At 71.1% G+C, this 57,671-nt stretch carries 42 protein-coding genes (1 of these 42 running past the window's edge); 25 read left to right on the top strand and 17 right to left on the bottom strand.

Annotated features, from left to right (window positions below; translation table 11 throughout):
- Both CA984_RS07050 and CA984_RS07045 read right to left on the bottom strand, forming a co-directional pair.
- Positions 1–355, bottom strand: the 5' portion of a protein-coding gene (locus CA984_RS07050) for a cupin domain-containing protein (RefSeq protein ID WP_207620765.1). It extends 41 nt beyond the left edge of the window; 355 of the gene's 396 nt are visible here — the first part of the coding sequence; the start codon lies at positions 353–355; its stop codon lies beyond the left edge, outside the window.
- Between the two features lie 9 nt (positions 356–364).
- Complete coding sequence (locus CA984_RS07045; protein WP_086569471.1) at positions 365–1,990, bottom strand: PucR family transcriptional regulator; 1,626 nt, start codon at positions 1,988–1,990, stop codon at positions 365–367.
- Positions 1,991–2,165: 175 nt separating this feature from the next.
- Here CA984_RS07045 and CA984_RS07040 point away from each other — a divergent pair, with 175 nt between their 5' ends.
- The 3 genes from CA984_RS07040 to CA984_RS07030 all read left to right on the top strand — a co-directional run bounded on the left by CA984_RS07040 (position 2,166) and on the right by CA984_RS07030 (position 8,951).
- Positions 2,166–3,134 carry an EamA family transporter gene (locus tag CA984_RS07040; RefSeq protein ID WP_086569468.1) on the top strand — a complete coding sequence of 323 codons (969 nt, stop codon included), beginning with the start codon at positions 2,166–2,168 and terminating at the stop codon, positions 3,132–3,134.
- A gap of 246 nt (positions 3,135–3,380) precedes the next feature.
- A complete protein-coding gene (locus tag CA984_RS07035) occupies positions 3,381–7,889 on the top strand; it encodes a HAMP domain-containing protein (RefSeq protein ID WP_086569466.1) in 4,509 nt (1,502 codons plus the stop codon).
- Positions 7,890–8,027: 138 nt separating this feature from the next.
- Complete coding sequence (locus CA984_RS07030; RefSeq protein WP_133061570.1) at positions 8,028–8,951, top strand: DMT family transporter; 924 nt, start codon at positions 8,028–8,030, stop codon at positions 8,949–8,951.
- 26 nt (positions 8,952–8,977) lie between these two features.
- Here CA984_RS07030 and CA984_RS07025 read toward each other — a convergent pair whose 3' ends face one another.
- Complete coding sequence (locus tag CA984_RS07025) at positions 8,978–9,757, bottom strand: TetR/AcrR family transcriptional regulator C-terminal domain-containing protein (RefSeq protein ID WP_242675792.1); 780 nt, start codon at positions 9,755–9,757, stop codon at positions 8,978–8,980.
- Between the two features lie 54 nt (positions 9,758–9,811).
- Between CA984_RS07025 and CA984_RS07020 the strand changes: the two genes are divergently transcribed.
- The 9 genes from CA984_RS07020 (at position 9,812) to CA984_RS06980 (ending at position 23,733) form a co-directional block, all read left to right on the top strand.
- Positions 9,812–11,320 carry an MFS transporter gene (locus tag CA984_RS07020; RefSeq protein ID WP_086569460.1) on the top strand — a complete coding sequence of 503 codons (1,509 nt, stop codon included), beginning with the start codon at positions 9,812–9,814 and terminating at the stop codon, positions 11,318–11,320.
- Between the two features lie 504 nt (positions 11,321–11,824).
- Complete coding sequence (locus tag CA984_RS07015; RefSeq protein WP_086569458.1) at positions 11,825–13,126, top strand: aspartate aminotransferase family protein; 1,302 nt, start codon at positions 11,825–11,827, stop codon at positions 13,124–13,126.
- Positions 13,123–14,628, top strand: coding sequence for a CoA-acylating methylmalonate-semialdehyde dehydrogenase (locus tag CA984_RS07010; protein WP_086569455.1), 1,506 nt, complete (start codon positions 13,123–13,125; stop codon positions 14,626–14,628). Before CA984_RS07015 ends, CA984_RS07010 begins: the two co-directional genes overlap by 4 nt.
- 167 nt (positions 14,629–14,795) lie before the next feature.
- Positions 14,796–16,136, top strand: a complete 1,341-nt coding sequence (locus tag CA984_RS07005; protein ID WP_133061569.1) for a type 2 periplasmic-binding domain-containing protein — start codon at positions 14,796–14,798, stop codon at positions 16,134–16,136.
- 249 nt (positions 16,137–16,385) lie between these two features.
- The gene (locus CA984_RS07000; protein ID WP_086569451.1) at positions 16,386–17,612 is read left to right on the top strand and encodes a saccharopine dehydrogenase family protein; all 1,227 of its coding nucleotides are present in this window, start codon (positions 16,386–16,388) and stop codon (positions 17,610–17,612) included.
- A gap of 446 nt (positions 17,613–18,058) precedes the next feature.
- Positions 18,059–19,036 carry an ABC transporter permease gene (locus CA984_RS06995; RefSeq protein ID WP_086569448.1) on the top strand — a complete coding sequence of 326 codons (978 nt, stop codon included), beginning with the start codon at positions 18,059–18,061 and terminating at the stop codon, positions 19,034–19,036.
- A complete protein-coding gene (locus CA984_RS06990) occupies positions 19,037–19,876 on the top strand; it encodes an ABC transporter permease (RefSeq protein WP_086569445.1) in 840 nt (279 codons plus the stop codon).
- 71 nt (positions 19,877–19,947) lie between these two features.
- Entirely contained in the window at positions 19,948–22,008 is a 2,061-nt protein-coding gene (locus CA984_RS06985; RefSeq protein ID WP_086569443.1) for an ABC transporter ATP-binding protein, read from the top strand.
- 21 nt (positions 22,009–22,029) lie between these two features.
- Complete coding sequence (locus tag CA984_RS06980) at positions 22,030–23,733, top strand: ABC transporter family substrate-binding protein (RefSeq protein WP_086569440.1); 1,704 nt, start codon at positions 22,030–22,032, stop codon at positions 23,731–23,733.
- A gap of 103 nt (positions 23,734–23,836) precedes the next feature.
- Here the strand turns inward: CA984_RS06980 and CA984_RS06975 are convergent, their stop codons facing one another.
- Entirely contained in the window at positions 23,837–24,082 is a 246-nt protein-coding gene (locus CA984_RS06975; RefSeq protein WP_086569437.1) for a hypothetical protein, read from the bottom strand.
- Between the two features lie 179 nt (positions 24,083–24,261).
- Positions 24,262–25,614 (bottom strand): 4-aminobutyrate--2-oxoglutarate transaminase, encoded by a 1,353-nt coding sequence (gene gabT / locus CA984_RS06970; RefSeq protein WP_086569435.1) that lies wholly within the window; start codon positions 25,612–25,614, stop codon positions 24,262–24,264.
- A 93-nt stretch (positions 25,615–25,707) separates the two neighbouring features.
- On the opposite strand from gabT, the gene CA984_RS06965 reads away from it, so the two are divergent.
- Positions 25,708–27,171 carry a PucR family transcriptional regulator gene (locus CA984_RS06965; protein WP_341351700.1) on the top strand — a complete coding sequence of 488 codons (1,464 nt, stop codon included), beginning with the start codon at positions 25,708–25,710 and terminating at the stop codon, positions 27,169–27,171.
- 45 nt (positions 27,172–27,216) lie between these two features.
- Here CA984_RS06965 and CA984_RS06960 read toward each other — a convergent pair whose 3' ends face one another.
- Positions 27,217–27,843, bottom strand: coding sequence for a TetR/AcrR family transcriptional regulator (locus tag CA984_RS06960; protein ID WP_086569431.1), 627 nt, complete (start codon positions 27,841–27,843; stop codon positions 27,217–27,219).
- A 215-nt stretch (positions 27,844–28,058) separates the two neighbouring features.
- On the opposite strand from CA984_RS06960, the gene CA984_RS06955 reads away from it, so the two are divergent.
- On the top strand, positions 28,059–29,486 hold the full coding sequence (locus tag CA984_RS06955) for an aldehyde dehydrogenase family protein (RefSeq protein WP_086569429.1): 1,428 nt from the start codon (positions 28,059–28,061) through the stop codon (positions 29,484–29,486).
- Positions 29,487–29,724: 238 nt separating this feature from the next.
- Here CA984_RS06955 and CA984_RS06950 read toward each other — a convergent pair whose 3' ends face one another.
- On the bottom strand, positions 29,725–30,747 hold the full coding sequence (locus CA984_RS06950; protein ID WP_086569427.1) for a trypsin-like serine peptidase: 1,023 nt from the start codon (positions 30,745–30,747) through the stop codon (positions 29,725–29,727).
- Positions 30,748–30,800: 53 nt separating this feature from the next.
- Positions 30,801–31,829, bottom strand: coding sequence for a trypsin-like serine peptidase (locus CA984_RS06945; protein ID WP_086569425.1), 1,029 nt, complete (start codon positions 31,827–31,829; stop codon positions 30,801–30,803).
- A gap of 184 nt (positions 31,830–32,013) precedes the next feature.
- Here CA984_RS06945 and dxr point away from each other — a divergent pair, with 184 nt between their 5' ends.
- From dxr to CA984_RS06925, 4 genes are all read left to right on the top strand, one after another.
- Complete coding sequence (gene dxr / locus CA984_RS06940) at positions 32,014–33,198, top strand: 1-deoxy-D-xylulose-5-phosphate reductoisomerase (RefSeq protein ID WP_207620764.1); 1,185 nt, start codon at positions 32,014–32,016, stop codon at positions 33,196–33,198.
- Between the two features lie 35 nt (positions 33,199–33,233).
- Complete coding sequence (ispG, locus tag CA984_RS06935; protein ID WP_086569423.1) at positions 33,234–34,400, top strand: flavodoxin-dependent (E)-4-hydroxy-3-methylbut-2-enyl-diphosphate synthase; 1,167 nt, start codon at positions 33,234–33,236, stop codon at positions 34,398–34,400.
- A 387-nt stretch (positions 34,401–34,787) separates the two neighbouring features.
- Positions 34,788–36,380, top strand: coding sequence for an alpha/beta hydrolase (locus CA984_RS06930; protein WP_086569421.1), 1,593 nt, complete (start codon positions 34,788–34,790; stop codon positions 36,378–36,380).
- A 62-nt stretch (positions 36,381–36,442) separates the two neighbouring features.
- Positions 36,443–37,285, top strand: a complete 843-nt coding sequence (locus tag CA984_RS06925; RefSeq protein ID WP_086569419.1) for a GNAT family N-acetyltransferase — start codon at positions 36,443–36,445, stop codon at positions 37,283–37,285.
- A gap of 31 nt (positions 37,286–37,316) precedes the next feature.
- Here CA984_RS06925 and CA984_RS06920 read toward each other — a convergent pair whose 3' ends face one another.
- The 5 genes from CA984_RS06920 to CA984_RS06900 form a co-directional block, all read right to left on the bottom strand.
- Positions 37,317–37,694: a DUF3037 domain-containing protein gene (locus CA984_RS06920; protein ID WP_086569417.1), complete on the bottom strand. Its 378-nt coding sequence runs from the start codon at positions 37,692–37,694 to the stop codon at positions 37,317–37,319.
- On the bottom strand, positions 37,691–38,500 hold the full coding sequence (locus CA984_RS06915; RefSeq protein WP_086569415.1) for a HipA family kinase: 810 nt from the start codon (positions 38,498–38,500) through the stop codon (positions 37,691–37,693). The genes CA984_RS06920 and CA984_RS06915 overlap by 4 nt, the downstream gene beginning before the upstream one ends.
- A 135-nt stretch (positions 38,501–38,635) precedes the next feature.
- Positions 38,636–39,517: a TIGR03619 family F420-dependent LLM class oxidoreductase gene (locus CA984_RS06910; protein WP_031165468.1), complete on the bottom strand. Its 882-nt coding sequence runs from the start codon at positions 39,515–39,517 to the stop codon at positions 38,636–38,638.
- A 36-nt stretch (positions 39,518–39,553) separates the two neighbouring features.
- Positions 39,554–40,804 (bottom strand): LLM class flavin-dependent oxidoreductase, encoded by a 1,251-nt coding sequence (locus CA984_RS06905; protein WP_086569413.1) that lies wholly within the window; start codon positions 40,802–40,804, stop codon positions 39,554–39,556.
- Positions 40,801–41,592: an alpha/beta fold hydrolase gene (locus CA984_RS06900; RefSeq protein WP_086569411.1), complete on the bottom strand. Its 792-nt coding sequence runs from the start codon at positions 41,590–41,592 to the stop codon at positions 40,801–40,803. The genes CA984_RS06905 and CA984_RS06900 overlap by 4 nt, the downstream gene beginning before the upstream one ends.
- 107 nt (positions 41,593–41,699) lie before the next feature.
- Here CA984_RS06900 and CA984_RS06895 point away from each other — a divergent pair, with 107 nt between their 5' ends.
- From CA984_RS06895 to CA984_RS06885, 3 genes are all read left to right on the top strand, one after another.
- The gene (locus CA984_RS06895) at positions 41,700–42,524 is read left to right on the top strand and encodes a TIGR03619 family F420-dependent LLM class oxidoreductase (protein ID WP_086569409.1); all 825 of its coding nucleotides are present in this window, start codon (positions 41,700–41,702) and stop codon (positions 42,522–42,524) included.
- A gap of 26 nt (positions 42,525–42,550) precedes the next feature.
- On the top strand, positions 42,551–44,008 hold the full coding sequence (locus CA984_RS06890; protein ID WP_086569407.1) for a serine/threonine-protein kinase: 1,458 nt from the start codon (positions 42,551–42,553) through the stop codon (positions 44,006–44,008).
- A 120-nt stretch (positions 44,009–44,128) separates the two neighbouring features.
- A complete protein-coding gene (locus tag CA984_RS06885; protein ID WP_086569405.1) occupies positions 44,129–46,174 on the top strand; it encodes a serine/threonine-protein kinase in 2,046 nt (681 codons plus the stop codon).
- Between the two features lie 228 nt (positions 46,175–46,402).
- On the opposite strand, the gene CA984_RS06880 is transcribed toward CA984_RS06885, so the two are convergent.
- From CA984_RS06880 to CA984_RS06870, 3 genes are all read right to left on the bottom strand, one after another.
- Complete coding sequence (locus tag CA984_RS06880; protein ID WP_086569403.1) at positions 46,403–47,161, bottom strand: SDR family NAD(P)-dependent oxidoreductase; 759 nt, start codon at positions 47,159–47,161, stop codon at positions 46,403–46,405.
- A 133-nt stretch (positions 47,162–47,294) separates the two neighbouring features.
- Positions 47,295–47,876 carry a TetR/AcrR family transcriptional regulator gene (locus CA984_RS06875; protein WP_086569401.1) on the bottom strand — a complete coding sequence of 194 codons (582 nt, stop codon included), beginning with the start codon at positions 47,874–47,876 and terminating at the stop codon, positions 47,295–47,297.
- 158 nt (positions 47,877–48,034) lie between these two features.
- A complete protein-coding gene (locus tag CA984_RS06870; protein ID WP_086569398.1) occupies positions 48,035–48,580 on the bottom strand; it encodes a TetR/AcrR family transcriptional regulator in 546 nt (181 codons plus the stop codon).
- Positions 48,581–48,705: 125 nt separating this feature from the next.
- Here CA984_RS06870 and CA984_RS06865 point away from each other — a divergent pair, with 125 nt between their 5' ends.
- Positions 48,706–50,946, top strand: coding sequence for an MMPL family transporter (locus tag CA984_RS06865; protein ID WP_242675791.1), 2,241 nt, complete (start codon positions 48,706–48,708; stop codon positions 50,944–50,946).
- 3 nt (positions 50,947–50,949) lie between these two features.
- On the opposite strand, the gene CA984_RS06860 is transcribed toward CA984_RS06865, so the two are convergent.
- Positions 50,950–52,053 carry an alcohol dehydrogenase catalytic domain-containing protein gene (locus CA984_RS06860; RefSeq protein WP_086569394.1) on the bottom strand — a complete coding sequence of 368 codons (1,104 nt, stop codon included), beginning with the start codon at positions 52,051–52,053 and terminating at the stop codon, positions 50,950–50,952.
- A gap of 216 nt (positions 52,054–52,269) precedes the next feature.
- Here CA984_RS06860 and CA984_RS06855 point away from each other — a divergent pair, with 216 nt between their 5' ends.
- From CA984_RS06855 to CA984_RS06845, 3 genes are all read left to right on the top strand, one after another.
- Positions 52,270–53,529: an ABC transporter substrate-binding protein gene (locus CA984_RS06855; protein WP_086569391.1), complete on the top strand. Its 1,260-nt coding sequence runs from the start codon at positions 52,270–52,272 to the stop codon at positions 53,527–53,529.
- A 181-nt stretch (positions 53,530–53,710) separates the two neighbouring features.
- Entirely contained in the window at positions 53,711–56,407 is a 2,697-nt protein-coding gene (locus tag CA984_RS06850) for an ABC transporter permease subunit (RefSeq protein ID WP_086569389.1), read from the top strand.
- Between the two features lie 45 nt (positions 56,408–56,452).
- Positions 56,453–57,208: an ABC transporter ATP-binding protein gene (locus CA984_RS06845; protein WP_086569387.1), complete on the top strand. Its 756-nt coding sequence runs from the start codon at positions 56,453–56,455 to the stop codon at positions 57,206–57,208.
- Positions 57,209–57,671 lie beyond the last annotated feature (463 nt).

Raw genomic sequence — 57,671 nt, 5'->3', positions numbered from 1 at the left:
CGATCCAGGTGGTCCTGGTGCCCTCGGCGAGCAGGCAGACCGATCCCGGGACGAGTTCGACGGTGGCGCCGCCGTCGACCTCCACGGTGGCCCGGCCGGACAGGACCACGAAGATCTCGTCGCACTCGACGTCGATCACCGTGCCCGGCGTGATCTCCCAGATGCCCCGGGTCTGCGAGCCGTCGGGGGAGGACCAGAGCTCGGCCGAGGAGATCTGCGGTGAGCCGGCGAGGATCTGGGCGGGGTCCAGCTCGTCGGGTGACAGCCGTACCTCGCCGGTGGGGACGGCGAAGATCCCGGCGGCGGCGACCATGCGGGCCAGGTCGGCGGTCTCGGGGACGAGGATGTCGGGCATGGGGACCTTTCAGGTGCGGGGGTTGTCTCTCCGGAAGGACTCCAGCGCCAGGAGGGCGACGTGGAGGGAGAGGCAGGACTCGACATCGTCCAGGTCGGTGTCGAGGATGCGTTCCAGCCTGCGGAGCCGGTCGTAGAAGGCCGGCCGCGACAGGTGGGCCTTCTGGGCGGCCACCGCCTTGTTGCGGCCGGAGTCCAGGTAGATCCGGAGGATCCTGGCCAGGTCGCCGCCGCGCTGGGCGTCGTGAGCCAGCAGGGGGCCGAGCTCGCGTTCGGCGAAGGTCTGCAGGCGGGCGTCGTCTCTCAACAGGTGGAGCAGGCCGCGCAGGCGTAGGTCGGGAAGGCGGTAGAAGGCCCGGCCGTCGGGCTGCCTGACCGCCACGTCCGCGACCTGTTCGGCCTCCAGGAAGCTCCGCCGTACGTCACGCAGGGATTCGACCACCGATCCGGCGGCGAGGACGAACGGGGCGGCGAAGGCCCCCCGCAGGCGGTCGGCGAGCGCGGTCAGCGCGGGTTCGGCGAAGGTGCGCGGGGGCAGCGGCAGCAGGACGCCGACGCGGTTCTGGTCCAGGGCGCCGACCAGGGCGGGGAGGCGGGCGTCACGGCAGGCGGCGGCGGCCGCGTCGGCCAGCTCGCCGAGTCTGGCGAGCTGCTCCTGGCTGTCCAGCGGGTTCTCCGACTGCTCGGCCACGCGGAGCACCACGCTGATGAGCTTGCGGCCGGTCAGCGGCACCCCGACCGCCCGGGCGCGGGCCGCGGCCTCCTCGGGGTCGGCGTAGGCGTGGGTCAGGATGCCGGTGATGATCGTGCCGTGGGCCTGGCGTTCCAGCGACTCCTGGTGACGCTCCAGCAGGCGGCCGAGGGCAAGGGTGGTCGCGGCGCGTTCGGCGAGCACGATGTCGCGTGGGCCGGGCTCGCCGTCGCAGAGCAGGATCAGCCTGCCCCAGTCCTGGCCTCGCGCGCCGACCATGGTGACCAGCCAGCCGGAGGCCGAGTCGTAGGCGGTCCGCTCCTCCGGCGCCACGGCCCGGGAGCGGGTCTCCCAGCTCGCCAGCAGCGTCCCGGTGTCGCGGCCGGCCGTCTCGCAGGCCAGCACCTGGTGGGCGAGGTTCTCCAGCAGCACCGGCCGCCCCGACAGTCGCGCGACCTGGCTGAGCACCTCGGCGGGGGAGGCGCCCTCGACCGACAGTTCGGTGAAGACCTCGTGGAGTTGCTCGGAGGCGCGCAGCTCCTCCAGCTGGATGTCGATGATCCTGGCGTGCACCGACTCGGTGATCTGCACGAAGGGGGTCTCGCGGGCCAGCGTGATCAGTGGGAGGCCGTGTTCCTCGGCGGCGTTGATCACGCACCGGGGCAGTTCCCTGATGAACTTGCGGCCCAGCTCCACGATCAGCCCGGACGCGCCCACGGCGGCCAGCGCCGCGACGTAGTCGGCCAGCTTCTCGGGGGCGTCGGGGAGCGCGATGCCGGTGGTGAGCACCAGCTCGCCACCGCGCAGCAGGTGGGCGATGTCGGTGACCTCGCCTACGTGGACCCAGCGCACCCTGGTGTCCAGCCGGTCGGCTCCCGCGACGATCCGGGGGTTGCCTCGGCGGACGGTGTCCAGGGCGAGGACGTCGGCGATGGTAGGGAGCACATACTGAGAGTATCCGATCAGACTGTAAGTGTGAACGGTGGTCGCCTTACACCTTGTCCTGTCGACCCGGCGTCTGCTGTCTTTGTTGGCGGCGATTTTCCCTTTCTGTTCCTGGTTAACACCATCAAAATGGGTATGGCGGTGTTGAGATAAAGGGAGAGAGGAGGGGATGAGGATGCCCCGTCCGGTTACCAAGGGTCTGGTCCTCGCGGCCGTCTCAGCGATCTGTTTCGGCTTCTCCGGACCTCTGGCCAAGTCGCTCATCGACGCGGGACTGTCGCCTCTGCAGGCGGTGTGGACGAGACTCGCCGGGGCGGCGATCGTGCTGCTCGTCGCCACCGCTCTGGTCAGGCCGTCCGTCCTCGTCGTTCCCCGGCACCGGCTGCGTTTCGTCGCCGCCTACAGCCTGGTCGGCTTCGCCGCGGTGCAGGCCTTCTACTACGGGACGATCGCCCGGCTGCCGGTGGGGGTGGCGGTGCTGCTGGAGTACGCCTCGCCGGTCCTGGTCCTGGCCTGGGTGCGGCTGGTACGGCGGGCACGGTTGCCGCGCGCCGCCGCGGTCGGCGCCGTCCTGGCGGTCGGCGGGCTCGCCTGCGTCGTCGAGGTGTGGCGGGGCGTCCGTCTCGACGGGCTCGGTCTCGTGCTGGGTCTGGGGACGGCCGTCTGCGCCGCCGTGTACTTCCTGCTCAGCCAGGACGCGGGCCGTGACGTCCACCCGCTCGGCGCGCTCACCTGGGGGCTGACCGGCGCGGCCGTCGTGCTCACGCCCCTGGCCGCGCCCTGGCGTCTGCCCTGGCACCTGTTCGCCGCCGACCTCGCGCTGGGCGGCCGGACGCTGCCGGCTCCCGCGGCGATCGGCTGGCTGGTCGTGGTCGGGACCGTGGTCGCCTATGCCAGCGGCATCGCGGCGGTGCGGGTCCTGACCGCCGCCGTCGGAGCGACGGTCGCCTCACTTGAGGTGCTCGCCAGCGTGGTCATCGCATGGGCGCTGCTGGGCGAGGCCCTCGGCGCCCCCCAGATGCTCGGCGGCGCCCTGGTGCTGGCGGGTGCGCTCCTCGCCCAGAAGGCCGTGGCCGGGGCCCGCTCCCGCCCGGTCTCCGTTTCCCGCGTGGAATCCACCGAGGCCGTGCACGCCTCGCGCTGAACTCCGCCGGGGCCGTTCCCGCTCCGCTCCGCACTCCGTCGGGGCCGTTCCCGCTTCGCTTCGCACTCCGCCGGGGCCGTTCCCGTCTCGCGCTGGACTCCGCGGAGCCCGTTCTCGCCCCGCGCTGGACTCCGCCGGGGCCGTTCCCGCCTCGCTCCGGACCATCCCGCATCGGTGCAGGTCATGTCCCGCCTCCGGTGACTTAGGATTACTTGACCTTTTCATGGCCGAGAGGCGCGGGTGAAAATGATTGAGACTTCTGGCACGGCAGGGCGTGGTGCCGCGGCGACCGCATCCGGTGTGGAGGAACTGGATCTCCGCCAGCTTCTTGCCGGACTCACGGCCGTGCGCGACGGCGACTTCGGCACGCGCCTGCCCGACGACGGCGACGGGCTGCTCAAGGAGATCGCCACCGTGTTCAACGGCATGGTGGACCAGCTCTCCCTGTTCACCTCCGAGGTGACGCGGGTGGCCCGTGAGGTGGGCACCGAGGGGCAGCTGGGCGGTCAGGCGGACGTGCCCGGCGTCTCCGGCACGTGGAAGGACCTGACGGACTCGGTCAACGCCATGGCGGGCAACCTCACCGACCAGGTCCGCGACATCGCCCAGGTCGCGACCGCGGTGGCGACCGGCGACCTGTCGCAGAAGATCACCGTGGACGTCCGCGGTGAGATCCTGGAGCTGAAGAACACCCTCAACACGATGGTGGACCAGCTGTCGTCCTTCGCCGACGAGGTGACGCGGGTGGCCCGTGAGGTGGGCACCGACGGCCGACTGGGCGGTCAGGCCGAGGTGACCGGGGTCGCCGGCACCTGGCGCGACCTGACCGACTCGGTGAACTTCATGGCGGGCAACCTCACCGACCAGGTCCGCAGTATCGCGCAGGTCACCACGGCGGTCGCCAAGGGCGACCTGTCGCAGAAGATCACCGTGGACGCCCGGGGTGAAATCCTGGAGCTGAAGAACACCATCAACACGATGGTGGACCAGCTGTCGTCCTTCGCCGACGAGGTGACGCGGGTGGCCCGTGAGGTGGGCACCGACGGCCGGCTGGGCGGCCAGGCCGACGTCAAGGGCGTCTCGGGCACCTGGCGCGACCTGACCGACTCGGTCAACTACATGGCGGGCAATCTCACCGACCAGGTGCGGAACATCTCGCAGGTGGCCACGGCGGTCGCCCGCGGCGACCTGTCGCAGAAGATCACCGTCTCGGCCCGGGGTGAGATCCTGGAGCTGAAGAACACCCTCAACACGATGGTGGACCAGCTGTCGTCCTTCGCCGACGAGGTGACGCGGGTGGCCCGTGAGGTGGGCACCGACGGCCGGCTGGGCGGCCAGGCCGACGTCAAGGGCGTCTCGGGCACCTGGAAGGCGCTCACCGAGTCGGTGAACGTGATGGCCGACAACCTCACGGCGCAGGTCCGCAGCATCGCGCAGGTCACCACGGCGGTCGCCAAGGGCGACCTGTCGCAGAAGATCAGGGTGGACGCGCGCGGGGAGATCATGGAGCTGAAGGAGACCATCAACACGATGGTCGACCAGCTCTCGGCCTTCGCCGACGAGGTCACCCGGGTCGCCCGCGAGGTCGGCACCGAGGGCAACCTCGGCGGCCAGGCCACCGTCCGCGGGGTGTCCGGCACGTGGAAGGACCTCACCGACAACGTCAACTCGATGGCCAACAACCTGACCAGCCAGGTGCGCTCCATCGCGCAGGTCACCACGGCGGTCGCCAAGGGCGACCTGTCGCAGAAGATCACTGTCGAGGCCAAGGGCGAGGTCGCCGCGCTCGCGCAGACCATCAACACCATGGTCGACACGCTGAGCGCGTTCGCCGACGAGGTCACCCGGGTCGCCCGCGAGGTCGGCACCGAGGGCGAGCTGGGCGGTCAGGCCCGCGTGCCCAACGTGGCCGGCACGTGGAAGGACCTCACCGACAACGTCAACTCGATGGCCAACAACCTGACCAACCAGGTCCGCAACATCGCGCAGGTCACCACGGCGGTCGCCCAGGGCGACCTGACCAAGAAGATCGACGTGGACGCCCGGGGCGAGATCCTGGAGCTGAAGACCACCATCAACACGATGGTCGACCAGCTGTCGTCCTTCGCCGCCGAGGTCACCCGGGTGGCCCGCGAGGTGGGCAGCGAGGGGCGGCTGGGCGGCCAGGCCGAGGTCGAGGGGGTCTCCGGGACCTGGAAGCGGCTGACGGAGAACGTCAACGAGCTGGCCGGCAACCTGACGCGCCAGGTGCGTGCGATCGCCGAGGTGACCAGCGCCGTGACCTCGGGGGACCTCACCCGGTCGATCACCGTCGACGCCTCCGGCGAGGTGGCCGAGCTCAAGGACAACATCAACTCCATGGTGCAGTCCCTGCGTGAGACCACCCTGGCCAACCAGGAGCAGGACTGGCTCAAGTCCAACCTGGCCCGCATCTCCGGTCTGATGCAGGGGCACCGAGACCTCGCCGTCGTGGCCGAGCTGGTGATGAACGAGCTGGCCCCGCTGGTCTCGGCCCAGTACGGAACGTTCCTGCTCGCGGAGGAGACCTCGGACGGCGCGGAGCTGCGGGTGGTCGGCGGTTACGGTCACCGGGAGACCGGTCGTTGCTACGGGTTCGGCGACTCGCTCGTGGGACAGGCCGCGCTGGCCAAGCGTCCCATCCTGGTCGAGGACATCGCCACCGGATACCTCACCATCTCCTCCAGCCTGGGGGCGGCTGGTCCGGTCAATCTCATCGTGCTGCCGATCATCGTCGAGGACCAGGTGCTCGGCGTGATCGAGCTGGCCAGCCTCAACCGCTTCACCCAGGTGCACCGGGCATTCCTGGAGCAGCTGGTGGAGACCATCGGCGTCAACGTCAACACGATCGTCGCCAACGCCCGGACCGACTCCCTCCTCACGGAGTCGCAGCGGCTCGCGATCGAGCTGCAGGTCGGTCAGGAGGAGCTGCAGCGCTCCAACGCCGAGCTCGAGGAGAAGGCGGAGCTGCTGGCCCGGCAGAACCGCGACATCGAGACGAAGAACAGCGAGATCGAGCAGGCGCGGCAGGAGCTGGAGGACCGGGCCAAGCAGCTCGCGCTGGCCTCCAAGTACAAGAGCGAGTTCCTGGCCAACATGAGCCACGAGCTGCGCACCCCGCTCAACTCGCTGCTGATCCTCGCCCAGCTGCTGGCCCAGAACCCGGCCCGCAACCTCACCGCCAAGCAGGTGGAGTACGCCAACGTCATCCACTCGGCCGGCACCGACCTGCTCCAGCTGATCAACGACATCCTCGATCTGTCCAAGATCGAGGCGGGCAAGATGAACATCAGCCTTGAGTCCCTGCCCCTGCGGCAGCTCCTCGACTACGTCGAGGCGACCTTCCGCCCGTTGACCACGGAGAAGGGGCTGCGGTTCGACGTCACCGTGGCCCCCGACGTCCCCGGCGAACTGCTCATGGACGAGCAGCGGCTACGCCAGGTGCTGCGGAACCTGCTGTCCAACGCGGTGAAGTTCACCGAGACGGGTTCGGTCCAGCTCCGCATCGAGCGGGTCGGGAGGATGGACCTGCTGGGGGTCCCCGGGCAGGAGACCCTCGCCTTCCACGTCGTGGACACCGGCATCGGCATCGCCAAGGAGAACCTCTCCCAGATCTTCGACGCCTTCCAGCAGGCCGACGGCACCACCAGCCGCAAGTACGGCGGCACCGGGCTGGGCCTGTCCATCAGCCGGGAGATAGCCGCGCTGTTCAACGGCGAGATCCGGGCGGTCAGCGCCCTGGGCGAGGGCAGCACCTTCAGCCTCTGCCTGCCGATCGCGGACGTCACCCCGAGCGCCGCGGTCACGGCGGCCGCCGGCTCCGCGGCCGTCGGATCCGCCGTGCCGGCCTCCGCGCGGCCGGCCGGCACGGCGGCCGAGCGGGCCGGCAGGGAGGGCCGCCGCCTGCTCGTCGTGGAGTCGCGGCCCAACGGGCTGCTCTCCCAGCTCGCCGAGAGCGTCGTCGCCGACCTCACCGGGACGCACGGGCCGGTCTGGGTCTCCACCGCCAACGATCCGGTGACCGCTTTGGAGAGCCTGAAGAGGGACGACTACCACTGTGTCGTGCTCGATCTGGGCATGGGGCACGACGGGGCGGCGGAGTTCCTCCGCGGGTTCGACGACGATCCGGTCCTGCGCGAGCTCCCCGTTCTCGCCCATCACACCCGTACGCTCACCCGGCCGCAGGAGAACCTGCTCAAGGGCCGCTCCAACACCCAGCCCCTGGAGCTCCTGCCCAGCCTCGACGAGCTGCGCGAACGCATCACCCTGCACCTTTCGGCCCAGGAGCCCGGCCACGTGCTGCCGCTGGTCCAGCCCAGTCCCGACGAACGGCCGCAGGCGCTGAACGAGGCCGACACCATACTGGTGAACCGCAAGGTCCTGGTCGTCGACGACGACGTCCGCAACGTGTTCGCGCTGACCAACATCCTCGAACTCCACGGCATGCAGGTGCTCTACGCGGAGAACGGCCGCAAGGGCATCGAGGTGCTGTCGCGCAACGAGGACGTCGACCTGGTCCTGATGGACATCATGATGCCGGAGATGGACGGCTACGCCGCCACCGCCGCCATCCGCAAGATGCCGCGCTTCGCCGACCTGCCGATCATCGCGGTGACCGCCAAGGCCATGCAGGGCGACCGGGACAAGACCCTGGCCGCGGGGGCCAGTGACTACGTCACCAAACCGGTCGACGCGCAGGAGCTGCTCTCCCGCATCCAGCAGTGGATGGGACTGTGAACGGACCCCGCCGCACGTGAACGGGCGCCCGGCGGCGGTCCCGCCGTCCCGCCGGGCGGCCCCGGGCATCCGTCCCGCCGGGCGCGGGGAAGGACACCCCGGGCCCGTGGGTCACAATGCTCGGCGGGGGTGGTGGTGATGCGACGCGGTGTCGTGGCGACGCTGGTCTCGGCGTCGGCGTTCGGGCTCATGCCCGTCTTCGCGTTCTACGCGTACGGCACGGGGATGTCGGTGACGACGCTCCTGCTGCTGCGGTTCGCGATCGCGGCGGCGGTGTTCCTCGGCTGGCTGGGGCTGCGTGGCAGGCTCGGCCGGCTGACGGGGCGGCAGTGGGCGACCCTCGCGCTGCTGGGCGGCGGCATGTACGCGGCCCAGTCGCTGCTGTACTTCACGGCGGTCCAGCGCATCGCGCCGGCCCTCGCGGTGCTGCTGCTGTACCTGTATCCGGGGCTGGTCTCGGTCCTGTCGGCGGTGGTGGAACGGACACGCGTGAGCTGGAGCGTCGTCGGGCCGATCCTGGTGTCGCTGGCCGGGCTGACGCTGGTGGTGGGCCGGCTCGACGCGGGCCTCGACCTTCTCGGCGTGCTCGCGGCGGTCGGGGCCGCCGTGACCTACGCCTTCTACATCGTCCTGGGCAGCAGGGTGTCCGCCTCGCTGTCTCCCGCGGTCACCACGGCCTATCTGACGATGTTCGCCACGGGGTCGTTCGCGCTCCTCGGGCTGGCGCTCGGCGGGCTGGACCTCGGTTTCGCGCCGGCGGGCTGGGTCTGGGCGGCGGCTGTGGCGATCGTGTCGACCGTGCTTGCGATCGCGCTGTTCTTCGCCGGGGCGACGACGCTCGGCCCGGTCCGCGCGTCGATCCTCAGCATGCTGGAGCCCGTCGTGGCGGTGCTCGCCGCGTGGCTGCTGCTGGGCGGGACCCTGTCGTGGCCGCAGCTCGCGGGCGGTGCGGTCGTGCTGGCCGGTGCGGTCTGGGGCATCCTGGCGACTCCCGTCCGTGGCGATGCCTCGCCGGAGGACCCGGCGGGGGAGGAGACCACGGCCGTGTCGGCGTCCTCGTAGGGGGCCGTCCGTGAGAGGCCGCCGTTTCAGGCTTTGGAGCTTCCGGCCTCATGGGGGGTCGCCGTTCCGGGCCTCGTGGCCCCGGGCTCCATGGAGGCCTGCCTCAGGCGTTCCTGCAGGCCGTCGAGGATGCAGGTCAGGCCGAAGTCGAAGTTGAGCTCGCGGCTGGTGCCCGGGTCCATGCCGGCGTACTCCGCGTAGCGTGCCGCCAGCTCGGGATGGTCGACGGCGGCCCTGTCCACCGCGGACTTCATTCCGGCCATCAGCCCTTCGTCGCTCAGCTCGGCGCCGGCCATGGCGGCGCGCCAGGCGATCTCGGGCGTGGTCACGCCCAGCACGTAGGACATCAGCGTGGACGAGGCGTAGTCCAGTGCCATGCCCTCGAACCCCGCCAGCGAGAACGTCCTCAGCAGCCGGGCCGATATCTCCATCGCGTTGGGGCCCAGGGACGGCCTGGTGCCGACCAGCGCGACCGACCAGGGGTGTTCGAAGAGCGCCGTACGCAGGCCGTAGGCGAACATCGAGGCCGCGTCCCGCCAGCCGACCACGCTGGGGTCGGGCAGGGCGACCTTGCCGAAGACCTCGTCCATGACCAGTTCGAGCAGCTCGTCCTTGTTGGCCACGTGCCAGTAGATGCTGGTCGCGCCGGAACCGAGCCTGGCGCCCAGGCGGCGCATGCTCAGCGCGTCGAGGCCTTCGGCGTCGAGCAGCTCCATGGCCGCGCGCACGATCTGGTCACGGCTGAGTGCCGTGCTCTTGGCGGGGCGGTTCTCGCGGGTCCAGACCGAGCTGAAGTGCTGTTTCACTCCATAAGCATAAATCCATTCGCACACTGTTCGAGTCTGTCGTACGCTGTGCGAGTGACATCGAACACTGTACGGGCCGAGCCCGACCCCCGGCGTTGGTGGATCCTGGGCGTGCTCTGCCTGAGCCTGCTGGTCCTCGTGGTGGACAACACCGTGCTGAACCTGGCCATCCCGGCCTTGATGACGGACCTGGGCGCCAGCCCCTCCGACATCCAGTGGATCATCGACGCCTACATCCTGGTCTTCGCCGGTCTGCTGCTCACCTCGGGCAGCCTGTCCGACCGTTACGGGCGCAAGCGTTTCCTGATCATCGGCCTCGTCCTCTTCGGCGGGGCCTCGCTCGTCGCGCTGCTGGTCACCGAGCCCTGGCAGCTCATCGCCGCACGCGCGCTGATGGGCGTCGGCGGCTCCATCCTGATGCCGAGCACCCTGTCGATCCTGATCACCGTCTTCGACGATAACGAGCGCCGCAAGGCCATCGCCGCCTGGAGCGCGGTGGCCATGGTCGGTGTGATCGCCGGCCCCACGCTGGGCGGCTTCCTGCTGGAGCACTACTGGTGGGGCTCGATCTTCCTGCTCAACGTGCCGATCACACTCGTCGCCATCCTCGCGGCGGTGCTGCTGATGCCCGAGACGCGCGGTCCGGCCCGCCGGCTCGATCCGGTCGGCGTGCTGCTGTCCACCGTCGGCATGAGCGCCCTGGTCTTCGTGGTCATCTCGGCGCCGGGTAAGGGCTGGACCTCACCCCAGGTGCTGGTGGCCGCCGTGCTGGCCGTCCTGGCGCTGGGCGGGTTCGTGCTGTGGGAGCGGCGGGCCGAGCAGCCGATGCTGCCGCTCCAACTGTTCCGCGACCGCAACTTCAGCGGCTCGTCGTTCTCGATCGTGCTGATGTCGTTCGGCACCGGTGCGCTGCTGCTGATGCTCACCCAGTATCTGCAGTTCGTGCTGGGCTACGGTCCCATGCAGGCCGGTCTCGCGCTGCTGCCGTACGCCGTGGCCGCCGCGATCTTCAACGGCGTCGGCGCGGGTCTCGGGCAGAAGGTCAGCAACCGCACGCTGGTGGCGCTGGGGCTGGGCGTGATGGCCCTCGGCTTCGGCGTGCTCGCCTTCATGACCGCCGACACCGGGTACGGCGTGATGATCTCCGGTCTGATGCTCATGGGCGTCGGCGGCGGTCTCGCGGGTCCCGCGGCCTACGCGACCCTGATGGGCGCGGTGCCGTCCGAGCACGCCGGCGTGGGATCGGCGCTCAACGACACCGTCCAGCAGGTGGGGATGGCGCTCAGCGTGGCCGTGCTCGGCAGCGTGCTGGCCGGGGTCTACACCTCGTCGATGCCCGTCGGGGCCCCGGCCGTCGCGAGGGACTCGATCGGCGGCGCGATCCTGCTCGGCGACCCGGGACTGATCCGGACCGCCCGGGACGCGTTCATCTCGGCCATGTCGTTCGGCTCCTGGGTGGGCGTCGGCTTCACCCTCGCGGCCGCCGCTCTGGCGTTCGCGGTGCTGCGCCCGGCCCCCGCGGCCCCGGCCCCGGAGCCGGGCCTGGTGGAGACGGGGAGCTGAGAGGTTCGCCAGGCTGCCGAGCTCGTACGTCCACACGTCGGTGGCCGATCCCACGGAGCGGGCCGGCCACCGACGCCTATGGGGAATGCCCGGCGGAAAGGCTCGCAAAAATTCATGTATTTCAGATTGCTTTAGTGGGAAATCTGGGCGACGATGAATCCGCGAGCCGCTGACCGCTGAAGCCCGGGCGGGGAACCTGGGGGGTGCTCCGCCCGATGCCCTGTACGGCTTGCGCCGCCCGTCGCAGGGCGCAAGCCGTACAGGGCCCTCCGGTCCGTGAAGGCGGCCGGTGAAGGCAGCCCGGGAAGGCAGCCCGGGAAGGAGGCCCGGACGGCCGCGCCGGCGGTGCCGCGCGGATCCGGGAAGGCGGGGAGGGCTGGGGAGGCGGCCTGGGCGTCGCCGACGGGCCGTGCGGGTCCGAAGATTACAGTGTGACGGCTTTAGCGACTATCTCCCGACACGTTGACGGTAGGAGTGGTCGTCCCGAGCGGCGATACTCGATACATGTCGGACCTTCTTGCCCGCCACCGGGCGGTAATGCCCAACTGGCTGGCCCTCTATTACAACGAGCCCATCGAGATCGTCGGCGGCAAGGGCAACCGGGTCGTCGACGCGTCGGGGAAGAGCTATCTGGACTTTTTCGCGGGCATCCTGACCAACATGATCGGGTACGACGTGCCCGAGGTGCGCGAGGCCGTCGAGCGTCAGCTCGCCACCGGGGTCGTCCACACCTCCACGGTCTACCTGCTCCGCGGCCAGGTCGAGCTCGCCGAGAAGATCGCCAAGCTGTCCGGGATCAAGGACGCGAAGGTCTTCTTCACCAACTCCGGCACCGAGGCCAACGAGACCGCGCTGCTGCTGGCGACCTACGCGCGCAAGTCCGACCAGGTGTTCGCCATGCGGCAGAGCTACCACGGCCGCTCCTTCGGCACGGTCGGCGTGACCGGCAACCGCGCCTGGAAGAACAACTCGCTGTCGCCGCTGAATGTGCACTTCCTGCACGGCGCCGACCGTCACCTCACCCAGTTCCGCGGGCTGTCGGACGCCGACTACATCAAGGTCTGCGTCGACGACCTGCGCCACGTGCTCGCCACATCCGTCGGCGGTGACGTGGCCGCGCTGATCGCCGAGCCGATCCAGGGCGTGGGCGGGTTCACCATGGCCCCCGACGGGCTGTTCGCCGCCTACAAGGAGGTCCTGGACGAGCAGGGCATCCTGTTCGTCTCCGACGAGGTGCAGACCGGCTGGGGCCGTACCGGCTCGGCGTTCTTCGGTATCCAGAACCACGGCGTCACGCCGGACATGATGACCTTCGCCAAGGGGCTGGGCAACGGCTTCGCGGTCGGCGGCGTCGTGGCCCGCGGCGACCTGATGGACAACCTGCACGCTGTCGGCCTCGCGACCTTCGGCGGCAACCCGATCTCGATGGCCGCCGCCAACGCGACGCTGGACTACGTCCTCGACCACGACCTGCAGGCGAACGCCGCCCGGACCGGCGCCCTGATCATCGACGGGCTCCGCGAGGCCGCGCCGCGCCTGCCGATCGTCGGCGACGTCCGCGGGAAGGGCCTGATGTTCGCCGTCGAGCTCGTCGACCCGGCGACCGGCGAGCCCTCCCCGGCGCTCGCGGCCCGGTTCATGGAGGAGACCAAGAAGGCAGGTCTGCTCGCGGGCAAGGGCGGCCTGTACGGCAACGTGCTCCGCATGGCCCCGCCGCTCACCCTGACGCCGGACGAGGCCGCCGAGGGTCTCGGGATCATCGTCAACGCACTCGAAGTCATCAACGCTGAGGTGGTCCCGTCATGAAGAACGTCACCCATTGGATCAACGGCGCTCCCGCCGAGGGCGCCGGCCGCACGTCCGAGATCTTCAATCCGGCGACGGGTGAGGTGAGCGGGCATGTCCAGCTGGCGTCGGTGGCCGAGGTCGACGCGGCCGTGGCCGCCGCCGTGGCGGCCTTCCCGGCCTGGCGGGACGCCTCGCTGGTCAAGCGGGCGCGGGTGCTGTTCCGCTTCCGCGAGCTGATGTACGCCAACCAGGACGAGATCGCCCGGCTCATCTCCGCCGAGCACGGCAAGGTCCACTCCGACGCGCTGGGCGAGGTGGCCCGCGGCCTGGAGGTCGTGGAGTTCGCCTGCGGCATCCCCCACCTGCTCAAGGGCGGCTTCTCCGAGGGCGTCTCCACCCGGGTCGACTCCTTCTCGATCCGCCAGCCGCTGGGCGTCGTCGCCGGCATCACCCCGTTCAACTTCCCGGCCATGGTGCCGATGTGGATGTTCCCGATCGCGATCGCCGCGGGCAACGCCTTCATCCTCAAGCCGTCCGAGAAGGACCCGTCGGCCTCGCTGCTGATGGCCTCGCTCTGGAAGGAGGCCGGGCTGCCGGACGGCATCTTCAGCGTCGTCCAGGGCGACAAGGTGGCGGTGGACCGGCTGCTGGAGCACCCGGACGTGCGCGCCGTCTCCTTCGTCGGGTCCACGCCCATCGCCAAGTACGTCTACGAGACCGGCACCTCCCACGGCAAGCGGGTCCAGGCGCTGGGCGGCGCCAAGAACCACATGCTCGTGCTCCCCGACGCCGACCTCGACCTCGTCGCCGACGCCGCGGTGTCGGCGGGCTTCGGCTCGGCGGGGGAGCGCTGCATGGCGATCTCCGTCGTGCTGGCGGTGGACCCGGTCGGCGACGAGCTGGTCGACAAGATCGTCTCCCGCGTCTCCGAGCTGACCATCGGCCCCGGCGACGACCCCGCCTCCCAGATGGGCCCCCTGGTCACCGAGGTCCACCGTGACAAGGTCGCCTCCTACCTCGACCTGGGCGTCGCCGAGGGCGCCAAGCTCGTCGTGGACGGCCGCCAGACCCCGATCATGGGCGGCACCACGGCGGCCGAGACCCCGGGCTTCTGGCTCGGCCCCACGGTCCTCGACCACGTCCCGGCCGAATCCCGGGTCCACCGGGAGGAGATCTTCGGCCCGGTCCTGGCGATCGTGCGCGTGTCCTCCTACGAGGAGGGGGTGGAGCTGATCAACGGCGGTGAGTTCGGCAACGGCACCACGGTCTTCACCAACGACGGCGGCGCCGCCCGGCGCTTCCAGAACGAGGTGGAGGTCGGCATGATCGGCATCAACGTGCCGATCCCGGTGCCGATGGCCTTCTACAGCTTCGGCGGCTGGAAGGCCTCGCTGTTCGGCGACACCCACGTCCACGGGACCGAGGGCGTGCACTTCTACACCCGGGGCAAGGTCGTCACGTCGCGCTGGCTCGACCCGAGCCACGGCGGCGTCAACCTGGGGTTCCCGACCAACAGGTAGTCTCGGCGCGGCGGAGCCCGGGGAGCGACCTCGCTCCCCGGGCTCCGCCGTGTCATCGCAGGTCACCATGGTCGTATCGGGGGCGGGAAAGATCCGTGCGAGCTGCCGGCAGGGGAGCGGGCCGATAGGCTCCGGTCAGGTCGGCACCGGCATCGTGGGAGGACTTCGTGGCCAGGGACAGGCTCCGCCGTACGCGTCTCGGAGTGCTGGCGGGGGCGGGCGGGCTGGCACTAGCCGTCGCCGTCCCGGCGGGGATCGCGAGCGCCGCCCCGCCGGCGGGGAGCCCGTCGGCCCGGCTCCTCACCGCCGCCCCGCCGATGGCGAGTCCGTCGCCCCGGGTCCTCACCGCCGCCCCGCCGATGGTGAGCCCGTCATCCCCGGCCGTCGGCCGCCCGGCGGCGGCGGCCACGGTTCCCGCCGCCGCGGCGCCCACCCGGGGCGCCGGCGCCGGCACGAGCCCCAGCCCGAAGCCCCCGGCGTCCATCGGCAAGGGCGAGGGCACGCTCCGGGTGCTCACGTTCCAGGGCCACGTCGAGTACGGCGGGACCAGCTCCAGGGCCAACTGGGTCTCCTCCTTCGAGGAGGACACGGGGTGCCGGGTGGTGAAGCTCGACCGGGTCAGGACGGGCGAGGAGATGGCCGCCAAGCTCCTCGGCAACTCCTATGACGTCATCTCGCCCCCGCCGGACCTGGCCGGACTGCTGATCGCGGAGCGCAGGGTCGCGCCGGTCGAGACCGCGTTGATCGAGGCCTACAAGCACATCCCCAAGCGGCTGCGCGAGCTGCCCGCCCTGCGGCGGGACGGCAAGGTCTACGGCATCCCGTATCTCTGGGCGGTCAACCAGGTCATCTACGAGCTGGGCAGGCCGCAGGGGCCGGAGGCCCTCTACACGACCTCCCCCGTGGCGATCAGGGACAGCCCGCTGAGCATCGCCGACGCCGCGCTGGCCCTCGCGCGGACCGGCGCCGGGCCGGAGGTCAAGGACCCGTTCCAGCTCACCGCCGCCCAGCTCGACGCGGCTGTGAAGCTGCTCGCCGAGCGGGACGGTCCCGACCGGGTCTACTGGAAGGACTCCACCGATGTGATCCGGGCCCTCGCGGCGGGTTCGGTGCGGCTCGCCCAGGCCCTGCCGTACCACCGGGATCTCTTCCGGCGCGCGGGCCGGCCGATGAAGGCGCTGGACGGGGCACCGATGACCGGGTGGGTCGACTCGTGGATGCTCGCGGCCAAGCCCGCCAGCCCGAACTGCGCCTACAGGTGGCTGAACTGGACCAGCTCGGCGGAGGCGCAGCGCCCGGCCGCCGCCTGGACGGGGCTCGCCCCGGCCAACCCCGAGGCGTGCACGGGGCGTGCCCGGCGCATGTGCGAGGTCTACCGCGTCCGCGACGACGCCTGGCTCCGGCGCGTCCTCTTCGCCGCCCGCCCGACAAGGGATTGCGGCGGCCGGGGCGGGGAATGCACTGACTACAGCGACTGGGCACAACGCTGGAAGAACCTTGTGAAGTGAGCGGGGGTTCCGTGGTCCGAGCTTGACGCGAGCCGCGGGCGCGCCCGTCCCCCCGCTGGGCGTGACCCGCCAGGGGCGCTCCGGGCGCTCCCCCGACCCCGGAGCGCCCCACCTTTTCCGCAGGCATGTCTGCCTTCCCCTTTATTCGCCACGGTTTCCGTCGTGATCTTCAGTTTCGGCAATGGATTCAATGGGTGAGTCATGTTTTCGGTATCGACTGGTTGACCAGTCAGCGACTAGGCTCCTGTCATGAGAATCCTTCTTGTGGGAGCGGGCGGGGTCGGCTCCGCTGTGGTTCCGATCGCCGCGCGCCGAGATTTCTTCGAACACATCGTGGTGGCGGACTCCAGACAGAGCCGCGCCGCCGGCGCCGTGGCCAAGATCGGTGATCCGCGCTTCAGCGCCATCGGGCTGGACGCATCCGACCAGGCGGCGGTCGAGGCCGCCCTGGCCGAGCACCGCTGTGACGTCCTCTTCAACGCCGTGGACCCCCGTTTCACCATGTCCCTTTTCCGGGCGGCGCTCAACGCCGGGGCGCACTACCTCGACATGGCGATGTCGCTGTCACGGCCCCACCCCCGCAGGCCGTACGAGCTGACCGGCGTGAAGCTGGGCGACGAGCAGTTCGCGCTCGGCGACGCCTGGCGCGACAGGGGCAGGCTGGCGCTGGTCGGCATGGGGGTGGAGCCCGGACTCGCCGACGTGTTCGCGCGCTACGCGGCCGAGCACCTCTTCGGGAGCATCGAGGAGATCGGCATCCGCGACGGGTCGAACCTGGTGGTCGAGGGCTACGACTTCGCGCCGACCTTCTCGATCTGGACGACCATCGAGGAGTGCCTCAACCCGCCGGTGATCTGGGAGGACGGCGACTGGCACACCACCGAGCCCTTCAGCGAGCCGGAGGTCTTCGACTTCCCCGAGGGGATCGGCCCGGTCGAGTGCGTGAACGTCGAGCACGAGGAGGTGCTGCTCGTCCCGCGCTGGATCGACACCAAGCGGGTGACGTTCAAGTACGGCCTCGGCGAGGAGTTCATCGACGTCCTCAAGACCCTGCACAAGCTCGGTCTGGACAACGCGGGCAAGATCCGGGTCGGCGGCGTCGAGGCCTCGCCCCGTGACGTCGTCGCGGCCAGCCTGCCCGATCCGGCCACACTCGGCGACCGGATGCGCGGCAAGACCTGCGCCGGCACCTGGGTGAAGGGTCTCGGCAAGGACGGCGAGCCGCGCGAGGTCTACCTCTACCATGTGGTCGACAACGAGTGGTCGATGCGCGAGTACGGGTGCCAGGCGGTGGTCTGGCAGACCGCCGTGCACCCGGTGGTCGCCCTGGAACTGCTGGCCACCGGCGGCTGGTCGGGCACCGGGGTGCTGGGGCCCGAGGCGTTCGACGCGGTGCCGTTCCTGGATCTGCTCAACGCCTACGGCTCGCCGTGGGGCATGCGCGAACAGGCCGGCCAGGTCCTGCAGTCCGCCTGACCCGGCTCAGCCCACGCCGGGCTCGCGCCTGAGGCCGTACCCCGCCCGGCCCGGCTCGCTCCGGCCTCCGGCGTCCGGTCTCCGAGTCCGTACGCCGCCCGCGACGGCCGCCGTCGCGGCTGACGTCACCCTCCCGGGGCGGCGGCCATGATCACCTGGCCGCCGTCTCGCGGCGTATCGGGCCAGGTCGTGTGACGTCTCTCACCCGATATCGGCGGGACTGTATAGCTTATGTCCCGGCATTGTTGCAGGATCCGGACACCATGACTCCCGATCGTTATGCCAGGTGGTCGGCCTGGCCCCCTCCGACAGGTATCGTTTCGCTCATCCCAGACTAAAAAAGTCAAAGCGGGATTAAACGTGCGCTAACGGGGATATGCGACATCCGCTCACGTGGATGCCAACGCCACCCCTCGCGCTCTCGGGCGACACACGAGGGGAGGACGATGGGCGCCTACATGCTGAAGCGGTTGATCAGCAATCTCCTGCTCGTGGCGATCGCCGCGAGCATGGCGTACTTTCTCGCCGCGACCAGCCTCAACCCCAGGGCCAAATACGAAGGCCGCCAGCCGCCGGTGGCGGAGGCGGTCGTCGACGGGGTGCTGGACGACTACAACCTCAACGACAAGACGCCGGTCTTCGAGCGGTACGTCACCTGGGTCTCCGGAGTCGTCCAAGGCGACCTCGGCAGGACCTGGGAGGGCAAGGAGGTCAACGGCGAGATGGGCCGGCGCATCGGCGTCAGCCTGCGACTGCTGCTCATCGGCACGATCGTCGGCTCGGGCATCGGTGTGGCCGTCGGGGCCTACGCCGCGGTCAGGCAGTACACGATCAGCGACCGGGTGATCGGCGTGACCTCCTTCGTCATCATGGCGATCCCGGTCTTCGTGATCGCGACGATGCTCACCATCGGGGCGGTCGGGCTCAACGGCGTCCTGGGCTTCACGCTCCTGGAGTACACCGGCGAGTACACCCCCGGGCTGAGCGGCTGGGACCAGTTCACCAGCCGGCTCAATCACCTGATCCTGCCGACGATCTCGCTCTGCCTCGGGCAGATCGCCTTCTACAGCCGGATCCAGCGCAACATGATGCTGGACGTGCTGGGCCAGGACTTCGTCCGCACCGCCAGGGCCAAGGGCCTCAGCCGCAGGAAGGCACTGTTCAAGCACGCGCTGCGGACCGCGCTGATCCCGGCCGCGACCTACTTCGCCTTCGCCTTCGGCACGCTGCTGACCGGTGCGATCTTCACCGAGAAGATCTTCGGCTGGCACGGCATGGGGGCCTGGCTGGTGGACTCGATCCAGCAGAACGACACCAACGCGGTCGCCGCGGTGAGCCTGTTCGCCGCCGTCTGCGTCCTGGTCGCGGGCCTGCTGTCGGACTTCGCCGTGGCCGCCCTCGACCCCCGGGTCCGGGTGAACTAGATGCGCTCGAAAGTCGTCCTCGCCCGCCTGGCGCGCAACCCGCAGGCCCGCTACGGACTCCTCGCCCTCCTGCTGCTCCTGCTGCTCGCCTACGCCGGTCCCTTCGTCGGCGCCCACACCTGGACCGACAAGGACTTCCTGGCCTTCCTGGAGCCGCCCTCGGCCGAGCACTGGTGGGGCACCACCCAGATCGGCCAGGACGTCTACGCGGTGACCTTGCGCGGCATGCAGAAGTCGATCGTCATCGGCTTCCTCGTCGCCCTCTTCTCCACCGGCGTCGCCGCCCTGGTCGGCGCCGCCGCCGGCTACTTCGGCGGGTGGGTGGACAGGGCCCTGATGTGGGGGGCCGACCTGCTGCTCGTGCTGCCCAGCTTCCTGATCATCGCCATCCTCTCGCCGAACCTCAAGGGCGGCTCGTGGCTCTGGTTCGTGGTCCTGCTCGCGGCCTTCTCCTGGATGATCACCTCCCGGGTGGTGCGGAGCATGACGCTCTCCCTGCGGGAGCGGGAGTACATCCTGGCCGCCCGTTACATGGGCATCCCCGGCTGGAGGATCATCCTCCGCCACGTCGTGCCGAACCTCTCCTCCCTGCTGATCATCGACGCCACGCTCAACGTCAGCGCGGCGATCATCGGCGAGGCGTCCCTGTCGTTCTTCGGCTTCGGCGTCCAGCCGCCCGACGTCTCACTCGGCACGCTGATCGCGGCGGGTAGCGGGCAGGTCACCGGCTACCCCTGGCTGTTCCTGTTCCCGGCCGGCCTGCTCGTGCTCCTCGTGCTCAGCGTCAACCTCGTCGGCGACGGCCTGCGCGACGCGCTCGACCCGGGGAGCAACCAGTGAACGAGCGAAGCGAGACGACCCGCGGACACGGCGCGCGGGGCAGGTTCGACGGGCCATCAGGCGAGGGGAACATGCCCATCCTTGAGGTGAACGATCTCAACGTCACCTTCCGCGGCGGCATCAAGGCCGTCCGGGGGGTGAGCTACCAGCTCAGCCGGGGCGAGGTCCTCGGCATCGTCGGCGAGTCCGGCTCCGGCAAGTCGGTGACCTCGCTGGCGGTGATGGGACTGCTCCCGGCCGGCGCCGAGATCAGCGGCTCGGTCCGGCTGCACGGCAGGGAACTGCTCGACATGCCGGAGGACGAGCTCGTCGGGCTCCGCGGCAAGACCATCGGAATGATCTTCCAGGACCCGCTGTCGGCCTTCACCCCCGTCTACACCATCGGCGACCAGATCGCCGAGGCCGTGCGGATCCACCAGAAGATCGGCAAGGACAAGGCGGCCAAGCGGGCGGTCGAGCTGCTGGACCTGGTCGGCATCCCGCACCCGGACGTGCGGGCCAAGGCGTTCCCGCACGAGTTCTCCGGCGGCATGCGCCAGCGCGCCATGATCGCCATGGCCATCGCCAACGACCCGGACGTGCTGATCTGCGACGAGCCGACCACCGCGCTCGACGTCACCATCCAGGCCCAGGTCCTGGAGGTGCTCAAGACCGCGCAGCGGGAGACCGGCGCCGGCATCGTGATGATCACGCATGACCTCGGGGTCGTCGCCGGCATCGCCGACCGGGTGCTGGTCATGTACGCCGGCAAGCCGGTCGAGCTCGGCACCGTGGACGAGATCTACTACCGTCCGCGCCAGCCGTACACGATGGGCCTGCTCGCCTCGATCCCGCGCATGGACCGCCCGACCGCGCGGCTCATCCCCATCGACGGCAACCCGCCCTCGCCCGCGGCGCTGCCGCCGGGCTGCCCGTTCGCACCCCGCTGCCCGATGAGGGTCAGCGCCTGCGACGAGGCGGAGCCCGACCTGGAGCGGATCGGACCCGGCACCCGGCTGTCGGCCTGCATCCGCTCGCACGAGATCGAGCTCAAGGGCCTCGACGGCGCCACGATCTACCCGGTGCCCGAGGCGCCCGCCGAGACGGCCGAGCCCCGGCCGCGCGCCGAGCGCGACACGGTGCTCAGCGTCGAGAACATGATCCGGCACTACCCGCTCATGAAGGGCGCGGTGTTCAAGCGCCGGGTCGGCACCGTGTACGCGGTGGACGGCATCAGCTTCGACGTCGCCGAGGGCGAGACGCTCGCCCTGGTCGGTGAGTCGGGCTGCGGCAAGACCACCACCCTCCAGCAGATCATGCAGCTGGAGGCCCCCCAGGGCGGCACCGTCGTCGTGCTCGGCAAGGACAGCGCCACGCTGGCCGGCGCCGACCGCAAGGCGCTCCGCCGGGACCTGCAGATCGTCTTCCAGGACCCGATGGCCGCGCTCGACCCGCGCATGCCGGTCGGCGACATCCTCGCCGAGCCGCTCCGCGCGCACGGCCGCAAGGACGTCGCCGCCCGGATCGCCGAGCTGCTCAGCCTGGTGGGCCTGGACCCGAGCCACGCCCAGCGCTACCCGCAGCACTTCTCCGGCGGCCAGCGCCAGCGCATCGGCATCGCCCGCGCGCTGGCCCTGGAGCCCCGGCTGATCGTGCTCGACGAGCCGGTGTCGGCACTCGACGTGTCCATCCAGGCGGGTGTGATCAACCTGCTGGAGGACCTGAAGGTCAGGCTCGGCCTGTCCTACCTGTTCGTCGCGCACGACCTGTCGGTGGTCCGGCACCTCGCGGACCGGATCGCCGTCATGTATCTCGGCAGGATCGCCGAGATCGGCACGGTCGACGAGGTGTACGGCAGGCCCGCCCACCCCTACACGCGGGCGCTGCTGTCGGCGATCCCGCTGCCCGACCCCGATCTGGAGCGCTCACGCGAGCGGATCCTGCTCGAAGGCGACCTGCCCAGCCCGGCCGACCCCCCGTCGGGCTGCCGCTTCCGCACCCGCTGCCCCAAGCGCGCCCTGCTGGGCGCCGAGGAGGCACGCAGGTGCGCCGAGGAAGAGCCCTCTGTTGTACGGCTCGCGCCCGCCGTCGATCACGGCGCCGCCTGCCACTACCCCGAAGAGGCCGAGGTCGTCGTGACCTCGCGTCGCTGACGACCCCTGTTGGAGGAACACGTGAAGGTTGGCTACAAGGCCATCGGCGGAGCCGCGCTCCTGGCCATGGCCCTCACCGCCTGCGCCGGCGGCGGCGCCGACAAGCCCAAGGCCGCGTCGAGCGAGGCCGCCAAGGAGCAGGCCGCCACGATCCCCGGAAGCACGATCAACCCCGTCGCCTACGACCAGGTGGCCGACGGCGGCACGCTGAAGCTCGCGCTCGGCCTGTGGCAGACCCAGTGGAACTACAACCAGGTCAACGGCACCAACGCCAGCACCGACGACGTGATCGAGCCGATCATCCCGCTCGTCGCCATCGCCAACGACAAGGCCGAGGTCACCAACAACCCCGACTACGTCACCGAGTGGAAGATGGAGCTCACCGGGGGCAAGCAGGTCGTCACCTACAAGATCCACGAAAAGGCCACGTGGTCGGACGGCACGCCGATGACCTACAAGGACTTCCAGGCCCAGTGGAAGGCCCTGAACGGCTCCAACAAGAAGTACCAGGTCTCCTCGACCGACGGCTACGACCGGGTCGAGTCGGTGGAGAAGGGCGCCACCGACAAGGACGTGGTGGTGACCTTCGCCAAGAACTACCCGGACTGGCCGGGCATGTTCTCGCCGCTCTACCCCGCCTCGACGAACGAGACGCCCGAGGCGTTCAACAAGGGCTGGATCGACAAGCTCCCGGTCACGGCGGGGCCGTTCAAGGTCGAGTCCGTCGACCAGACCAGCAAGACCGCCACGCTCGTCCGCGATGACAAGTGGTGGGGGCAGAAGGCCAAGCTCGACAAGGTCATCTTCCGGACCATCGAGGACACCGCCAAGCTGAACGCCTTCGCCAACGGCGAGATCGACGCGGTCGAGATCCCGGCGAGCGCCTCCGACCTCAAGCGGGCCAAGGGGGTGCCGGACGTCGACATCCGCAAGGCGGCCGCCCCGAACTGGCGCCACTTCACCGTCAACGGCTCCAGCGAGTTCCTCAAGGACAAGTCGGTCCGCCAGGCCGTCCAGCTCGGCATCAACCGCGAGGTGATCGCCCAGTCCGACCTCAAGGACATGGACTGGCCGATCCAGACGCTCAACAACCACCTGTACATGAACACCCACAAGGGTTACGTGGACAACTCCGGTGAGCTCGGCAAGTACAACCCGGAGAAGGCCAAGCAGCTCCTGGACGCCGCCGGCTGGAAGCAGGAGGGTGAGTACCGCAAGAAGGACGGCAAGGAGTTCGCGATCCGCTTCACCGTCCCGTCCTCCCTGCCCACGGCCAAGCAGGAGGGTGAGCTCACCCAGGCGATGCTGAAGGAGATCGGCATCAAGGTCACCGTCGAGCCGGTCCCGGTCGACAAGTTCTTCGACGACTTCATCATCCCCGGCAACTTCGACATCGTGCCGTTCTCCTGGCTGGGCACGCCGTTCCCGAACGGCGCCCTGCCGCAGATCTACAAGACGCCCGTCAGCGCGGAGAACTTCGGCAGCAACTTCCCGCGCATCGGCACCCCCGAGCTGGACAAGCTGATCGACCAGGCCGCGGGCGAGATGGACCCGGCCAAGGCGATCGAGCTGGGCAACCAGGCCGACAAGATGATCTGGGACCTGGTCCACACCATCCCGATGTACCAGCGCCCCGACATCTTCGCCACCAAGAAGAACCTGGCCAACTACGGCTCCTTCGGGTACGCCGACAAGAGCTGGACCTCCATCGGCTTCACCAAGTAGCCGCCGGAACCCCCTGTGCCCTTCTCCGCTGCGGCGGGGGAGGGCACTGCCGTCTCACCCCGTCCGGTCCGGGACCCGCCCCGTGAGGTCCCAGGAGCGGGGCTCAGGAGAAGGCCACGCGGCGCTGGAGGGGGTAGACGTTCTCCTGGAGGTCCTGGGTCAGCGCGTCCGCGCATTCCGGGCAGGCGAACAGGGCCCCGTCGTCGGGCAGGCGCCCGATCCTGATCCGTGGGCGGGGCCATTTCTTGTGGCAGGCCACGCAGGCGTCGCCCTCACGCTGGGTGCGGGTCAGGCCCTCAGGATCGAATGTCAGCGTGTTCTGCGCCGTTCTGTTCGGCCCCCAGTTCATCGCGCCTCCCGTCTTGATCGCGCAGTGTCATATCGGAACCGTTATAACGCCGCAGCGACCCGTGATCGCTTTGGTGGGTGTCAAGCAGTGGTTAAATCACTTCCTGCCTAGGGGGCGTACAGCAGCAAAAGGGGCACCCAGCCTCAAGCCGGGTGCCCCTTTTGGGGTGATCTAAACCGTCAGACCTCGCTGATGATCTTCTCCAGGATCGCCAGGCCCTCTTCCAGCAGGTGGTCGGGCATGACCAGCGGCGGCAGGAAACGCAGGACGTTGCCGTAGGTGCCCGCGGTCAGCACGAGCAGGCCCTCGGCGTGGCACCTCTTGGCGATCTCGCCCGCCGCGGTGGGGTGCGGGTCCTTGGTGCCGGGGACGACCAGCTCGATGGCGATCATGGCGCCGCGGCCGCGCACGTCGCCGACCACCGGGTTCTCACCGGCGATGGCGCGCAGCCGGGGGAGCATGACCTCGCCGATGCGGCGGGCCCTGCCGGTCAGGTCGTCGGCCTCGATGGTCTCCAGCACGCCCAGCGCCGCCTCGCAGGCGAGCGGGTTGCCGCCGTAGGTGCCGCCCAGCCCGCCGACGTGGACCTTGTCGAGGAGTTCGGCGCGGCCGGTGACGGCCGCCAGTGGCAGGCCGCCCGCGATGCCCTTGGCGGTGACGATGATGTCCGGGACGATGCCCTCGTCCTCGCAGGCGAACAGGTCGCCGGTGCGGGAGAAGCCGGTCTGGACCTCGTCGGCGATGAAGACGATGCCGTTCTCGCGGCAGAACTCCGCGATCTTCGGCAGGAAGCCCCTGGCCGGCTCGATGAAGCCGCCCTCGCCGGCGATCGGCTCGATCACCACGGCGGCCACGTTCTCCGCGCCGACCTGCTTGGTGATCTGGTCGATGGCCTGGGCGGCCGCCTCCTCCGCGCAGTTCTCCGGGCCGGTGAGCCAGCGGAAGGGGTAGGCCAGCGGCACCCGGTAGACCTCGGGGGCGAACGGGCCGAACCTGTGCTTGTACGGCATGTTCTTGGCCGTCAGCGACATCGTCAGCAGGGTCCGGCCGTGGTAGCCGTGGTCGAACACGACGACCGCCTGGCGCCCCGTGGCGTGCCGGGCGACCTTGACCGCGTTCTCCACGGCCTCGGCGCCGCTGTTGAGCAGGAAGGTGCGCTTCTCGTGGTCACCGGGCGTGAGCTCGTTGAGCTTCTCGCAGACCTGGACGTAGGACTCGTACGGCGTGACCATGAAGCAGGTGTGGGTGAAGTCCGCGACCTGCTTCTGAACCCGCTCGACCACGCGCGGGGCGGCGTTGCCGACGCTGGTCACCGCGATGCCGGAGCCGAAGTCGATCAGCGAGTTGCCGTCGGCGTCGACGACGACGCCGCCGCCGGCGTGCGTCACGAATACCGGCAGCGTGGTGCCGATGCCCTGGGGAACGGCGGCCTGCTTCCGGGCGAACATCTCGCGGGACTTCGGGCCGGGAATCTCGGTGACGACCCGGCGCTCCTGCGGAAGCGAGGGGCCGCCCTGGGTGACGGTGCTCATACTGCGACGGTATGTCGCACATGCCGGTATGCGGATGATGCACTATGGCAAAATTGCCGATAGCGCTCTGGCCGTAACGTACAAATCCCGGGGGTGGTTGTGGCGCCGACGCTCCGCACCGTCGTGCGACGCCTGCCGCTCAAGCTCGGCGTGCTCACCGGACAGGACGCGCTCGACCGGCCGGTGCGCTGGGTGGCGGTCAGCGAGCTGGAGGACCCGACCCCCTTCCTGGAGGGCGGCGAGCTGGTCCTCACCACGGGCATGCGCCTGGACGCCGGCACCGCCGGGCCGTACGTCGACCGGCTGGTCGGCAAGGGGGTCACCGGGCTCGGGTTCGGCGTCGGGCTGGGACACGAGGTGATTCCGGCCGGGCTGGTGGAGGCGGCGGCGCGGGCGGGGCTGCCGCTGATCGAGGTGCCGCGCGACACCCCGTTCGTCGCGATCGGCAAGCTGGTCAGCGACCTGATCGCCGCCGAGCAGTACGACGAGATCAGACGCGCCTTCGTCACCCAGGGCCGCCTCACCCGTGCGGCCCTCCTCCCCGAGGGCCCCCGCGCGGTGGTCGACGGCCTGGCCCGGGAGCTCGGAGGCTGGGCCGCCCTGCTCGACGAGGCGGGAGCCGTACGGCACGCGGCCGGAGAGGGCGCGGGCCGCACCGCCGACCTCCTTCCCGAGCTGGAGCGCCTGCGCAGGCCCGCGGGCGGGGGCGCGCCCGCGAGCCTGGCACTCTCCACGCCGGGGGAGCACGTCATCGTGCATCCGCTGGGCGCCCGTCGCGTCCGGGGGTTCTTCGCGGTCGGCCTCGACCGGCCGTTCACGCCGGTCGCGCACACCGTGGTCAACGCCGCCGGCTCCCTGCTGACGCTCGCCATCGAGCACGGCAGGGAGCACCTGGCGGCCGAGCGCCGGGTCCGTTCGGCGGTGCTCCGGCTGCTGCTGGCCGGGCAGGTGCGGGCCGCGCAGGAGACGCTGGAACTGCTGGGAGACGGGCTCCCGGGCGGCCCCGTGGTCGTCCTGGCCGCCGGCGGCGACCAGGAGGCGGTGCTGGAGGCCGCGGGCCACGAGTTCGCGGTGGCCGCCGGCGACCGGGCGGTGGTCGTCGTCGCGGCGGATCGCGCCGAGGACACCGTCTCGGCGCTGCGGGAGCACGGCCCGGTCGGCATCGGCTCCCCGGTCGGCCTCGACGACCTGCGCGCCGGGCTCGACCAGGCAGACCGGGCGCTCGCCTCGGCCCGTCGCGCAGCCGAGCCCGTCATGCGCTTCGCCGACCTCGCGGGCCAGGGCCTGCTGTCCCTGCTGGACCCGGGCATGACCGCGGCGTTCTCCTCGGCGCTGCTCGCCCCCCTGCGCGAGTACGGCTCGCGCGCCGACCTGCTGGAGTCCCTCCGCGCCTACCTGGCCTGCAACGGCCACTGGGACGCGGCGGCGCAGCGGCTCGGCGTGCACCGGCACACCCTGCGCTACCGCATGCGCCGGGTCGCCGAGCTCCTCGGCCGCGACCTCGACGACCCGGCGGCCCGCGCCGAGCTCTGGGTCGCGCTGGCCGTCACCGAGTGAGGCGGTCCCCGGGCTCCCCGCGGAGGCGGGCGCCGGAACGGCGGGTCAGGGCCTGTCGACCAGGTAACGGGAGATGGTGGCGTAGGTGACCGCGTCATAGGTGCGGCTGTCACGCAGGTGCCCGGCGCGCTCCAGGCTGATGGCGCCCTGCGCGGCCGCCCAGAGGGCGTCGGCGATCTTCCTGGGCTGCGTCGGGATGATGTATCCGGCCGAGATGCAGTCGGCGATTACCCGGTCGAGGACGTTGAGCGCCGCCCGCGCCAGGGTCCGGGCCCGCTCGCTCGGCAGGAATCCGGGGATCGCCCGCTCGAACATCAGGGCGTAGTAGCCGGGTTCGGCCAGCGCGGCCTCCCGGTAGGCGGGACCGAGCGCGGTGAGGTGCTCCAGCGCGTTCCTGCGGGCGGGCACCGACTCCAGACGCCGCCGGAACCGCTCGAAACCCTCAAGGTAAAGCGCCTCGGCCAGGCCTTCCTTGCTGCCGAACATGGTGTAGATGACGGTCGTCGAGCACCCGGCCTCGGTGGCGATGCGGCGCATCGACAGGCTTTCGGGACCGATGGTGACGAGGAGTTGACTGGCCACGTCGAGCAGCCTGCCGCGGAGTTCGTCCTGGGTGGCCCGTTCGCCGACCAGATAGGCGCCCTGCAGTCCGCGCGGCGCCGATGAGGTCATGCGGCCACGCCCTTCCGCTCTCGGGGTTGCATTCGATGACTTAGCCAGGGCGGCGATCCTTCAAACCGCTGCCATATAAGAAATATCCATAATCCGCCCCATTTTCGTTACAGGCAGAGAGGGAGATATTTTTATGCGTAACGGCGTGCCCGCGCAAGTGTCTTGTGCGTAGTGGAGTAACGCCACTCCCGGGCGGGTGGCATACCGTCGGTGCCATGGACGTGCGCCCCTTCTGGCTCGCCGGCCGCCCCGCCACGGGGGACGCCGAGCTCACCGTGACCAACTCCCATGACGGCCGTGTCGTCGGCGTCTGCTCCGTGCCGACCGCCGCCCAGGTGGAAGAGGCCGTCGCCGCCGCGGCGGCCGTGCAGAAGCAGGCCGCCGCGCTCCCCATCCATGTGCGGGCCGAGGCTCTCGCCCACGTCTCGCGCCGCTTGGCCGAGCGGGCCGAGGAGATCGCCCGCCTGATCATGGAGGAGAACGGCAAGCCGATCTTCTGGGCCCGTGGCGAGGTGAACCGCGCGGTCTCCACCTTCCGGTTCGCCGCCGAGGAGACCCGCCGGCTCGGCGGCGAGGCCGTGCGACTGGACACCGAGGCCGCCTCCGCCGGCCGCCTCGCCTACGTCTCGCGCGTCCCGCACGGCCCGGTCCTGGCGATCACGCCGTTCAACTTCCCGCTCAACCTGGTGGCCCACAAGGTCGCCCCGGCCATCGCGGTCGGCGCCCCGATCATCGTCAAGCCGGCCCCGGCGACGCCGATCTCCTCCCTCGTGCTCGGCGAGATCCTGGCCGAGACCGCGCTGCCCGAGGGCATGTTCTCCGTGCTCCCCGTGCCCAACGACCGCGCCGCCGGTCTGGTCGACGACCCGCGCCTGCCGGTCGTCTCCTTCACCGGCTCCGGGCCCGTCGGTTACGCGATCATGGACCAGGTGCCGCGCAAGCACGTCACCCTCGAACTCGGCGGCAACGCCGCCGCCGTCGTGCTCGCCGACGCCGACCTCGACTGGGCCGCCTCCCGGGTGGCGCTGTTCTCCAACTACCAGGCCGGGCAGAGCTGCATCGCGGTCCAGCGGGTGATCGTCGAGGAGTCGGTGCGTGAGGACTTCGTGGCCAGGCTCGTCCCCGCCGTCGAGGCCCTGGTCACCGGAGATCCCGCCGACGACAGGACCCAGGTCGGCCCGCTCGTCTCCGTCGAGGCCGCCGAGCGCGTCGAGCAGTGGGTCAAGGAGGCCGTCGCGGCCGGCGCCCGGCTGCTCGCCGGCGGCACCCGCGACGGCGCCACCGTCGCGCCGACCGTCCTGGCCGACGTGCCGCACGACGCCAAGGTCTCCTGCGAGGAGGTCTTCGGGCCCGTGATGATCGTCCAGTCCGTGCCGGGCGTCGACGAGGCCTTCGCCGCGGTCAACGACTCCAGGTACGGCCTGCAGGCCGGGATCTTCACCCGCAACCTGGACATCGCCTTCCGGGCGAACCGGGAGCTCGAGGTCGGCGGTGTGATCATCGGAGACGTCCCGTCCTACCGCGCCGACCAGATGCCCTACGGCGGCGTCAAGGACTCCGGCGTCGGCCGCGAGGGCGTCCGCTCGGCCATGGCGGACTTCACCTACGAGAAGGTCATGGTCCTCACAGGGCTTTCCCTCTGACGGTTCGCGCACGGCCCGCCTCTCTCTGAAGAACCGACCGTGTCTCTGAAAACCGTGTACGGCGTCTCTGAAAGCCGTGTGCGGCCCTGAAGTCGTGTACGGCCCGCCCCCGCCGCCCCGGGGCGCGGGCCGTGCCGTACGGGGACCGGTCACCGGCCGGGAGGTCTCCGGTTCCCTCCGGCCGTTGGCTCCGTCATGACCCGGGCGGAGGTCCGGGCGCTGACGGCACGCACCGTGGTCACGACCTCTCGGCCGTGGCGTAGAGCTCCCTGGCCACGTCGCCGAAGTAGGGCCCGTACATGGTGCCGCGGTCGTCGCTGTACTTGAAGCTGCTCACCGAGGTGATCGTGCCGCGCCCGGTGGCGACGTCGAAGCCGCTCAGCCAGGGACCGCCGCTGGAGCCGGCGGTCATGTCGCAGCGCATGCCCTGGTCGTCGGTCTGGCCGTGCGGGTCGTCGCGGACCGGGCCCGCGCAGTAGACCAGGTGCTCGCCGTTGTAGGGGGGTTCGGCGGGGAAGCCGAAACCGTGGGTCTGGCGGCCCCTGGCGGCGCCGAAGGCGATCCCCTGACCGCCGACGACCTCCCCCAGATGCCTGCCGCCCCTGTGGTTGAGCGCCACCATGCCGATGTCGTAGCTGTCGTCCGCGCTGCGCGACCACGGGCCCGCGACGAACATGCGCCGTGCGGTGAACTGCCCGTACGGCCGGCGCCCCTGGTCGTAACCGGGCACGAAGGTCCAGTTGTCCGCCCACGCTCCGGTGCCGTCCTTGACGCAGTGCCCGGCGGTCACCACGAGGTCCTTGTTGGTGCTCCTGACCGAGCTCGCCGAGCACACGAAGTCGAGCCCGCCGAGGGTGAGGAAGACCCGCCCGGTGGTGCGCGTCACCGACCCGCCCGCGTTCCAGCGCGTCCCGGCGGTGCGGGCGCCGCGCTGGCGGAGCGGGACGGCGGGCTTGCCGAACATCCCCGCCGCCGTCCCGAGCAGGTCGATCGGGACGGCGGCCGCCATGCGCCGGGGGGTCCAGTAGTCGAGCACGTGGCGCTGGTCCGGCGTGCCGCGGGCGGCCACGCGCTCGACGACGTCGTCCCTGTCGGCCACGACCGCGGTTTTCGCGGCCGGCCGGGCCTTCGCGGCCGGCTGGGGGCGGGAGGCGCTGACGGCCCACCGCCCGTGTTCCGTGGTCGTCGCGCCGGTCTGGGGTGCGCCCAGCAGGCCGGCGACAAGCGCGGCACCCGCAAGCAGGGGGAGGCTCGAGGTCATGAGACCCGATTTTGCACTACGTGGTGTGTTGTTGTGACTACTTTAAGTAAAGATCAGGGAGTGTCGGCGCCCTGGGCGGCCTCGTAGACGGCCTGCGCGTCGGTCCCGAAGTACGGGCCGAACATCCAGCCGGAGGCGAAGCCGTACTTGAAGCTGTTCACCGAGTTCAGCGTGCCCAGGCCGGTGCTCTCGTCGAAGTCGGTGAACCAGGGGCCGCCGCTCGACCCGCCGGTCATGTCGCAGTTCAGTCCGATGTCACGGGACATCAGGAAGTCGTCGAACGCCCGACCGGCGCAGTAGACCAGCTTCGACCCGTCGTAGGGGGCGGCGGCGGGGTAGCCGAAGGAGTGCATCCGCTGCCGCCGGGCCCGGTTGAAGGAGACGCCCTGGCCGCCCACCGCGTCGGTCAGCGACCGGCCGTTCAGCGGGGCCACCACGGCGGCGGCCACGTCGTAGTTGACGTCCTCGCTGTTGTTCCACTGCGGGGTGGTGTAGAGCGCGGTCGCCACCCAGGTGCCGTGCGGCCGGTCGCCCCTGTCGTAGCCCGGGACGAACACCCAGTTGCCGTGGAAGGCGCCGCCCATCTTCACGCAGTGCCCGGCGGTGATCACGGTGCTTCCGTTGTCGCTGGTCACCGCATTGCCCGAGCAGGAGGCGTTGCGGCCCTGGTAGGTGAAGAACACCCGTCCGGCGGTCCTGGCGATCGCGCCCCCGCGGGTCCAGGCCGACCCGGTGGAGGCGCGTGCGGCGGACGTCCGGGCGGCCGTGACGGTGTCGCCGGCCGGTGAGGTCGCGGGGACCGAGACGGGGTCGGCCGCCGCCTGGGCCGCGATCGCCGCCGCGGTGAGCCGGACGGCGCCCTTCTTCGGCGCGAGGGCGTCGAGCGGCTGGGCGGCCTCCATCTTCGCCTCCGTCCAGTAACGCTGGACGGTGCGCTGTTCGGTCGTGGTGTCGGCGGCCTCCTTCCCGATCGGCTGCGGACCGGCCGCTGTCGCGCCGGCGCTGTGTGCGACCGCCGCCGAGAGCAGGGTGCTGCCCGCGGCGAGGGTGATGATGGGGACCAGGCGTGCCCTGCGGCGCATTTGTACCTCCCGAGACCTGATGCTGACTCGGGAAGCTAGTGCGCTATATGACCGCATTTCTCAGGATTTACAAGTATTGATATGGCAAAATTCAGACTTAAATAGTGCCTTTTATCTCGTGTTTCACGGATCACAGATTTCGGCGCCGATTCGACAGGGAGACGAGAGCCGGGAGAATGGGGCGGTGCAGTCAGACACCATCCGCTCCGTTGTCCTGCTCGGCTCGACCGGCTCCATCGGGACCCAGTCCCTCGACGTCATCGCCCGCAACCCCGGCCGGTTCCGGGTGGCGGCGCTCGCCGCCGGAGGCGGCCGGATCGACCTGCTGGCCCGCCAGGCGGCCGAGTTCCGGCCCGACGCGGTGGCCGTCGCCGACCCCTCGGCCGTGCCCGCGCTGCGGGAGGCCCTGGCCGCCCACGGGGTGAGCGCCAAAGTGCTCGCCGGGCCGGAGGGGGTCGCGGAGGCCGCCGCCTGGCCGTCCGACACGGTGCTCAACGGCATCACCGGCGCTCTGGGGCTGACCTCGACGCTGGCCGCCCTGGAGGCGGGCCGGGTGCTGGCCCTCGCCAACAAGGAGTCGCTGATCATCGGCGGGCCGCTGGTGAAACGCCTGGCCAAGCCGGGGCAGCTCATTCCGGTCGACTCCGAGCACGCCGCCCTCGCCCAGTGCCTGTGGGCCGCCGGTCCCACCGGCCCCGACGCGTCGGCGGTGCGCGGCCTGGTCGTCACCGCGAGCGGCGGTCCCTTCCGCGGCAGGTCGCGAGCCGAGCTGACGGACGTCACCCCCGAGCAGGCCCTGGCGCACCCGACCTGGTCGATGGGCCCGGTCATCACCGTGAACTCCGCCACACTCGTGAACAAGGGGCTGGAGGTCATCGAGGCCCACCTGCTCTTCGACATCGGCTTCGACAGGATCACCGTCGTGGTCCACCCGCAGTCGGTCGTCCACTCCATGGTGGAGTTCGTGGACGGCTCGGTCATCGCCCAGGCGAGCCCGCCCGACATGAGGCTGCCCATCGCGCTGGCCCTCGGCTGGCCGGAACGGGTCGCCGGAGCCGCCCCCACGGTCGACTGGACCACGTCCAGCACCTGGACCTTCGACCCCCTCGACGACGAGGCCTTCCCCTCCGTCGCGCTGGCCCGCCAGGTCGGCTCCGCCGGCGGCACGGCCCCCGCCGTCTACAACGCCGCCAATGAGGTGTGCGTCGAGGCGTTCCTCTCCGGGCGGCTGCCCTTCCTGGGTATCGTCGACACTGTGGCCGCTGTGGTCTCCGAGCACACGGTGACTCGGGCGGATTCCGTCGAGGAGGTGCTCGACGCCGACGGATGGGCACGGGCGAGGGCTCGGGAGCTCACCGCGACTGCCTAGACTGGGGAAAGTCGTCGACACTTCAAGGGCTGAAAATGACATCTGTTGCTCTCGGTATTCCTTCCGTAAGGACCAGACCGATCGCCGAGCGACGCAAATCCCGTCAGATCATGGTGGGTTCCGTCCCGGTGGGCGGGGACGCGCCGGTCTCCGTCCAGTCGATGACCACCACGGTCACCGCCGACGTCAACGCCACGCTCCAGCAGATCGCCGCGCTGACCGCGTCGGGCTGTCAGATCGTCCGGGTGGCCGTGCCCTCCCAGGACGACGCCGAGGCGCTGCCGATCATCGCGAGGAAGTCGCAGATCCCGGTGATCGCCGACATCCACTTCCAGCCGAAGTACGTCTTCGCCGCGATCGAGGCGGGCTGCGCGGCCGTCCGGGTCAACCCGGGCAACATCAAGAAGTTCGATGACAAGGTCGGCGAGATCGCCCGCGCGGCCTCCGACCACGGCGTGCCCATCCGGATCGGCGTCAACGCCGGTTCGCTCGACCCCCGGCTGCTGCAGAAGTACGGCAAGGCGACGCCCGAGGCGCTGGTGGAGTCGGCCCTGTGGGAGTGCTCGCTCTTCGAGGAGCACGGCTTCCGCGACATCAAGATCTCGGTCAAGCACAACGACCCGGTCGTGATGATCCAGGCCTACCGTCTGCTGGCCGCCCAGTGCGACTACCCGCTCCACCTCGGCGTCACCGAGGCGGGCCCGGCCTTCCAGGGCACGATCAAGTCCGCCGTCGCGTTCGGCGCGCTGCTCGCCGAGGGCATCGGCGACACCATCCGCGTGTCGCTGTCGGCCCCGCCGGTGGAGGAGATCAAGGTCGGCATCGGCATCCTGGAGTCGCTGAACCTGCGCGAGCGCGGCCTGGAGATCGTCTCCTGCCCGTCCTGCGGTCGCGCCCAGGTCGACGTCTACACCCTGGCCGAGCAGGTCCAGGCGGGCCTTGAGGGGCTGAAGGTCCCGCTCCGCGTCGCGGTGATGGGGTGCGTCGTCAACGGTCCCGGCGAGGCCCGAGAGGCCGACCTCGGCGTCGCCTCCGGCAACGGCAAGGGCCAGATCTTCGTCAAGGGAGAGGTCATCAAGACCGTCCCCGAGTCCCAGATCGTGGAGACCCTCATCGAGGAGGCCCTGCGTCTGGCGGAGGAGATGGGCGTGGAGGTCGACCTCGACGACGACGCCCCCGGCCCCGAGGTCGTCGTCCGCTAGAACCCGTTCGGGCGCCCGTGCCGGGGCGGGAGCCTCCAGATCCCGTGCCGGGGCCGGGGCCTCCGGATCCCGTGCTGGGGCCGGGGCCTTCAGGCTCTGTGCCCGTTCCGGTTCGCGAGTGCGCCGGGGCGGTGCCGTACGTCTTCGGGCCGCGCGGCGCGCCTCCCGGCCGCCCTCGGAGAGACGCCCGCGGCGGCCGGCCCCCGCCTGCGCGGCGGGGAGGTCGCCCAGGACGGTGCAGCGGGAAAACCTGTCCCGGACGCCTTGCCGGAATCGATTACACAACGCAATCGACTGCCTACAGAGTGGTAAGTATCTGGCTGTTACGCCGGTGGCCGTGCCACCCCCCGGGAGACCATCGCCTCTGCCTATGCGGAGGGGGAGTCTGTGAAAAGGGTCGTCGGGATTGTCGCGGTCGCCGGGATGCTGGCCGTCACCGTCGGGGTTCCACGGGGAGCGGTGGCGCAGGAGCAGGACGAGCTGGTCTGGGGGCCCTGTCCCGACAAGCCCAAGCCCGCGCTCTTCGACGGCGTGCTCACCCCTCCGGCCAGAGCCCGGGAGGGCGAGGTGGAGTGCGCCGACCTGAGGGTGCCGCTCGACTACGCCAACCCCTACCAGACCATCAGCCTGGCCCTGAACCGGATCAAGGGGAAGACCTCGCGGGACCACAACCACCTGGGGGTCCTGCTGGTCAATCCCGGAGGGCCCGGGGCATCCGGCCGTAACCTGGCCAAATACGTCGCCACCCAGCTCCCCGACCACCTGGCCGACCGGTTCGACGTGATCGGCTTCGACCCGCGGGGGGTGGGGGAGAGCGAGCCCGCGCTCCGCTGCGTGGACCCCGCGAAATACTACGCCGCGCCCCGCCCCGACCATGTGCCGCGCAACGAGCGGGAGGAGGCCGTGCTGATCGGCCGGGCCCGGCAGTACGCCACGGCGTGCGAGAACCGGTGGAGCTGGCTGCTGCCCCACATGAGCACCGAGAACTCCGCCAGGGACATGGACGCGATCAGAGAGGCGCTGGGCGAGCCCGAGATCAGCTTCCTGGGCTACTCCTACGGGAGCTACCTCGGCGCGGTGTACGCGACGCTCTTCCCCGACCGGGTCAAGCGGCTCGTCCTGGACAGCGTGGTCGACCCCCGAGGGGTCTGGTACGACGCCAACCTCTCCCAGGGCACCGCCTTCGACCGGCGGCACCAGGACTTCCTGAAGTGGACCGCCCGCCACAACGACGTCTACAGGCTGGGCGGGACCGGCAGAGCGGTCTCCTTCGCCTGGTACGCCATGCGGGAGCGGCTGCGCACCCGGCCGGCAGGCGGGGTGGTCGGTCCGAGCGAGCTGGACGACGTCTACACCGTCGGCGGCTACTCCGACGCGGTCTGGCCGCAGCTCGCCAAGGCGTTCTCCGCCTACGTCAAGAGGGGCGACACCGCCCCCATGCTCGCCGCCTACCGCCGGCACGCGGAGAACGACGCCAAGGCGGAGAACGGTTACGCCGTCTACCTCGGGATACAGTGCCGCGACGCCGCCTGGCCGCGTAACTGGTCCCAGTGGCGGACGGACATGTCGAAGTTGCACGCCAAGGCGCCCTTCCTCGCCTGGCCGAACGCCTGGTACAACGCGCCGTGCGCGTTCTGGCCCGAGAAGGGCGGGCCCCCGGTGAAGATCCAGGACAGCCAGGAGCTGCCGCCGGTCATGCTCGTGCAGTCCGAGCGTGACGCCGCCACGCCCTACCCGGGGGCCCTGCAGATGCGCAGGCTGTTCAGCGGCTCCCGACTGCTGACCGTGCCGGGCGGGAACCACGGTGTCGCGCTCGGCGGCAACCGCTGCGTGGACCGCTACCTGGCGGCCTACCTCAAGGACGGCAGCCTGCCCGGCCCGGCCGAGCGCTCCCCGGCCGGTCCGGACGCCCGCTGCGAGGGGAACCCCGAGCCCGTGCCCGCGGCCCGTATGGCGGCGAGGGCTGATTTGAGTAGGTAGAGATGACTGGCTCTATGTTGGTTCCTGCCAAAATCGAAGGGGTCGCGTAGGCTGAGCGCGTGATGCTGCGCACAACGGCGTCGCGCGTGCTCGACGACAACGATCGTGACGAGGTGCTGGCGCTCCTGGACGCCGATCCTGTCGTCAACGTCTTCGTCGCCTCCAGGGTCCGTGCCGTCGGGCTCAATCCGGCCAGGCTCGGTGGTCAGATGTGGGGGTTCGGGCCGCGCGGCGGCCTGACCTCTCTCTGCTATGCCGGTGCGAACCTGGTCCCGGTGAACGCCGGCACGGACGCCGTGCACGCCTTCGCTGACCGCGCCCGTAAGCAGGGCCGCCGCTGTTCCTCGATCGTCGGTCCCGCGGACGCCGTCGCGCCGCTGTGGGAGCGGCTGGAGCCCTACTGGGGCGCCGCCCGCGCGGTCCGCTGGGCCCAGCCGGTGATGGCGGTCACCACGCCGTCCCCGGTCCCGATCGACCCGCTGGTCAGGCGGGTGCGGCCGGAGGAGTTCGAGATCCTGCTCCCCGCCTGCGTGGCGATGTTCACCGAGGAGGTGGGCGTCTCCCCGGAGGCCGGTGACGGCGGAGCCCTCTACCGGTCCAGGGTCGCCGAGCTGATCCGGATCGGCCGTTCCTACGCGCGCATCGAGCACGGCCGGGTCGTCTTCAAGGCCGAGGTCGGCGCGGTCACGCCGCTGGCCTGCCAGATCCAGGGCGTCTGGGTCCATCCCGACCTGCGCGGCCGGGGACACGCGGCAGCCGGGATGGCCTCGGTGGTCAAGCACGCGCTCGACTGCTTCGCGCCGGTGGTCTCGCTGTACGTCAACGACTACAACGCCCCGGCCCGGGCCGCCTACCGCAAGGCCGGGTTCGAAGAGGTCGGCACCTTCATGTCGGTGCTCTTCTAGAGCACTCCGGAGCCCTCGCGGCGGCGCCGGTTCACAGGCTGCGGACCAGACAGGCCACCAGGCGTTCCAGCTCGGCTCCGGGGTCGGCGGTGAGACCGGCGTGGACCGGGCCGGTCTGCACGATCGTGCTGCGCGGGGCGGTCAGCCAGCGGAACCGGCTGCCGAGCGGTTCCCCGCCCAGCGGTCCCGCGTCGGTGGTGCAGGAGCGCTCGTAGGCGCCGAGCGCGTGCCGTACCCCGTCGACGTCCGCGTGGGCGTCGAGCGCGTGCAACCGGGCCTCGTCCAGCTCCACCCGCGCGCACAGGTAGCCGCGCGGCTGGCAGTAGAGCACCACCCCGGCGTTGATCAGCTCGCCCCGCTCCACGCGGGGGACCACCCGGATGACGGCGTACTCGTAGACGTCTCTCACCGGCTGTCCTTCCAGAACGCGCCCACCGAGCCGGTCTTCCGCTCCTGCCTGGGGGCGACCGAGGGGTCGGGCAGCCATGCGCGGGGCCCCTGCGCGCGAGCCAGCAGGTGCTCGACATACGCCTGCCGTACGGCCTGCGCCCCGTCGAACCCGGGCTCGTCCTCCAGCCACTCGTCGGGGACCTCGTCCACGATCCCGTCGAGGAAATCCCTGGTGATCCTCTCGCTGAGCTCGGCGTCGGCCTCCGCCATCCGGGTGGCGAACGGCGCCAGCACGTGGTCGCCCGCGTCGAAGCCGCGCTGCGGGTCGGCGGCGGGCCAGTTGTGGTGGAACCAGAGGGCGGCGCCGTGGTCGATCAGCCAGATGTCGCCGTGCCAGAGGAGCAGGTTCGGGTTGCGCCAGCTCCGGTCCACGTTGTGGATCAGGGCGTCGAACCAGAGCAGCCGGGAGGCGAGGCCGGGGTCCGGTGGCCAGGCGAGCGGCTCGAAGCCGAGGGCGCCGGGCAGGAAGTCGACCGCCAGGTTGTGGCCCTCGCTGGCCTTGAGCAGGTCCTGGATCTCCTCGTCGGGCTCCCGGGCGCCGAGCTGCGGGTCGACCTCGATCACCTTCAGCTCGGGGGTCCGGAAGCCGAGCCGCCTGGCCAGCTCGGCGGAGATGATCTCCGCGACGAGCACCCGGCGGCCCTGCCCGGCACCGCGGAACTTGACGACGTAGGTGCCGAGGTCGTCCGCCTCGACCACCCCGGGGAGCGACCCGCCCTCCCGCAGGGGCGTCACGTAGCGGGTCGCCGTGATCTCTTCCAGCACTCCGCCAGGCTACCCGGTCGAGCGGTCCCGGACGGCGCGGTGCCGACCGCCGGACCAGGTCCGTGACGCCGCGGCGGGGATCGCGCGCCGTCCCGGGGAGCGGGTCCGGCGACAGAGCGGCCGTCCGGGCCGCGGTCACATCCTGGAGATCACCTCTTCGGCGAAACGCTCGATGGTGGCGACCTTGAGCGCGAGGCCGTCGCCGTGCTCGGCCTTCTCCTGCGGGGTGGCGAGCCACCAGGGGGCGGCCATGGTGCCGGTGACGCCCTTCTCCGCGAAGCGCCGGTATGTCCCGGCGTCGGGCATGACCGCGAGAGGGGCGATGATCTCCAGGGCGTCCTCGGCCCGGCCGTACTCCTTCAGGTAGCGCCGGAGGTCGGCGAGGACCACGTCGAGCCGCTCCTCGGAGTAGACGCGGTTGCCCATCCAGCCGTCACCGAGCCGTGCCGCGCGGCGGAGCGCGGCCTCGCTGTCGCCGCCGACGAAGAACGGCACCGGCCGGGCGGGGACGGGGGAGATCGACAGCGGGCCGTACTCGAAGTGAGCGCCGTGGTGCTCGACCGTGCCGCCCGCCCAGAGCTCGCGCAGCGCGGGGATCATCTCGTCCAGCCTGCGGCCCCGGGTGTGGAAGTCCTGGCCGGTCTGGACGAACTCCTCCTTGCACCAGCCGACGCCGACGCCGAACGTCACCCGGTCCCCGGAGATCACCGCCGCGGTGGAGACCTGCTTGGCGACCGTGAACAGGTCGCGGGCCGGGGCGACGTAGACGTTCGGTGCGAAGCGCAGGGTGGAGGTGACCGCGGCCATCGCGCCGATCGTCACCCATACGTCGGGCCAGTGGGTCTCGGCGTTCCAGCGGGGCGCGCCCGTGCTGGAGTAGGGGTAGGGGGAGTCGAAGTCGGCGTAGAAGATGTGGTCCGACAGGGTGAGCGTGTGGATGCCGCACCGTTGCGACACCTTGGCCAGCTCGACGAACTGGTCGGTCTCGACGAACGACGCTCCAAGCCAGAACTGCACGGATCCTCCCCGGGTTCTCGGATGCGGCGGGCGGGGTCAGTCGGAGAACTCGGGGATGACCTTGGTGGCGAAGAGTTCGAGGTTGCGCTTGACGGTGTCGAGGGGGAGGACCCCCTGCTGTCCCTGCATGAACAGGCCGAACCACTCCAGGTCGGGCATCCGGTCGAGCATGCGCTGGATGCCGCGCTTGACGTCGTCGGGACCGCCCAGCAGGGCCATCTCGACCTCGTTCATGCGCTTGTAGTCGCCCTTCTCCGGGCTGATCGGCTGGTGCCTGTCGTCCTCCTGCTTGCGGAGGACCTCCAGGTAGCCGAACGGGCCGAAGAAGGCGGCGAAGTCCTTCTGCATGCTCGTCCCGTAGGTGGCGATGGCCTCCTCCCGGGTGTCGGCCATACCGATGATCTTGAGGATGCCGGTGTGCTCGCCCAGCTTGTAGTCGCGGCCGCACTTGGCCGACTCCTCCTGGTAGAGCTTGGCCTTGGCGGCGTGCTCGTCCGGGTTCGGGGTGAACATCCACGGCAGGATGTCCTCCTGCGCGGCCCGGATCACCGAGCGGTCGGAGATGGTGAACGGCTGCCACAGCTCCGGATACGGATACTGGTACGGCTTGGGCCCGACCGAGACGGCGTGGATCCTGCCCTGGTCGTCCACCTCGCCGGGCGCGCCGAACTTCTGGGTCCACTCCAGCGCGGGCCAGCCCTCGATGCCGTCGAACGGCGCGGGCACCTCGTAGTCCAGCACGTCGGACTTGTAGCGCAGCGTGTCCTGGGTCCACGCCATCTTCATGATCTTCAGGACCTCGCCGAAGACGTCGAAGTTGCGGGTGTCGCTCTTGGAGCCGTCGGAGCGGGCGGCGGAGGCCTGCCAGCGCTGGCCCAGCACGTTCATCCACCGGTTCTGGTAGCCGCGGGCCACGCCCAGGCGGAGCCGCCCCTTGCTGAACTGGTCGAGCAGGGCCACGTCCTCGGCCGCCCTGATCGGGTCCCAGGCGGGCAGCACGATGCCCAGCGGGGCCAGCAGGATGCGCTCGGTCCTCGCCGCCAGGTCGGTGAGGAACATCAGCGGATTCACCGAGAACTCGAAGCCCTCGGAGTGGAAGTGGTGCTCGGTCATCATCAGCGCGTCGAAGCCGATCTGGTCGGCGTGGATCGCGATCTCGCGCACCTCGTGGAGCAGCGCCTGATAGGACTCGATGTCCCGCCCGATCGGCCGCTTGGCGACCGCGTTCTCCTCGTTGGAGTATCCGGAACCGGGGATCTGCGGGTTGAGGAATATCGAGAACTTCATGCCAGACTCCTTAGCCAGTGCGTGACGACGAGGAGGAACTCCCCGGGGCGTTCCTCGTGCAGCCGGTGGCCGCTGCCCTCCCAGGTGACGGCCTTGGAGTGCGGGTCCTTGAACAGGTCCGCCTCCCACTCGGCCTGGGTCGGGTCGAACCAGAAGGTCAGCACCGGGCAGGCCCGGCGTGACAGGTATCCGTCGGAGTTGGGGCGGACGCCGAGCGCGTCCGGTCCGCCGAACATCGCCTCGAACGCCTGGAGCAGCACGTGCGGGGGTGTGGCGAGGATCCGCCGCCGGTGCCACTCGCGCAGCCACTGCGGGGTCGCCCCGGTGGAGGTCCACTGGTCGTTGCGGAGGGCGGCGGCCACGGGGTCCTCGCGCATCCGCTCGATCAGCGCCGGGAAGGAGGCCGCCACCGCGCCGGTGAAGCCGTACCCCGGGTCGACCGTGACCAGCGCCTTGACCAGCGAGGGGTGTTCCACGGCCAGGTGGGAGACGATCTGGCCCCCCATCGAGTGGCCGATCGCCACGCAGGACTCGACGCCGAGCGCGCCGCAGAGCAGGGCCAGGTCCTCGGCCATCTGCCGGGGGGCGTTGCCGGTCTCCGGCGCGGAGGAGTAGCCGTGTCCGCGCACGTCCACCGCCAGGACCCGGTACCGTTCGGCGAGCGAGGGGATGTGGTGGACCCACTCATGGGAGTCCGATCCCAGGCCGTGGACGAGCAGCAGCGTCGTGTCCCCCGCCCCGTCGTCGGTGTGGAACAGCCGCACGTCGCCTAAGTCCGTGAACGCCATGAGCGCCCTTCCGTGAGGATTGCCCGCCTGGCAAGCTACCCTAGGAATGGTAACCGAGCAATCGCTTGGTTTACCAAGGGGTCGGTGCGGGGAAACCGGAGGCTGTCATGCGGCTGGGTGTCACGATGTTCGCCACCGACCGGTCGATGCCGGTCGCCGAGCTGGCCAGGGCCGCGGAGGAGCGCGGGTTCGCCTCCCTCTACCTGCCCGAGCACACCCACATCCCGGTCTCGCGCCGGACGGCTCCCGCCGCCGGACAGGCCGTGCTCCCCGAGGAGTACAGCCGCACACTCGACCCGCTGGTCGCGCTCGCCCACGCGGCGGCCGTGACCGGCCGGATCACCCTCGGCACCGGCATCATGCTCGCCGCCCAGCGTGAGCCCATCGTGACCGCCAAGGCCGTCGCCACCCTCGACCACCTGTCCGGCGGCCGGGTGGTGCTCGGCGTCGGGTTCGGCTGGAACGTGGAGGAGATCGAGGACCACGGTGTCGCCTACGGCTTCCGCCGCGACGTCGCCCGCGAGCACGTTCTCGCGATGAAGGCGCTGTGGAGCGAGGAGGCAGCCGGCTTCACGGGCCGTCACGTGAGCTTCGAGCCCTCCTGGTCCTGGCCCAAACCGGTGTCCGGACCGCCCGTCTACGTGGGCGGCGCGGCGGGCCCGAAGCTCTTCGCCCACGTCGCCGAGTACGCCGACGGCTGGATGCCGATCGGCGGCAAGGGGGTCAGGGCGGCGCTTCCCGCCCTGCGTGAGGCCTGCGAGAAGGCGGGGCGCGAGATGGCCGAGGTGATCCCGTTCGGGACGCTGCCGAGCGAGGAGAAGCTCGACTACTACGCGGAAATGGGCATCGAGGAGGTCGTGCTCAGCCTCCCCGGCGCCCCCGCCGATCAGGTGCTCGCGGTGCTCGACGGTTACGTGGGTTTTCTGACGTGACGAGGAGATCGTTATAGTCAGGTCCCATGTCGCGTCCGGTTCCGCTCCGGCCGGAGGACCCCCGGCACCTCGGTCGTTACCGGCTGATCAACCGCCTCGGTGCGGGAGGTCAGGGGGTCGTCTTCCTCGCCGAGTCCCCGGAGCGCCCGCGCGTGGCGGTGAAGCTGCTGCACGCGCGGCTGCTGGACGACGAGAGGGTCCGCCGCCGCCTCGTCGGCGAGGTCGAGGCCGTCCGGCGGGTCGCCCCCTTCTGCACGGCCCAGGTGCTCGACGCCGACCTCGACGGTGACCGCCCCTACATCGTGAGCGAGCTCGTCGACGGGGTCTCGCTCCAGGAGCACATCGCGGCCGAGGGACCGCGCGTCGACGGCTCGCTGGACCGGATCGCGGTCGGCACGGCCACCGCGCTGGCCGCCATCCACCGGGCAGGGGTGGTCCATCGCGACTTCAAGCCGGGCAACGTCCTGCTCGGCATGGACGGCCCGCGAGTGATCGACTTCGGCATCTCCCGGATGATGGACGCCACGATCACCACCGGGAAGATCCCCTTCGGAACCCCGGCCTACATGTCCCCCGAGCAGATCAAGGGCGAGTCCGCCGGGCCTCCGGCCGACATGTTCAGCTGGGCGCTCACCGTCGCCTACGCCGCCACCGGCCGCCACGCCTTCTCCGCCGGGTCCTACCACGAGGTGCTGGCCAGGATCCTGTACGGCAGGCCCGACCTGGGCCCGCTGGACGGCCCGCTCCGGGAGATCGTGGTCTCCTGCCTGACCGCCGAGCCTGGGGACCGGCCGGTCGCCGAGGAGGTGTTGCGCCGGCTGTACGGCAACACCGCCGTCTCCCGGCCGGACGGCACGCCGGGGACCGGTCCGCTCCCCGCGCCCGGGTCCTCGACGGCGGAACTCCCGGTGGTCGGCTCCTCGACGGCGGAGCTTCCGGTGACCCGGGACCCGGCGTCCGGCTCCTCGACGGCGGAGCTCCCGGTGGTCGGCTCCTCGACCGGGGAGCTCCCGGTGACCGAGGACTCGACCGTCCAGCCGCGGACGCCGGAGGGCTCGACCGCCGAGCTTCCGGCGGTGAGGGCGCCGCGAGGACGGCGCCGGTGGCTCCTGATCGCGGCGGCCGGGGTGGCGATCACGGCCGCCGCGGCCGGAGGCGCCGCGTTCTGGCTCCGTGACGACTTCTCCTACAGGGGGACCTGGCTCGGTGTCGCCGACCACTCCACCGCCGAGCGGGTCTTCCCGGTGGAGGTCCGTTTCGCGGAGGAGGCGGTGAGCATGAGGTGGGGCGCCGACCTGCACTGCACCGCACGACTCTCCCCGGCGGGCGTCGGCGCCTACCGACTGGAGCAGGTCAGGGGCAGGCAGTGCTATCCGGGCACGGTGGTGTTCTCCCGGCGGGGCTCCGACGGGCTGGCCTTCCGGGTGACGAGATCGGGCGAGACGGAGGCCCGCTATTCGGGCGAGATGGCCCGTTCCTCCTGATTTCCCGCTGACCCGGGCATCACATGAGTGTCACGGTCGGGGAAACAAGCGCTTCGCCACCGTTGACTGCCGGGAATACCTCTTCTTGAGTGGGAAGAGTGGTGGGGAGGGGAGGCTCGCGTGCCGCATGCGCAGCCGCTCAGGACGGGGGACCTCGACAGGCTCGGCGAATACGTGGTCGTCGGCCGCCTGGGGGAGGGCGGTCAGGGGGTGGTCTATCTCGGAGCGCATCCCGCGACCGGCTCCCAGCCCTATGCGATCAAGCTGCTGCACGGCCCGCTCGGGGAGGACGAGGCGGTCTTCCTGCGTGAGGTCGAGCTCGCCAAGCAGGTCGCCCGCTTCTGCACCGCCCAGGTGATCGAGGCCGGACTGGCCGGTGACCGCCCGTTCATCGTCAGCGAATACGTCGACGGCCCGTCACTCCACCGTGAGGTCAGGGCCGGTGGACCCCGCGGGGGAGGCGCGCTGGAGCGCCTGGCCGTCAGCACGGCCACGGCGCTCGCGGCCATTCACCGGGCCGGGATCGTGCACCGCGACTTCAAGCCGCAGAACGTGCTGCTGGGCCCCGACGGGCCGAGGGTCATCGACTTCGGCCTGGCCAGGGCCCTGGACGCGGGAGCCACGCAGAGCGGTCGCGGTGCGGGCACCCCGGCCTACATGGCGCCCGAGCAGGTGGAGGGGGCCGAGATCAGCGCGGCGGCCGACGTCTTCTCCTGGGGCGCCACGGTCTGCTTCGCCGCCAACGCCCAGGCGCCGTTCGGGCAGGACTCGATCGCGGCCGTGCTGCACCGCGTCCTCACCGCCCCACCGGAGCTGGGCCGCCTGGAGGGGCGGCTCGGCGAGCTGGTCGCCGACTGCCTGGAGAAGGACCCCCGCAACCGCCCCACCAGCCGGGAGCTGCTGCTCGCGCTGCTCGGAGACGGCGACGTACGGCCGGCGGAACCGGGATCACCGCCGGCCGCGAGCCCGGCGGTGCCCGAGGTCCGGGCGGATCCGCCCCCGTCGCGATCCTGGCCGGATCCGTCTCCGTCGCTGTCCAGGCAGGGGCGGGCCCCGTCATGGACCTCGACGGGTCCGGCCCTGCCCGGCCTGCCGCCGGCGGCCCCGCCGGCTCCGGCTCCGCCCGGCGGCTTCCCCCCGGCGCCGCGCCTCCGCGGCCTCGGCGGCGCACCCGATGGGTCCGCCGAACCGCGTACCCGGCCGGGCCGGGCGGCCACCAGGGCCTCGGTCGCCGTGTCGGGGGCGCTGCTGGTGAGCGCGGCCGTGCTGGTCGCGGTGCTCGTCCCGGCACTGAGCGGGGGCGACGAGCCGGTCGGTCCGGGCCGGCCGGGAGGGTCGGCGGCGGCGACCGGCGTCCGGGCCGAGCCCACCTCGCAGCCGGCCAGGGCGGCTCCCCCGGCCAGGCACCCGGCGGGCACGGGCGCCAGGAGCGCCGCTCTCCCGTCCCCGGAGCCTTCGGCGCCCCCGGCCGCCGCCGGGGTCGCGGTGCCGGCGCTCGCCGGGCTGGACCGCCCCGAGGCGCTGAACCTGCTCGAAAAGGCCGGCCTGGTCGCCGGAGTCCTCACCTCGGCCGACTCCGACCGCCGGGTCGGGCAGGTGCTCAGCAGCCGGCCGGAGGCGCGGGCCGTGGTCGCCAGGGGGACCAGGGTCGACCTGGAGATCTCCGCGGGGGTCGCGGTGCCGGTGCTGGCCGGTCTCCACAGGAGGCAGGCCGAGGCCGCCCTCGTCCGGGCGGGGCTGGTCCCGGGTGAGATCACCGCGCGATGCTCGGCGGAGCCGGCGGGCCGGGTCCTCGCCAGCGCCCCCGGCGCGGCCGAGCGCGTCTCCTCGGGCAGCGCGGTGGCGCTCGTCGTGTCCAGGCGCGGGGCCGAGGTGCCCTCGGTCGTCGGTCAGCGGGAGGCGGACGCGCGGAGCGCGCTCAGCGAGGCGGGCTTCGCCGTACGGGTGCGTCCCCGGCTCGTCGACGACCCGTCGCGGTCCGGTGTGGTGCTGGCGCAGGGAGGGGTGTCCGGCCCGTGTGCCCGGCCGGGTGCCGTGGTCGTGATCACGGTCGGCGTCGAGGGGCAGAACGGCCCCGGCCCCGGTCCTGACCCCGGCGAGACGGTCCCCATGGACCCGACGGTCACGGACGGCCCCGGCCGTGCCAGGGACGTGGTGCGGGGCTGAGACGTAACGGGCTGGGCCCACGGGAGGCCCCGCCCGTCCTCCGTGAGGACGGGCGGGGCCTTCGCCTCTTCGGCTCCGGCTTCCGCGTCACCTCTGTGCGGGCGCTCGATCCCGGAGAACCGCCGCGCCGCCCGCAGGCAGCCGACGACCCCGGCTGCGTCGGCCCGGACGGAGCCGCCGGGCGCCGCGTCCCGGCTCCGCTCCAGGAGGATCCCAGCCGGGTGCGGTTCAAGCGGTGGCGCCTCCGTCGATGACCAGGTCGTGTCCGACTGTGAAGCCCGCTTCGGGTGACGCGAGCCAGAGCACCGCGGAGGCCGCTTCGGCGAGTGTCCCGATTCTGCCGATCGGCAGCGCCTCCTTCATCCGTTCTGTGCGGGCGTCCTCGCTCTCACCCGGCCGCAGGGACATGGCGGTGTCGATGGGGCCCGGGCTGATCGCATTGATGCGGATGCCCTGTCCGATGCACTCCCTTGCCGCCGCGCGGCTCAGCGCGCTCACGGCCGCCTTCGAGGCCGCGTAGGCGCCGAGGAACGGCAGCCGCATGTGTGCGCCCAGGTTGGAGGCCGTGTTGACGATGACGCCGCCGCCGTTGGCGCGCATGTGTGCGATCTGGTGTTTCATGCTGAGGAAGACGCCGGTCAGGTTCACGGCGATCAGGTGGTCCCAGGCCGCCTCGTCCATGTCGGCGAGTGGTCCGGCCTCGAGAACTCCTGCGTTGTTGAAGGCGATGTGCAGGCCACCGTGACGCTCCACGGTGGTCGTGACGAGCCGGGCGACGTCCTGGGAGGAGGAGACGTCGGCGGTGACGGCGTCGGCCCGGCCTCCTTCGGCCTCGATCAGTTCCACGGTCTTCCGCAGGGAGTCGGCGTTGCGTCCGGCGACCACCACGGTCGCGCCCTCCCGGGCGAAGGCGAGCGCGCCGGCCCTGCCGATGCCGGAACCTCCGCCGCTGATCAGGACTACCTTGCCGGTGAAACGTGCGGTCATTCTGATTTTCCTTCACTTACTCGACGCGGCGCATGCGCGCCGGGAACAGGGCGGTGACGAGCGGAGCGATTCTGGATCGATCGTTCTGTTATGAGGGCATGCGACATCGCCTCCCGTCACAGTGGTCACTCCCTCAGTCCAGTACGGCCAGCGCCTGCGCGGCGGCGTCGCGCAACCTGCCGGGCTCGGGGTGCGCGCGCCCGAGAACGCGTATGCCCTGCAGCAGTACGAGCAGGAAACGGGCCAGTGCGCGCGGGTCCTTGTCGTCCGGGATCTCGCCCTGCGCGCGCGCCCGGGTCAGCGCCGAAGTGAGCGCGGTCTCCAGGACGTCCCAGCCCGCCTCGATCCTGCGGGCCATCTGCGGATCGCGGGACATCACCTCCACGGCGGCGTTGACGACCATGCAGCCGCGTCTGTGCTCGTCGTGCAGGGACTCCTCGACGTATGCCTGGACCAGCGCGCGCACGGCGGGGAGTGCCGGGCCGGGCTGGGACAGCATCTCCACGATGTTGGGGTCCCGTGTCTGCGTATACCTCTCGAACGCCTTCACGTAGAGGTCGTGCTTGCCGCCGAAGGTGGCGTAGATGCTCGCTCGGGCGATGCCCAGGTGCTGGACCAGGTCGGCCATGGAGGTCGCCTCATAGCCCCGCTCCCAGAACAGCTCCAGCGCCTTCTGCAGGGCCGCGTCCGGATCGAACTGCTTCGTTCTCGCCACGCGCCGAATCCTAATTACATCTAGACCGAACGGTCAAATATTGTGGCGACTTCCTCGACGGCATGGCCGTCGGCCTTCTCGTTCGCCCCCCGCGCGGCATCGCCGGCTCCGTCCGCGACCACGCCGCGGCGTTCACCCCGTGCGACGCGGCCTCCGGGTCAGGTGGAGGGTCCGTACAGGGCGGAGGCGGCGGTGAGCAGGTGCTCCCGGACGACCTCCTCCGGCAGGTCGATCGTCTTGACCACGACGCCCTGCAGGGCGCCCAGGAGCGCCCAGGTGCGCACCCGCCGGCCGGGGTCCGCGTCCGGTGAGGCCAGGCGGGTGTAGATCGCGTCCCGGAAGGCGCGGATGACCTCGCCGGGGGAGCCGGGCGGGGCGTCGTCGGCGCCGCTGATGTCCTCCAGGATCAGGCGGACGATGGCTCGGTGCCGGACCGTGAAGGTCACCAGCGCCTCGACGAACGCGTGCTCACCGTCGAAGCCGGTCTCGAACAGGGCCACGATGTCCTCGGCGGCGGGTGCGATCAGCTCGGCGGCCAGCCGGTCCTTCGGATGGAAGTGGTAGGCGACGGCGGTCTTCGTCAGCCCGACGGCCGAGGCGATGTCGGCCAGTGAGGTCGCGGCGTAGCCGCGCTCGGCGAAGAGCTGGCGGGCGGCCTCAAGAATCCGGCTACGCGTGTCGTAGCCGTGCTCAAGTGTGGTCATCGTCTCATTCCCGCACGGTCTAGAGCATTCCGGGTATGTCCGCGCCTACGCTTTCATCGTAGGTTCTGTACGCCCGTACAGTACGGCGTTTCAGGCACATTTCAGACTTAATGGGGCGGTTGCCGATGTCTGGTCTGCTGGGACGGCTGGGAAGCTGGTGCGCGAGGCACGGCAAGATCGTGCTGGCACTGTGGGTGGCCGCCGCCGTGCTGCTGACCGGGGGCTCGATCGCGTTCGCCGGCCCGGTGAGCAACAACGTGACCATACCCGGCACGGACGCGCAGCGGGCCCACGACCTGATGCGCGACGGCTTCGGCCCCGGCTACGACCCCGGGGGCACGGTCCAGATCGTGCTCTACTCCCCGGACGGTCCCCTCACCTTCCAGCGCCGGGTGCGCGCGGTCCACCGGGCGATGGACGAGATCCGCCGGGTCCCGCACGTGGCGGAGGTCCAGTCCCCCTACCGCGTCGGCGGCCTGGCGCCCAGCCTGGAGATCGGCCTCATCACGGTCAGGCTCAAGGGCCACGACAACGGCAAGCTGGCCGAGACCACCCGGATGCTCTCCGAGGCGGCCGCGCCCGTGCGCGCACTCGGCGTGGAGGCGGTGCCCGCCGACGCGTCCACCCCGGCGGACAAGGAGATCAAGACCGGGACCAGCGAGATCATCGGCGTGGTCTGCGCGCTGCTGGTGCTGCTGTTCGCCTTCGGCACGCTGGTGGCCGCGATGATCCCGATCTTCACGGCGCTGGTCAGCATCGCGACCGGCCTGGGGGTGATCAGCCTGCTCGGCCACGTCGTGGACGTCCCCAAGCAGGCCTCCATCATGGCGACGATGATCGGCCTCGGCGTCGGCATCGACTACGCGCTCTTCCTGCTCAGCAGGTACCGCAGGCTGCTGGCCGACGGCCTGCCGACGCACGGAGCGGTGCGCCGGACGGTCGCGAGTTCGGGCGGCGCGGTGGTGTTCGCCGGCGGCACGGTGATCATCGCGCTCAGCGCGCTGCTGCTCGGCGGCTTCCCCATGCTGCAGACGCTCGGCTGGATCACCGGCATCTCGGTCGTCTGCGCGGTGCTCACCTCCGTCACCCTCGTCCCCGCCCTGCTCGGCCTGCTCGGGCACCGGATCAACGCGCTGCGGCTGCCCTTCATGGGCCGGCGCAAGACGGCGGACGAGGCCGCGGGCTGGAGCGCCCTGGGGGCCTGGGTCTCGAAGCGGCCCTGGAGCGTGCTCGCGCTCAGCGTCGCCGTCCTCGCCGCGCTGACCGCGCCCGCCCTCGCGCTCAAGCTCGGCCCGCTGGACGACGGCTACGGTGACAGGGACACCGCCGCCCGCCGCTCCTACGAACTCATGCAGGCCGGATTCGGGCCCGGGATCAACGGGCCGCTGATCGTGGTCGCCTCCCTCGACGAGAGGGTCGTCGACCGCGATCCCGCGCCCGCCGTACTCCGGCTCCTGAAGGAGGAGGCCGGCGCGGTCGAGGGGGTGGCCCACGTCGGCGAGCCCGTGCTGAACGACGGCGGCACCGCCGTGCTGGTCCAGGCCGTCACCGCGTACGCGCCCAGCGATCCGCGGGCGCTGGAGGTGGTCGAGGACATGCGCGCGATCCGGGTCCCCGGGGCGCGGGTGCACGTGGGCGGCGAGGTGGCCGCCATGTCCGACGCGAGTGCCAGGATCGCCGACCGCACCCCGCTGGTCGTCGGCGTCGTGGTGCTGCTCAGCGCGTTGCTGCTGCTCCTGGCGTTCCGGTCGCCGGTGGTCGCGATCAAGGCCGCGCTGATGAACCTGGTCTCGCTCGGCGCCGCGTTCGGCGCGCTCTCGCTGGTCTTCTCCCTCGGGCTGGGCAGCGGGCTGGTCGGCATGGACCCGCCGGTGGGCGCGGACGACTCCTACCTGACCACGCTGTTCTTCACGGTGCCGATCGACAGCTACATCCCGCTGATGCTGTTCGCGGTGCTGTTCGGCCTGTCGATGGACTACGAGGTCTTCCTGCTCACCGCCGTACGGCAGGCGTATCTGAGGCACGGCGACAACCGCAGGGCGGTGGCCGAGGGGTTGGGTGCGACCGGCCGGGTCATCACCTCCGCCGCCCTGATCATGGTCGCCGTGTTCGTCGCCTTCATCGCCTACCCCGATCCCATGGTCAAGATCTTCGGTGTCGGCCTGGCGGTGGCCGTGGCGGTGGACGCCACCGTCATCCGGGGCTTCCTGGTCCCGGCCACCATGGTCCTGCTCGGCAGGTTCAACTGGTGGTGCCCCAGGTGGCTGGACCGGATCCTGCCCAACCTCTCCATCGAGGGGCACGAGGAGGAGGAGGCCTCCGCCGAGGAACCTCGCAAGGAGCTCGTCGTCGCCGGCCACGGCTGACCGTCAGTCGAAGACGATCACGCTGCGGGCCACCGCGCCCTCGCGGACGTGGCGGATCGCCTCGTTGACGTCCTCCAGCGGTACGCGCTCGCTGACCAGGCGGTCGAGGTCGAGACGGCCGCGCAGGTACTGCTCGGCGAGCATGGGCAGGTCGCGGAGCGGCGCGGCGTCGCCGCCCTGGGTGCCCATCAGGCGCCGGGAGGCGAACAGCAGACCGGGCTCGATGGTGAGCGGCCGGCCCTGGGGCGGGCTGCCGACCATCACGGTCGTGCCGCCGGGCTGGGTGGCGGCGAAGGCGTCGCCGAGCACGCTGGGCACGCCGGTGACGTCGAAGGCGTAGTCCACGCCGCCCCGGACGATCTCGCCCACCTGCCGGGGCAGGTCGCTGGAGAGGATGGTGTGGGTGGCGCCGAACTCCCCGGCCAGCTTCAGCTTGGACTCGGTCACGTCGGCGCCGATGATGGTCGTGGCCCCGGCGAGCGCGGCGCCCTGGACCACGTTCAGCCCGACGCCTCCGCAGCCGACCACCAGCACGCTGGAGCCCGGCGTCACCCCGGCCACGTTCAGCACCGCGCCGACCCCGGTGACCACCCCGCAGGCCAGCAGGCACATGGTGTCGAACGGCGCCCTCTTGTCGATCTTCACGCACATCGGCTCGTTGACCACGGCGTACTCGGCGAACGAGCCGATGCCGATCATCGTCCTGGCGTCGGCGCCGTCCACCTTGATCCGGGTGGTGCCGTCGCGCATCGTGCCCATGATCGCGGCCGTCCGGGCCGGTCCGCCGCACAGGTGGAACCGGCCGCCGCCGCAGTTGCGGCAGCGCCCGCAGGCGCCGTTCATCGCGATGATCACATGGTCGCCCGGCCTGACCCCGGTCACGCCCGCGCCCGTGCTCTCCACGATCCCCGCGCTCTCGTGGCCGAGGACGAAGGGGGGCCGCCGCACCACCGGGCTCTTGCCGTCCAGTGCCTTGATGTCCGAGCCGCACACCCCGGACGCCTTGATCCTGACGCGGACCTCACCCGGCCCGGGGTCGGCGATCTCGACCTCGCGGACCTCCAGCGCCGCCCCGAACCCGGTGAGTACGGCCGCGCGCATCAACATCAGTCCGCTCCCGTCGCCGAGGACCCGTGCGCTCCGCACGCTAGCCGGGACCAGGCTCATAAGCAAACATTTGCTTGGTTTCCGGAGGCGCCGCAACTGTCGGGCGGTGCTCCATTGACACTCCGGAAGTGCCAAATCTACGCTGACGAAACCAAGCGAGCGCTAGGCCAAATTGCGGGCCGGGCGCGAGCCGCGCGGCACGGCAGGGAGTGATCCATGAGACGGCAGGCAGTGCGACTCATCGGCCTGGTGACCGCGGCGGCGCTCGTCGCCGGCTGCGCGGCCGCACAGAAGAACGGCGCGGGCGCCCCCGGCGAGGCGGCGGGGGCCGCCGGGGTGACCGACACGACGGTCACGGTGGGCGGCGTGCTCACCAAGACCAGCGCGAGCGGCTACTCGACCAAGGACGCCGAGATCGGGGCCAGGGCCCGGTTCCAGCGGGCGAACGAGGCGGGCGGCGTGCACGGCCGCAGGATCGAGTTCGCCGGGGCGGAGGACGACAACCAGGACGCCGCCAAGGGGGACGCGGCGGCCAAGAAACTCGTCCAGAGGGACAAGGTGTTCGCGCTGGTGCCGGTGCACGCGCCCAACTTCGGCGGCGCGACCTTCCTGGAGCAGCAGGGCGTGCCGTGGTTCGGCTGGGCGACGGGCCCGCAGTGGTGCGGCACGGAGACCGGCTTCGGCTACAACGGCTGCCTCGCCCCCAAGCCGGGCGCGGGCTCCCAGACCTGGTGGGGCAACCAGATGGCCGAGCTGATCGGCGGGTCCGCGGGCAAGAGCGTCTACGTCCAGACGACCGACTCCAGCGGCAGCAAGTACGGAGGCAAGACCATCTCCCAGTCCTTCCAGGCGGCGGGCTTCACGCTGGCGGGCCTCAACTCCGGGCTGCCCGCCGCCGCCCCGCCGCCGGACTGGCTGCCCTACGTCAACAAGATCATGACCTCGGACGGCGGCGAGGCCCCGGACCTGGTGGTCTCGATCATCGCCGGCACCAAGTTCAACACCGGTCTGTACGCCGCGCTGAAGAAGGCCGGGTACAAGGGGCTGCTGTCCGACGCGACCAGCTACGACGCGGCCATCCTCAAGGACCCGGCCACCGCCCAGGCACTCGAAGGTGTGATCGCGGCCCCCATGTTCGAGCCCTTCGAGTCCCAGGCGCCGGAGATCGCCCAGCTCAAGGCGGACGTGGAGAAGGCGGCGCCGGGCACCGCGCTGACCCAGCACCTGGCCATCGGCTACTGGGCCGCGGACATCTTCCTCAAGGTGCTGGAGCAGACCGGCAGGGACCTGACCAGGGAGAGGTTCCTGGCCACCGCCAACGGCTCGTTCACCTACGAGAACGCCGGATTCGGCAGGATCCGGTACCCCAAGGACCACACCGAACCCAACGGCTGCGGCGCCCTGGTCAAGCTTGAGGGCGGTGCGTTCAAGGTCGCCAAGAACATGAAGTGCTTCGACAACGTCCCGCTGAAATAGCGGCCGGAACTTGCCGCTCGCGAGTCTGGCGGGCCACGTGAGCGGCGGGACAGGGGCGGCCGGGATGTCCGCGAGGACATCCCGGCGCCCAGGTCGGCTCCCGCGGGAGGAGGACGGGAACGCGGGCCCTCGCCGCGTGAAGGCAGAGAACAGGCGCGAACTCTTGGGGTGAAGGCCCTTTATGTCGGAGCTCTTCGGTTACATCGTCAGCGGCCTCGTCACCGGCGCCGTATTCGCGGTCATGGCCTCCGGGCTGACCCTGTCCTATTCGGCCACGGGCGTGTTCAACTTCGCCCACGGCGCCGTCGGCTTCCTGGCCGCGCTGCTGTTCTTCGAACTCAACGCCGGGCTGGGACTGCCCGCCTGGACGGCCGGGCTGGTCGCGGTGGGACTCTTCTCGCCGCTGCTCGGATACGTGCTGCACAGGGCCATGTTCCGCGGCCTGGCGCAGGCGGGGGAGACCGCGCAGATCGTCGGGACCATCGGCCTGACCATCGCGCTGCCCGCGCTCGGGCTCTGGATCGTGGACCTGGTCGCCGAGCCGTTCGGGCTGCCGCGCGCCGACGCCACCTCCCTGCCGCACGGCCTCGGCCCCTACCCGGCGGTCATCTTCACCTTCGGCGGCGTCCACCTCGACTCCGACCAGCTCATCACCTTCGCCTTCGCGGCACTGGCCGCCGCCGGGCTGTGGGCCTTCATGCGGCACACGCCGTACGGCCTGCGGATGCGCGCCTCGGTGGACCGCCGCAGGCTGGCCACCCTGCGAGGGATCGACGCCGACGCCTCCTCGGCCATGGCCTGGACGCTCGGCTCGGCGCTCGCCGGGCTCGCCGGGGTACTGGCGGTCTCCACCCTGGGCCTGGACTCCACGGCGTTCACCGTGATGCTGTTCGTCTCGGCGACGGCCGCGGTGTTCGGCCGGCTGCGGTCGATCCCGTGGACGTTCGCGGCCGGCCTCGGCCTCGGCGTGGTGCAGAACCTGGTGGCCGGATACGCCGACTTCGCCGAGGACGTCACCGGGCTGCGCACCGCCGTTCCGGTGATCCTGCTGTTCGTGGGGCTGATCCTGCTCAACCGGTCCAAGGAGCGGGTCGCCGGGTCCGCCGCCGAGGACGCGCCGCCGCCCGACCACCTGGCCGGCCTGCCGATGTGGCGGCGGCGCCTGCCGTGGGCGCTCGGCCTGACGGCCCTCCTCGCGTGGACCCTCACCCGGTCTGCCGACGACTTCTACGTGAGCGTGGTGGCCCAGGGGCTGGTCCTCGCGCTGATCTTCTGCTCGTTCGTGGTCGTCACCGGCATCGGCGGCATGGTCAACCTCGCGCAGGCGTCCTTCGCCTCGATGGCTGCCCTCACCTGCGGCTGGGCGCTCTCCTCCGGGCTGCCGCTGCCGGTGGCGATCCTGCTCGGCGTCCTGGGGGCGACCGCGGTGGGTGTGCTCGTCGCACTGCCCGCGCTGCGGCTGGGCGGGCGCATCCTGACCCTGGCGACACTCGCCCTCGCCCTCCTCGCCGACCAGGTGCTGTTCCAGATCGACGCGTTCAGCAACGGCACGATCGGCTGGCCGCTGCCCGCGATCGGCCTGGGCTTCACCGACACCACCGATCCCCGGGTCCGGGTCGTGCTGCTGCTGGCCCTGATCGGGCTGGTCGGCCTGCTGGTGCGCAACCTGGAACGCTCGGCCTCCGGCCGGGCCGTCCTGGCCGTCCGCTCGGCCCCCGCCGCCGCGACCACCTCGGGCATCTCGGCCCCCCGCACCAAGATCATGCTGTTCGCGCTGGCGTCCGGGATCGCCGGGCTGGGCGGCGTGCTGTTCGCGACCTTCAAGGGCTCGATCACCGCCACCGACCTGCCCGCCTTCGCCGGCTTCGTCTGGCTGGCCGTGGTGGTCCTGCAGGGCGTCCGGCGGATCGGCGGCGCCGTGCTCGGCGGGCTGATCGCCGCGGTCTTCCCCGAACTGCTGGCCGGATGGCACATCTCCGCCCACGCCGGCGCCATCCTGTTCGGCCTCGGCGGCATGATCCTGGCCCGGCACCCCGACGGCGTGCTCGCCCAGATGGCCGAGAGCCGCTACCGACGGCGCGTGGGCAGGCAGCGGCGCGAGGGGGCGGCCGCCATCCAGCGCGAGGCCTCGGCAGTGGCCGCGCCCATGACGGCCGCCGCCGCGGCCCCCGGCCCGGAGGAGGGCCGGCCCGCGCCGGACGCGCTGTTCCGGCTGGAGAACGTGGTGGCGGGGTACGGCGACGTCACGGTGCTGCGGGGCGTGGACCTGACGGTCCGGCCGGGCGAGGTGGTGGCGCTGCTCGGCGCGAACGGCGCGGGCAAGTCGACGACCTGCGCGGTGGCCGCCGGGGACCTGCCGGTGACGGCCGGCCGGGTGATCCTGGACGGGGTGGACGTCACCTCCTGGCCCGCGCACCGCCGCGCCGGGGCCGGCGTGCTGCTCGCCCCGGAGGGACGCGGGGTGTTCCCGGGGCTGAGCGTGGACGAGAACCTGCGCACCTGGCTCGCCGACCCCGGCCCCGTCTACGAACGGATGCCCCAGCTCGCCCGCCGCAGGGGCGTCGCGGCCGGTGCGCTGTCGGGCGGCGAGCAGCAGCTGCTCACGCTCGCTCCGGCACTGGTCAGGCCGCCCCGGGTGCTGATCGCCGACGAGCCGTCGCTCGGGCTGGCGCCGCTCGTCGCGGAGCAGGTGTTCGAGGTCTTCGCCGAGCTCCGGGCGCGCGGTGTCGCGCTGCTCCTGGTGGAGGAGAAGGCCACCTCGGCCCTGCGACTCGCCGACACGGTCGTGTTCATGCGCCTGGGCCGGGTCACGTGGACCGGTCCCCGCGCCCAGGTGGACGGCGCCCGGCTCGCCGCCGCCTACCTGGGGGTCTCGTGAGGAGTGACTGGGGGTCTCGTGAGGAGTGAGAGGGAGGGGCGAGCGATGAGCGCAGCGCTGGCCGTCGAGGCCGTGTCGGTGTCCTTCGGGGGCGTCCACGCGCTCACCGACGTCTCCTTCGAGGTGCCGGAAGGCCAGGTCTGCGGGGTGATCGGGCCCAACGGCGCGGGCAAGACCACGCTGTTCGACGTGATCTCCGGACTCCGCCGGCCGACCTCGGGCTCCGTCTCGGTGGCGGGCCGCGACACCACGGGCGTCCCGGCGGTACGGCGGGCACGCGACGGGCTACGCCGTACCTTCCAGCGCACCCAGGTGTTCGGGCGGCTGACCGTGGCCGACAACGTGCTGGCCGCGATCGAGTGGCGGGGCGGGGGCGGGGGCCTGCCGGCGGATCTGGCCGGTGGACGGGCCCGCCGGAGACTGGAGCGGGAACGCCGGGAACGCGTGGACGAGGTGCTCGCGCTGTGCGGGCTGACCGAGCTGCGCGAGGCCTACGCGGCGGCCCTCCCCGTCGGCCGGCGACGTCTCGTCGAGCTGGCCCGCGCCCTCGCCGACCACCCCTCGCTGCTCCTGCTCGACGAGCCGACCTCCGGCCTCGACGCCGACCAGGCCGCCCGCATGGAGGAGATCATCAGGGCGCTGGACACCACGGTCCTGCTGGTCGAACACGACATGGGCTTCGTCATGAACGTCTGCGACCGCCTCGTCGTCCTCGACCTCGGCAAGGTCATCGCCTCGGGCACCCCCGCCGAGATCGGCGACGACCCCATGGTGCGCGCCGCCTACCTCGGCGGTCTGTGAGGACAGAGGCGGGCGACTCCGGATCCCTGCCAATTTTACCGGAAAGCAGCGGATATATGGCGCTGGCGGCTATTTCACACCAGTCTGCCGCTATGCCATTTCTGTGGATGCAACCGGCGGATTGATAACGTTCCATGGTGAGTCACTGCGAGACATGCCACGATGGGTCGATATAGTATTTCCACAGTTCAGGGCGCACGTCATTCCCCCGAAAAGGCCGGAAGTCTCCCTTTTTGGCCATTCAAACCATGCACATCTATTGGGGATTTCATGCGACGTCTCTTGTGCCTGACCACCACCGGTCTCTTCCTTCTCGGCGGCACCGCTTCCGCTGCCGTCCAGTCACAGCCTTCCGCGTCTGATCTGTCCATGGTCAAGCCGATTCCACCCCAGGCTCAGGCGGACCCGCCGTGGGACCGGGTGGGCCCGCCGAGGCCCATCCCGCCGTGGATCAACTCGGGTC

The organism is Streptosporangium minutum, from assembly GCF_002149035.1.
In the GTDB taxonomy this organism is placed as follows: domain Bacteria; phylum Actinomycetota; class Actinomycetes; order Streptosporangiales; family Streptosporangiaceae; genus Streptosporangium; species Streptosporangium minutum.
Note: the sequence above shows the minus strand (reverse complement) of the source record. Positions and strands in the feature narration are given on the sequence as shown.

Coding starts and splice junctions, on each gene's coding strand:
- CA984_RS07040 (WP_086569468.1), top strand. CDS start 2,166: ATGCCCCGTCCGGTTACCAAGGGTCTGGTCCTCGCGGCCGTCTCAGCG.
- CA984_RS07035 (WP_086569466.1), top strand. CDS start 3,381: ATGATTGAGACTTCTGGCACGGCAGGGCGTGGTGCCGCGGCGACCGCA.
- CA984_RS07030 (WP_133061570.1), top strand. CDS start 8,028: ATGCGACGCGGTGTCGTGGCGACGCTGGTCTCGGCGTCGGCGTTCGGG.
- CA984_RS07015 (WP_086569458.1), top strand. CDS start 11,825: ATGTCGGACCTTCTTGCCCGCCACCGGGCGGTAATGCCCAACTGGCTG.
- CA984_RS07010 (WP_086569455.1), top strand. CDS start 13,123: ATGAAGAACGTCACCCATTGGATCAACGGCGCTCCCGCCGAGGGCGCC.
- CA984_RS07000 (WP_086569451.1), top strand. CDS start 16,386: ATGAGAATCCTTCTTGTGGGAGCGGGCGGGGTCGGCTCCGCTGTGGTT.
- CA984_RS06995 (WP_086569448.1), top strand. CDS start 18,059: ATGGGCGCCTACATGCTGAAGCGGTTGATCAGCAATCTCCTGCTCGTG.
- CA984_RS06990 (WP_086569445.1), top strand. CDS start 19,037: ATGCGCTCGAAAGTCGTCCTCGCCCGCCTGGCGCGCAACCCGCAGGCC.
- CA984_RS06985 (WP_086569443.1), top strand. CDS start 19,948: ATGCCCATCCTTGAGGTGAACGATCTCAACGTCACCTTCCGCGGCGGC.
- CA984_RS06975 (WP_086569437.1), bottom strand. CDS start 24,082: ATGAACTGGGGGCCGAACAGAACGGCGCAGAACACGCTGACATTCGAT.
- gabT (WP_086569435.1), bottom strand. CDS start 25,614: ATGAGCACCGTCACCCAGGGCGGCCCCTCGCTTCCGCAGGAGCGCCGG.
- CA984_RS06960 (WP_086569431.1), bottom strand. CDS start 27,843: ATGACCTCATCGGCGCCGCGCGGACTGCAGGGCGCCTATCTGGTCGGC.
- CA984_RS06955 (WP_086569429.1), top strand. CDS start 28,059: ATGGACGTGCGCCCCTTCTGGCTCGCCGGCCGCCCCGCCACGGGGGAC.
- CA984_RS06950 (WP_086569427.1), bottom strand. CDS start 30,747: ATGACCTCGAGCCTCCCCCTGCTTGCGGGTGCCGCGCTTGTCGCCGGC.
- CA984_RS06945 (WP_086569425.1), bottom strand. CDS start 31,829: ATGCGCCGCAGGGCACGCCTGGTCCCCATCATCACCCTCGCCGCGGGC.
- ispG (WP_086569423.1), top strand. CDS start 33,234: ATGACATCTGTTGCTCTCGGTATTCCTTCCGTAAGGACCAGACCGATC.
- CA984_RS06925 (WP_086569419.1), top strand. CDS start 36,443: ATGCTGCGCACAACGGCGTCGCGCGTGCTCGACGACAACGATCGTGAC.
- CA984_RS06905 (WP_086569413.1), bottom strand. CDS start 40,804: ATGAAGTTCTCGATATTCCTCAACCCGCAGATCCCCGGTTCCGGATAC.
- CA984_RS06900 (WP_086569411.1), bottom strand. CDS start 41,592: ATGGCGTTCACGGACTTAGGCGACGTGCGGCTGTTCCACACCGACGAC.
- CA984_RS06895 (WP_086569409.1), top strand. CDS start 41,700: ATGCGGCTGGGTGTCACGATGTTCGCCACCGACCGGTCGATGCCGGTC.
- CA984_RS06890 (WP_086569407.1), top strand. CDS start 42,551: ATGTCGCGTCCGGTTCCGCTCCGGCCGGAGGACCCCCGGCACCTCGGT.
- CA984_RS06880 (WP_086569403.1), bottom strand. CDS start 47,161: ATGACCGCACGTTTCACCGGCAAGGTAGTCCTGATCAGCGGCGGAGGT.
- CA984_RS06870 (WP_086569398.1), bottom strand. CDS start 48,580: ATGACCACACTTGAGCACGGCTACGACACGCGTAGCCGGATTCTTGAG.
- CA984_RS06865 (WP_242675791.1), top strand. CDS start 48,706: ATGTCTGGTCTGCTGGGACGGCTGGGAAGCTGGTGCGCGAGGCACGGC.
- CA984_RS06860 (WP_086569394.1), bottom strand. CDS start 52,053: ATGTTGATGCGCGCGGCCGTACTCACCGGGTTCGGGGCGGCGCTGGAG.
- CA984_RS06855 (WP_086569391.1), top strand. CDS start 52,270: ATGAGACGGCAGGCAGTGCGACTCATCGGCCTGGTGACCGCGGCGGCG.
- CA984_RS06850 (WP_086569389.1), top strand. CDS start 53,711: ATGTCGGAGCTCTTCGGTTACATCGTCAGCGGCCTCGTCACCGGCGCC.
- CA984_RS06845 (WP_086569387.1), top strand. CDS start 56,453: ATGAGCGCAGCGCTGGCCGTCGAGGCCGTGTCGGTGTCCTTCGGGGGC.